Consider the following 57,671-nt stretch of genomic DNA (forward strand, 5'->3'; position numbering starts at 1 on the left):
CTGCGGATGATTGCCGGTTTCGAATTCCCCGACGCCGGCAGCCTGACCCTCAACGGTCAGGTGCTGGTCGACAGCACCCACGCCGTGCCGGCTTACCAGCGCCAGATTGGCTACGTGCCGCAGGACGGCGCGCTGTTTCCGCACATGACCGTCGCCGCCAACATCGGCTTCGGTCTGGCGCTGACAGGTGCGGCAAAAACCGAGCGTATCGCGCAGCTGATGGACAGCGTTGCGCTGGACGCCAACATGGCCCAGCGTTGGCCCCATGAATTGTCCGGCGGTCAGCAGCAACGGGTTTCGCTGGCTCGCGCACTGGCCCAGCAGCCGCGATTGATGCTGCTCGATGAACCGTTTTCCGCTCTCGACACCGGCCTGCGCAGCGCCATGCGCAAAATGGTCGCGCGCTTGCTGGAAGATGCCGGTGTCACGACGATTCTGGTCACCCACGATCAGGGCGAAGCATTGTCGTTTGCCGACCAGTTGGCGGTGATGCGCGGCGGACGGCTGGTACAGTCCGGGCACCCGATGGACCTCTATCGCTACCCGAGCGACGAGCAAACCGCGCATTTCCTCGGCGAAGCCGTGGTCATGCCGGCGCGAATCGAATCCGGTTGGGCACACTGCGACCTCGGCCCGGTGCCGGTGAACAGCAATGGTTTTATCGGCGCGGCGCAGATCATGCTGCGCCCCGAGCAACTGCAGGTGGGCGGCGCGGTCACGGGCGCGCTGGGTTGCCATGCGGTGGTCACCGAACGGGATTTTGCCGGCAACACCTGCACCCTCACCGTCGAACTGCGCTCAGAAACTCCGCAAAACCCAGGTCGCTCGCTGTTGGTGCGCAGCTCCGGCATGCACGCGCCACCTGCCGGCAGCGCGGTGCAATTATCCGTTCTCGGCGCAGCCCACGTATTCGCTGCGCTCTGATCACAGATCGAAGCGATCCACCGCCCGCCGCCGCTCGTTATCATCACGCACATCGTAGTTGGCGGTGGTCTGGATGTTGCTGTGGTGCGCCAGCTTCTGCGCGATCGACAGGTCGTGTTCTTCGATCACGCGCGTGATGAACGAACGGCGGAAATCGTGCGGCATGATCTTCACCCCGACTTGAGTGCCACGCTGACGGGCAATGTAATAGATCGCATGTTTAGTGATGCGCTCGCGGGTAATGTGGCTGCCACGGCGGATGCGGTTGAACAGAAAGGTATCGTCGCTCTCCCCCTCCTTGAGCTGCTCGCGACGAAACTCCAGCCATGCATCGAGTTTGGCAAACGCCCACGCCGGGGCGTACTTGATCAGTTGTTTGTTGCCTTTGCCGGTGACGGTCAGGCTGCGCTCACTGAAGTCGACCTGATTCAGATCCAGATCCACCGATTCCGACTTGCGCATGCCGGTGCCATACAACAGCGCGATCACCGCTGCGTCGCGCAATCCCTGAGGGCGCGGATCAGCGGCGCAGACTTCCATCAGTTCGTGAATCAAGGTGCGCTTCAAATTGCGCCCCTGAGACAACCGCGTGCCGGCAATGCCTTTGACCGAACGCATCTTCAGCAGATGGTCCTGGCTGATCAGGCTCATGCGCCAGGCTTCGTTCATCACGCCGCGCACGGCGTTCACATACAGCGATGAGGTGTTCGGCGCATAGCCGTCGGCGCGCAATGCCGCGACCAGCGCAACGACGTCTTCGGGTTGCAATCCGTGCCAGGGGATTTCCTCGATGTCGACGTCTTCGAAACCGAGGCGGTCGGCGGCGTCCTGCAAGACATAACGCATGGTCAATTGGCTGGAAGGCGCCAGACGTGCCAGATAAATCGTCAGCGGATTAGTGTTGGACGGGTTGGATTCAGTACTCGACAAGTCAATCAAACGAAACGGCCTTGAATAGGAAACAGTTCAACAAAACAAACTAAAAGTGCAAAGAAACTTATATAAGGAGCGACTCTTCTGTAGGACTTTTCTATTAAAAGCGCCGATGAACGGAAGAAGTCTGAACGGTGGCTGTATGGCTTACAGATAGACGAATTGCCAACCGTATTTTGATGTTCCTTTCACAAAAAGCGGCATAACCTTAATTACAACAGGTTGCCCCGAAAGGCCTACAACCTGCCGTCCGGGGGCTTAAAAGTCAATCAGGCATTCCCCGGCCGGTATCCCAAACCATTGAAATCCCGTGTTTTTCAGACAATTGGCTGAAGGATGGCTGTCGCCCCGAGGTTCTTATGAGTCAAGCGTTCCTGCCGTTTTCGCGTCCGAGTATCGGCGATGAGGAAATAACCGCCGTTGAACAAGTATTACGTTCTGGCTGGATTACCACTGGCCCTAAATGTCAGGCACTCGAAGAACAGTTCGCCGCTTATGTCGGTTGCAAACATGCCGTAGCACTTTCTTCGGCCACCGGCGGCATGCATATCACCTTGCTCGCCTTGGGCATTGGCCCGGGCGATGAAGTTATAACGCCTTCGCAAACCTGGGTGTCGACTGCCAACATGATTTCGTTGCTCGGCGCCAAACCGGTGTTCGTCGACGTCGACCGTGACACGCTGATGACTGACGCCGCGCGTATCGAGGCGGCGATCACCCCGCGCACTAAAGCGATCATCCCGGTGCATTACGCTGGCGCCGCCTTCGATCTCGATCCGCTTTACGCACTGGCCGACAAGCACGGCATCGCCGTCATCGAAGACGCCGCCCATGCGGCCGGCACCCGCTACAAGGGCCGTCACGTCGGCGCGCAAGGCACGGCGATCTTCTCCTTCCACGCGATCAAGAACATGACCTGTGCCGAAGGCGCGATGTTCGTCAGCGATGACGAAGCCTTGGCCAGTCGTGTGCGCATGCTCAAGTTCCACGGTCTGGGCGTTGACGCCTACGATCGCCTGACCGGTGGCCGCAAGCCGCAGGCGCAGGTGATGGAGCCGGGCTTCAAGTACAACCTCGCCGACATCAATGCCGCAATTGCCTTGGTGCAATTGCAGCGTCTGGACGCGATCAACGCGCGCCGCACCGAGCTGGCCGCCGCCTATCGGCAAAAACTCGAAGGCCTGCCGGTGCAACCACTGGCCCTGCCCGCCTACTCGCAACAACACGCTTGGCACCTGTTCATCCTGCGCATCGACAGCGAGCGCTGCGGCATCGACCGCGAAGCCTTTATGAAGGGCTTGCAGGACCAGGGCATCGGCACCGGTATCCATTTCATCGCCACCCACCTGCACACCTGGTATCGCCAGCGTGATCCCGACCTGCATCTGCCCAACACCGAATGGAACTCGGCACGACTGTGCTCGATTCCATTGTTCCCCGACATGACCGATCAGGACCTTGATCGCGTCGTCAGGGCCATCGCCACCCTCATGGATAAACGCCTGTGAAACCCTATCCGATCCGCTGTGTGTCGATCGTCATCCCGGTCTACAACGAACAGGACAGCCTGCCGGAGTTGCTGCGCCGTACCGAAGCGGCGTGCCGGATGCTGCGTTACGACTATGAAATCGTCCTGATCGACGACGGTAGCCGTGACGACTCCGCCCACATCCTTGAGGACGCCGCGACTCGCGAAGACAGTCCGTTCGTGGCGGTCATCCTCAACCGCAACTACGGCCAGCACGCGGCAATCATGGCTGGTTTCGAGCAATGCAAGGGCGACGTGGTGATCACCCTCGACGCCGACCTGCAGAACCCACCGGAAGAAATCCCGCGCCTGGTTGCCGAAGCCGAAAAGGGTTTCGACGTGGTCGGCACGGTGCGCGGCAATCGTCAGGATTCGGCGCTGCGTCGCTACCCGTCGAAGCTGATCAACCTCGCCGTGCAGCGCTCCACCGGCGTTGCCATGAGCGACTACGGCTGCATGCTCCGCGCTTACCGCCGAACGATCATCGACGCGATGCTCGCCTGCCGCGAGCGCAGCACCTTCATTCCGATTCTGGCCAACAGCTTCGCGCGCCACACCACGGAAATCGTCGTCGCCCACGCCGAGCGTGAACACGGCGATTCGAAGTACAGCCCGATGCGCCTGATCAACCTGATGTTCGACTTGATCACCTGCATGACCACCACGCCGTTGCGTTTGCTGAGCATTGTCGGTTTCGCCATGGCCGGCCTCGGCGTGTTGTTCGCCGCAGCCCTGATCGTGTTGCGCTTGGTATTCGGTGCCGGCTGGGCCGGGGACGGCATGTTCGTCCTGTTCGCGGTGCTGTTCGTGTTCACCGGCGGCCAGTTCATCGGCATGGGCCTGCTCGGCGAATACCTCGGGCGCATGTACAGCGACGTGCGCGCCCGCCCGCGTTTCTTCATTGAAAAAGTCTTGCGCAGCCACCCATCCCACCCGGCGCCTGCGATCACCGTTGACGGCCTCTCTTCTACTTCCACTACCGGTCAGGTTCTCTCATGAGTGCAAAAACTGTTGTCTTCGCTTACCACGATATTGGCTGCGCCGGCATTCAAGCCCTGCTCGACAGCGGCTACGACATCGCCGCTGTGTTCACTCACGCCGATGACCCGAAAGAAAACGCCTTCTACGCCTCGGTCGCGCAACTGTGCGCTAACAAGGGCATCCCGGTGCATGCGCCAGAAGACGTTAACCACCCGTTGTGGATCGAGCGGATTGCCAAGCTCAATCCCGATTACCTGTTCTCCTTCTACTACCGCAACCTGCTCAGCGAACAACTGCTGGCCGTGGCCAAACACGGCGCATTCAACCTGCACGGCTCGTTGCTGCCGAGCTACCGTGGCCGCGCTCCAGCGAACTGGGTGCTGGTCAACGGCGAAAACGAAACCGGTGTGACCTTGCACCGAATGGTCAAACGTGCCGATGCCGGCGCCATCGTCGCGCAACAACGCGTGGCCATCGAACGCAGCGATACCGCGTTGAGCCTGCACGGCAAACTGCGCATCGCCGCGACCGATCTGTTGCGCGATACCTTGCCGGCGATGCTGCAAGGCACAATCACTGAAACCGCGCAGGACGAAGCGAAAGCCACGGTATTCGGTCGTCGCAGCGCAGCGGACGGCAAACTGCTTTGGGCCAAACCCGCTGAGCAACTGTTCAATCTGGTGCGCGCCGTCACCCAGCCGTACCCGGGCGCGTTCTGCGCCGTCGGTGAACACAAGCTGATCGTCTGGAGCGCCGAGGTCATCAAAGGCAACGACGGCCAGGCGCCGGGCCGGGTGATAAGCGTTGATCCACTGCGCATTGCCTGCGGTGAAGATTCGCTGGTAGTCCTTTCAGGCCAACGCAACGACAACGGCCTGTTCCTCAGCGGCGCGCAACTGGCCAGTGAACTCGGTCTGGTCGACGGTTCGCTGCTGCGCGGCGCGGAATCCGGGCGCGCGCCACGTCGCACGCGCGTGCTGATCCTTGGCGTCAACGGTTTCATCGGCAATCACCTGTCCGAGCGTCTGTTGCGCGATGATCGCTACGAAGTCTATGGCCTCGATATCGGTTCCGATGCCATCGACCGTTTGCGCAGTCATCCGCACTTCCACTACGTCGAAGGCGACATCAGCATTCACTCCGAGTGGATCGAGTACCACATCAAGAAGTGCGATGTGGTCCTGCCGCTGGTGGCCATCGCCACGCCGATCGAATACACCCGCAACCCGTTGCGCGTGTTCGAACTCGATTTCGAAGAAAACCTGAAACTGGTGCGCTACTGCGTCAAGTACAACAAGCGCGTGATCTTCCCGTCGACCTCGGAAGTCTATGGCATGTGCCAGGACAAGCACTTCGACGAAGACACCTCCAATCTGGTGGTCGGCCCGATCAACAAGCAGCGCTGGATCTACTCGGTGTCCAAGCAACTGCTGGACCGAGTGATCTGGGCTTACGGCGCCAAGGGTCTGAATTTCACCCTGTTCCGTCCTTTCAACTGGATGGGCCCGCGCCTTGATCGTCTGGACTCGGCGCGCATTGGTAGCTCCCGCGCCATCACCCAATTGATCCTCAATCTGGTCGAAGGCACGCCAATCCGTCTGTTCGACGGCGGTGAGCAGAAACGCTGTTTCACTGACATCGCTGACGGCGTCGAGGCCTTGGCGCGGATCATCGATAACGACAACGACGTCTGCAACGGGCAGATCATCAACATCGGCAACCCGAACAACGAGGCCAGTATTCGTCAACTGGGCGAAGAGCTGCTGCGTCAGTTCGAAGCGCACCCGCTGCGTGACAACTTCCCGCCGTTCGCCGGTTTCCGCGACGTGGAAAGCAAGGCGTTCTACGGTGCCGGTTATCAAGACGTCGAACACCGCAAGCCAAGCATCGCCAACGCCAAGCGTCTGCTCGACTGGACGCCGACCGTGGAAATGCGCGAGACCATCGGCAATACGCTGGATTTCTTCTTGCGTGAAGCCATGCTCGAAATCGCGGACAAGCCTTGATGCAGGCCGGTCTACGCATTGACGTCGACACCTTTCGCGGCACTCGTGAAGGTGTGCCGCGCTTGCTGGAAATACTCGACGAGGCGCAGATCAAGGCAACGTTTTTCTTCAGTGTCGGCCCGGACAACATGGGCCGGCATCTGTGGCGCCTGATCCGCCCGCAGTTTCTCTGGAAGATGCTCCGCTCCAACGCTGCCGGCCTGTATGGCTGGGACATTCTGCTGGCCGGCACCGCATGGCCGGGCAAACCGATTGGTCGCGACCTCGGGCACCTGATGCGTCAGGCCCGTGATGCCGGACACGAAGTCGGCCTGCATGCCTGGGATCACCACGGCTGGCAGGCCAACGCTGGCACCTGGAGCAACAAGCAACTGATCGAGCAGATCCGTCAGGGCGTCGACACTTTGAGCGACATTCTCGGCGAGAAAATCACCTGTTCAGCCGCCGCCGGTTGGCGTGCCGATGAGCGGGTGATCGAAGCCAAGCAGGCCTTCGGCTTTCGCTACAACAGCGATTGCCGGGGCATGCGACTGTTTCGTCCGCTGCTCGCCGATGGCACGCCGGGCACGCCGCAGATACCGGTGGACCTGCCGACCTTCGACGAGGTCGTCGGCCCTATCGTTGCGGCGCGGGATTACAACGCGTTCCTGCTCGATCACTTCCGTGCGCAACAGCTCAACGTCTACACCATTCATGCCGAAGTGGAAGGGATTCTGATGGCTGAGGATTTTCGTCAACTGCTGGCCGCTGCGCGTCAGCGCCACATCGACTTCACACCGCTGGGCGATTTGTTGCCCGAATTCTTCAACACCTTGCCCGTGGGCCGCGTGCAGCGTGGCGCCCTTGATGGCCGTGAAGGCTGGCTGGGAGTGCAAGGCGCATGATTAAACGCTGGGCATTGCCGTTGCTGCTGTTGGCGATTTGTCTGCTGGCCTACCTGCTGCCGCTGGGCACCCATGGCTTGTGGATTCCCGATGAATCTCGCTACGCGCAAATCAGCCAGGACATGCTGCTGAGCGGCAACTGGGTGTTGCCGCATTTCATGAGCCTGCGCTATTTCGAGAAGCCGATTGCCGGCTACTGGATGATTGCGTTGGGGCAGGAAGTGTTCGGGCAGAACCTGTTCGGCGTGCGCTTCGCTTCGGCGCTGAGCACTGGGTTGAGTGTGTTGCTGTGTTATCTCATCGCCCGGCGTTTGTGGAACGAGCCGCGCAAAAGTTTTGTCTGCGCGCTGATCTACATGAGCTTCACCATCGTCGCCGGCCAGGCCGGTTACGCCAACCTCGATCCGCAATTCACTTTCTGGGTGAACCTGAGTCTGGTGGCGCTGTGGTTTGCCGTCGACAGTCAAACCGGCGGTAAGCGCATGGCCGCCTGGGCCGTGTTGGGGCTGGCCTGCGGCATGGGCTTTATGACCAAGGGCTTTCTCGCCTGGCTGCTGCCGGTGCTGATCGCATTGCCGTGGATGCTCTGGCAAAAGCGCTGGCGTGAACTGCTGATGTTTGGCCCGGTGGCAATTGCCGTGGCGATCATCGTCAGTCTGCCGTGGGTGCTCTCGGTGCATGCGCAGGAGCCCGACTACTGGCGGTTTTTCTTCTGGCATGAACACATCCGCCGCTTTGCCGGTGACGATGCCCAGCATGACGCGCCGTGGTGGTTCTACTTGCCGCTACTGGTGGCGTTCAGTTTGCCGTGGGCGGGATTGCTGCCGACGGCGTTCAAGCAAGCCTGGCAAACCCGCGCTCAGCCCAAAGTGATTTTCCTGCTGCTGTGGCTACTGATGCCGCTGCTGTTTTTCAGCCTGAGCAACGGCAAATTGCCCACCTACATCCTGCCGTGCCTGCTGCCACTGGCGTTGCTGCTTGGTCACGCGCTGGCCGACCGTTTGCGTCTTGAGCAAGGTCGGGCGCTGAGCATCAATGGGGTGCTCAATTTGTTGCTCGGCCTCATTACGCTGATTGCGCTGGTGTATCTGCAGCAGACCAAACCGGTCTACGACCACGAACTGCACAGCATGGTGCTGGTGTTCATTGCACTGATCGGCTGGATCATCGCCAACTTGCTGCAAGCCTTCCTGCCATTGCAATGCTGGGCGGCGCCGGCGCTGGGCAGCCTGTTGCTGATCGCCGTTTTGCCGGCAGCGATGCCCAAATCGGTGGTCGCCAACAAGATGCCTGATCAGTTCATCAAGCATCACGTCAGCGAACTGGCGCAAACCACGCACCTGCTGAGCAACGACCTTGGTGCGGCGTCAGCGCTGGCCTGGCGCCTGAAAAGCCCGCAAGTGGCGTTGTACAACACGATAGGCGAATTGAAATATGGCCTTGCCTATCCTGACGGCATTCAACAACGGGTCGATCCCGATCAAGTGCAACAGTGGATGCGTGAAGCGCGCCGCAGCGGTTCGGTCGGCGTGGTGATGCGCGTCAAGGGGCAGGACGAACTGGACGAAATCGACAAGTTGCCAAAGGACGGCGTCCGTTATGAACAGGGCAACCTGGTGATCATGATCCTGCCGAAGGTGGCGTCATGAGCCTTTTGTTGCTGTTGGCCGCGTGCCTGCTGACCTGTCTCGGGCAGATTGCGCAGAAATACGCCGTGGAGAGCTGGCGCGGGGTCGAGTCGACGTGGGCCGACAAACTGCGTTCGCCGTGGTTGTGGCTGGCCCTGCTCGCCCTCGGCTCAGGTCTCTTGGTCTGGCTGCTGGTGTTGCAGCGCCTGGAAGTCGGCATCGCCTACCCGATGCTCAGCCTGAATTTTGTGCTGATCACCCTGATCGCCCGCTTCGTCTTCCACGAACCCATCGACCGCCAACATTGGCTCGGCGTGGCGTTGGTGATCGGTGGCGTGGTTTTGCTGGGGCAACAGACATGAATCAGCGTCGCGGAATCACTTTCGCCCTCGGCAGCGTTTTGCTGGTCAGCGCCGCGCAACTGGGCATGCGCTGGAGCATGACCCGCCTGCCCACGCCAGAACATTGGCCGGCCATAGACAGCCTCGACCCGCGCGCATTGGCCGTGGTCATTGCGGCGATCTTCGCCTATGCCCTGTCGATGCTCTGCTGGCTCGCCGCCCTGCGCGATCTGCCGCTGGGTCGGGCTTATTCGCTGCTGAGCCTCAGCTATGCGCTGGTGTACCTGCTGGCGGCCAGTCTGCCGCTGTTCAACGAATCCTTCAGTTTCAGCAAATCGCTGGGCGTGGCGCTGGTCATGCTCGGGGTCATCACCATCAACACGCGTCCGGCTCGTGCGCCCGCATTCAGGAGTGCTCCATGAAAATCACAGTATTTGGCAGCGGTTACGTCGGTCTGGTGCAAGCGGCTGTGTTGGCCGAGGTAGGCCATGATGTCGTGTGCATGGACGTCGACCAGAAAAAGGTCGACCTGTTGCGCCAGGGGCACGTGAGCATTTTTGAACCAGGACTGGCCAGCCTGGTGCGCGAAGGGCTGGATTCGAAACGCCTGCTGTTCACCACCGATGAAAAACTCGCCGTGCAGCACGCTCGTGTCGCGTTCATTGCGGTGGGTACGCCGTCCCGAGAAGACGGTTCGGCGGACCTGCGCTACGTGCTGTCGGTCGGCGATGCGATTGCCCGTCATCGTGAGCAACCGCTGATCATCGTCGAGAAATCCACGGTGCCGGTGGGCACCGGCGACACCCTGCGCACGCACATCGAAAAAGCGCTGATCAAGGTCGGTCGCCTGCTGCAATTCGATATCGTCTCCAACCCGGAATTTCTCAAGGAAGGCTCGGCAGTTGCCGATTGCCGCCGTCCGGATCGCATCGTTATCGGCTGCGAAGGTGATGAGGTGCGCGACGTCATGCGTGATCTGTACTCGCCCTTCAACCGCAATCACGACCGCATCATGTTCATGGATTTGCGCAGCGCCGAACTGACCAAGTACGCCGCCAACTGCATGCTGGCGACCAAGATCAGCTTCATCAACCAGATCGCCGAACTCGCCGAACACCTGGGTGCCGACATCGAGTCGGTGCGTCAGGGCATCGGCGCCGACACGCGCATCGGTTATCACTTCATCTATCCGGGCTGCGGTTATGGCGGCTCGTGCTTCCCGAAAGACATGCGCGCCTTGATCCACAGTGCCGAAGAGGCGCATTGCTCCAGCGACTTGCTGCAAGCGGTCGAAGCGATCAACCAGCGGCAGAAACACAAGTTGTTCGAGCGCATCAACGCCTTCTACCAAGGCGAACTGCGCGGCAAGACCTTCGCTCTGTGGGGGCTGGCGTTCAAACCCAACACCGACGACATGCGCGATGCGCCAAGCCGCGTGCTGCTGGAAGAGTTGTGGGCGGCCGGCGCCAGCGTGCGCGCGTTTGACCCGGAAGCCATGCAGGAAACCCAGAACCTCTACCCGGACGAATCCAGACTGATGTTGATGGGTACGCCTGAATCAGTGTTGCCCGGTGCTGACGCATTGATCATCTGCACCGAATGGCAACAATTCAAGGCGCCGGATTTCGAGCTGATCAAACAGCGTCTCAATACCCCGGTGATCTTCGACGGGCGCAACCTCTACGACGCTGATCGTCTGGCGCGCAATGGCTTTCAGTACTTCCCGATGGGCCGTGGCGAATCGCGCAAATTGCCGATCCCGCTGCAACAGTGGCCGCATGCGTCTGACGTCGCATAAACACCTACTCCCCTGTGGGAGCGAGCTTGCTCGCGAAGGCGGAGTGTCAGATACATCAATGTTGACTGACACTCAGCTATCGCGAGCAGGCTCACTCCTACAAGGGATTTGCGGTGTGGCGGCTTGACCGGTGATGGTTGCGCAGGGAGGATGGTGCACGCCCGCCAAGCCTCTGAAATAAGGACATTGCCCCCTCCGTGGCCACCTATTCGCGCTTCATCCGCCGGTTGATGATCAGCTCGCTAACCGTCGTCATCAGCCGCGCCCTGATCAGTCCGCTGCTGACGTTGTTCCTCAGCAACAAACTCGGCCTCAACCCGCAAGACGTCGGCCTGCTGCTGGGCATTGCGGTATTCAGCGCAACATTGTTGTCGCTGTACGGCGGTTACATCATCGACCGGTTGGACAAACGCCAGTTGCTGATTCTGACCATGCTCTCCAGCGGCATCGGCATGATCCTGCTGACCTTCGCGCAGAATCTGTATCTGGTCACTTTGGTGTTGATCATCAGTGAAACCGCGTCGGCGCTGTTCCTCATCTGCTCGAAGGCCATCCTCAGTGAAAACCTGCCGGTTGGCCAACGGGTCAAGGCGTTTTCTCTCAACTACACCTTGACCAATATCGGCTACGCCGTCGGCCCGATGATCGGCGTGGTAATTGCCGGCATCCAGCCTTCGGCGCCGTTTATCGTCGCCGGCGCGATTGCCATTGGCAGCATTTTTCTGCTGATGGGCGCAGCGAAAGAGCCTAATCCGATCGCCTCGGTTGGCCCGCCGCAAAGCTTTCTGAACACCCTGATCATCCTGAAAAACGATCGGACGATGATCCTGTTCACCTTGGGTTGCCTGCTCAGCACGCTCGTACACGGGCGCTTCACCCTGTACCTGTCGCAATATCTGCTGGTCACCCACACCCAGCAACAGACGCTCGACACCATGGCCGCCCTGCTCGCCTGCAATGCGATCACGGTCATCCTTTTGCAATACCAGATCGGCCGTTTCCTCAAGCGCGAGCACTTGCGCCAGTGGATTGCCGGCGGCACTGCGCTGTTCATCCTCGGGCTGATCGGCTTCAGCATGGCTGACAGCCTCGTCGGCTGGTGCGTGGCGATGTTCATTTTCACCCTGGGCGAGATGATCATTTACCCGGCAGATTTTCTCTTCGTCGACACGCTCGCCCCCGAGGAACTGCGCGGCAGCTACTACGGCGCGCAGAATCTGGCGGCACTCGGCGGCGCTGCAAGCCCGGTGATGTGCGGGTTTCTGCTGATGCACACGCCGGCGCCGATGATGTTCTACGCCTTGAGCGCATTGGCGGCAGTCGGCGGCTATTTGTGTGTCGCCAGCGGTCGCCGCGTCGTTTCAGTGCAAAAATAATGCACTCAAACTGCATTTATATGAATTTGTCAGCATCGAGATTGAACGTCAAACTGTGTGCGTTCCTCCCCCAATGTTGGAACACTTCGAGGGCTTTCCGGATAGACCGGACGAGTCCTTTTTTTTGCCCGGATTTTGTAGAAGGATCAGTTTCACATGCTCGCTCGCTGGTTGCCCGCCGCCATAAACACCCGCCCAACCGAATGGAGCCGCGCCGCCATCGGCATGGCGCTGGGCACGTTGTTCAGCGTGTGGCTGTGCGCGCAGGTGTTCGGCCATGACGTCGCTTATCACCTGATCGGGCCGCTCGGCGCCTCGGCAGTGTTGCTGTTCGCCGTGTCCTCCGGCGCCCTCGCCCAGCCGTGGTCGATTCTGGGTGGTTATCTGTGCGCGGGTGTCGTCGCGCTGCTGGTCGCTCACGTGCTTGGCCGAACCCTTGCCAGCGCTTGTCTGGCGGCGGGCATGGCGCTGATTCTGATGTGCTGGCTGCGTTGCCTGCACCCACCGGCCGGCGCCCTGGCGCTGACGCTGGTGCTGGCCGATCCCGCGACCATCGCCATGGATTGGAAAGCCATGGAACCGGTGATGCTCGGCGCAGCGTGCATGCTGCTCAGCGCCCTCGCCTACAACAACCTGACGCGTATTCGCTATCCGAAACGCCCGGCGGAACCGGCACCCGCAGTCGCCCCGGTCGACAATCAGGCAATCACCGCCGAAGACCTGAAACTCGCCCTGGCCGACATGGAAGCCTTCATCGACATCACCCCCGAAGATCTGGAGCAACTGATCCACGCCAGTGAGCTGCATGCCAAGCGCCGCAGTATCCGCAACGTGTTCAACCACTAATCTTGCTGGAGCCCACACGGGCTGGATCTGTTGAGCTGAAACTCATGCATTGTTTGTAGCCTTGCTTCCGACAAATGGTGAATGACCTACCTTGCCAAAGTGGAAACAACAACTAGATTTCAGACCTGTACCGCACAGAGTTGTCTGCTTTCACTAAGTATTCTGGCCCGCCTTAACGCCCAGTAGCGATGACATCGGATGTCTGACTATCGAGAGTGGCAAGGCTGGCTCCGCGCTTTGACAGCACCATCCTCCCTCGTTTTTTAGCGCACGCAACCTGCCCGTTGCCGGTGTTTGGTCGTGCGCCGCAGTCTTCAGAATCCGTCTCTGGTGGTTTCGAACCCTATTCGAATCTGCGAGGGAATCACCATGACCGACTTACTGCTGCAAATGCTTGGCACCCCATTGTTCGCCCCGCGAGCGCGTCATCATCAGCCATTGCGCGACTACATGGACCTGACGATCCAACGGCTGCGTTGCGTTATCCAGTCCGGCCTGATCACTAACGACATGTGGCGAGGTCAGTCGCGTGAAGATGAGTTCAGGACTATCAATGAACGGCTGGCGGTATTGGCAGCCTTTGACTACGCGCTCTACTCCTCCGTCGTAGATCATTTGATCGCTGGCAACGCGGTTTTTACTCAGGGCGACTCGATTCAAGTCATGCGTTATCGACAGGAAATTGTCGAACTGGGTGCCGTGTATGCGTTTGGCTGTACCGAAATCGCTAGCGGAAGCGATGTGCGCAACCTGCAAACCACGGTGACATATGACCCGCTGGCGCAGCATCTGGTGCTCAATACGCCGTCGCCTTCGGCATGCAAGTTCTGGATAGGCAATGCGCTGCATGCAGCTCAGGTATTGATGGTACTGGCACGCCTGATTGTGAACGGTGAGGACGAAGGATTGCACTGGTTCCGGGTGCCCATCCGGGACTTGGAAAATGGGCCTTTGACAAGTGGCATCAATGTCATGGCTTGCGACCCGAAGGGCGGAATCCATGCCAATCAGGTTGCGGGCATCCGTTTTACCGGAGTGAACCTGCCATTGAATGCGTTGATGCAAAAGTATTCTCGATTCACGCCTGACGGGCAATTCAGCAGTGACGTAGCTCGTGACAAACGTGCCACATCGGCCATGGAAACGTTCATTCAGGAGCGTGTGTTCCTGCTGGCTGCAGCACGGGGCAGTGCTGGACTGTGCAGTTGGCTGACTCACCGCTTTGTTGCCCACAGAAAAACGGCGTCAGCCGGTCAGACGTTGCTCGATAATCCGCTGGTGCGGCAGCGTTTATACGAGGAACAACTGAAGGCGCTGGCTCTCACGCTTCTGGAGCAGGCGGTCCTGAGGCGCTTCGAGGCAATGTGGAACCAGGCGGACAAACGTAAAGAACTCCACATCCATGCGGCGGTGGCCAAAAGCGTCGGTACGTGGATGGGGCTTGACGTGATGCGCAAGTGCCGGGAATTGTGCGGTTCGCAAGGTTTCCATCATTACAATCAGATTGTCACGCAGTGCATGGACTGCGAAATCAGCATCACCTTTGCCGGTGACAACTCGGTACTGGCTTATCAGGTCGCAAGAGATGCGGTGACCCGTCCTCGCTTTGCGTCCCGTCCTGCGAACAACATCGCCCAGCGGATCGAGAAGAGTATTGTCGAGCGGTGTACCGGTCCCAGTGATATTACCCACCGTCAAGCGGTTGCCCTGGCGTACGCACGCGCATTGGACCTGGTGATTGAGGAAGCATCTCTTGATCAACAGGTCTCCTTGCAGACGCTGGAGGACCTGATTGCAGTGTTTGCCATTCCACTTCGCGAGAGTGCGCTGAGCACCGAGGGCCTGGATGTTCATCGCGCTACCGAGGCACGAATGACATTGCTGGCTGAAAGGCTCAAGCCCCCACTGGAACTTGTGACAGCACCGATCGCATTTGCCAACTACATCGAACAGTTCACAACGCCGTTGTACATGGCTGAGCAGAAGCCGCAGACACTGCTGGACTTCACTGATCCCGATACCGTGCGCGATCCCTACCCCGCTTACGCTTACCTGCGAGAACATCAACCGATTTACTGGTGCAGCCAGTTCAATGCCTGGTTCATGACCCGCTACGACGACGTGTTTGCAGCGCAGGGCGACTCAAAACGCTACTCATCAGATCGTATGCAGCAATTGGTCGATGCCCAACTGCCACCTGATAAACGCGGGAAACTGGCGCCGTTTGTCAGACTCGCTTCTGAATGGATGTATTCACAGGACGGCATAGCGCACAAGAACAGCCGCCACTTGCTGGGCAAAGCCTTTACGCCTCGCGTCATAGAGTCTTTGCGTCAGACCATTCAGGAGATCACCGACAGGGAAATTGCCGAGTTGCAACCGCAAACCGATCTGATGGCGAATCTGTTCAACCGGGTACCGGCGCTGATCCTTGCCAAGCTGTATGGCATCCCCCGTGGCGACGCGCTGAAATTGAGGAATTGGACAGACGATATTCTGATTTTTCTAGTGGGAAGTCTTGACCCGGACTACGGCCCTGAGCAAGCACTCAGAGGCGTCGAGGAAATGTATGCCTATTTCGCAGGCATCATCGCCCAGCGCCGTGCACAGCCTGAAGATGATCTCGTCAGCCGCGTTCTGGATGCCTGCGCTGACAGCAGCTCGAGTATCGATGAGGTGCTCGCGCAGATTGTTTTCATCCTTGTCGCTGGCTACACCACAAGCGCCGATCAGCTCTGCATCGGACTTCTGCATTTACTTGAACATTCCGAGCAAACCGCAGAGCTGCGGGCCAATCCTGAACTGATCAAGCCCGCCATCGAAGAAATGCTGCGGTTTGACTCTGCGGGTTCTTTCAGCCACCGCGTCGTCAAGGAGGACGTGACCATGCACGGAGTCACGATGCGCGACGGAGACCTGGTGTACCTCATGCGAGCGTCCGCCAATCGTGACCCGGGAAAATTTCCTGAGCCAGATCGCTTCGATATCCGTCGCCCGCATAACGATCATCTTGCCTTTGGACGTGGTGAGCACTTCTGCATGGGAACGGCGTTGTTCCGCCTCGAAGCCGAAATCGTGTTTTCCACCCTGTTCCAGCGTTATCCGCAATTGAGCCTGATAGCGGATCAGCCGGCAATCTGGCGCACCAACAACCTGCAATTTCGTGGACTCAAAACACTGCCCATCCACTTGGGCCAAGGAGCGGCACAATGACTATTCAACGCGTTTTTTCCGAAGCAACCTGGGAGAAGGAAGCCGGCTATTGCCGCGCGATACGCGTAGGCGAGCGAATCCTGATGGGCGGAACAGTCGCTTTCAACACGGATGGTTCACCGTATGAACCGGGAGATGCTTATAGACAGACGCTGCATTGCCTCAACATCATCGAACGGTCTATACAACAATTGGGGCGGGATCGCCGCAGCATCGTCGGCATCCGTATCTACACAACCAGCATGAAATACTGGCCGCAGATCGCCAAGGCCCACAAAGAGTTCTTCGCCGGGCATCCGCCCACACTTATGTGCATTGGCGGGGTCGAGCTCATTGCACCGGAATATGTCGTCGAACTCACCACCGAAGCGACGACGCTTGAGGTGGACCCATGACTTCTCTTTCTTTGCAGGATTATGTGACGGTCGAAAATACAAGGACTGCATTACGTCATGCCATGGTCGTGCGTGTTACAGACCTTACTATCAACAGTGGCGAACGACCGCTGCCATTGCGGCTCTACCTTCCACCCGGTCAAGGGCCTCAACCGGTATTGATGTTTTTCCATGGAGGTGGATGGGTCACCGGTGACCTCGACACCCATGACAGCTTTTGCCGACTGATGTGCGAATGGGCTGGATGCGCTGTCGTGGCAGTCGACTATGCTCGACCACCGGAACAGGTATTCCCCGCAGCTTTACAAGACTGCAGTTGTGCGACCCGTTGGGTTATTGAACATGGAGATGCCATCGGCCTGGATGCGTCGCGAATGGCCGTGGCGGGTGGCGGTTCCGGCGGCGGGCTTGCCGCCGCCATTTGCCAATGGGCTCAGGAAACGGGCGCTGCCCGAATCGCGTTTCAATTACTGCTTTATCCACTGCTGGACTGCATCACCGAAAATCCATCCCACCGGAGGTTCGCCGATGGCCATGGCCTGAGCGCACAGATGCTTGAGTGGTACATTGCGCATTACGTGCCGCCGGATGTTCCTCGCGACGATTACAGGGTTTCGCCTGTGCGCCAGAAAAACCTTCATGGTTTGCCCCCGGCGTTGATTCTCACTTCCGGCCTGGATGTCCTTCGGGACGAAGGACGCGAGTACGCCATGCGACTGAGGAAGGCTGGCGTCGAAGTTCGGCATGTGGAATACGAAAGGATGCAGCACGGTTTCATCAACTATCCGTCCCGACATGATGAAGCCAGGCAAGCGTTGCTTGAATGTGCCAGAGCGCTGCAAACGTATTTCGGAAAAGACTGACCGGTACCCGGCCCGGACCCGCCGTCCGGGCCTTTATCCACCCGGGCTGTCCCTATAGCAAAAACGCAGACAGCCCCTGCACATATCCCCGTTGTACATGGCAAATTTGCACTGTTACGATCCGGTAACGCTCGCGCGCGAGCTTCTCGAATAAAGACAATAAAAGCAGGGAGTTACTGATGACAGCTCAGGCTTCATCCCCGCGGACACAGTCCATGGATGCCACGCAAAACGAAGTGCTGGCCGAGGTTCGCAATCACATCGGTCACCTGACCCTCAACCGCCCCGCCGGCCTCAACGCCATCACCCTCGACATGGTGCGTCTGCTGCAACAGCAACTCGACGCCTGGGCCTCTGACGCCAATGTCCACGCCGTGGTGCTGCGCGGTGCCGGTGAAAAAGCCTTCTGCGCCGGCGGCGATATTCGATCCCTGTACGACAGTTTCAAAAGCGGCGACACGCTGCATGAAGATTTCTTCGTCGAGGAATACGCCCTCGACCTGACGATTCATCACTACCGCAAACCGGTGCTGGCCTTGATGGACGGTTTTGTCCTCGGCGGCGGCATGGGTTTGGTGCAAGGCGCCGATCTGCGTGTGGTTACCGAAAAGAGTCGTCTGGCCATGCCGGAAACAGCCATCGGTTATTTCCCGGATGTCGGCGGCAGTTATTTCCTGCCGCGCATCCCCGGTGAGCTGGGGATTTATCTGGGGGTCAGCGGTGTGCAGATCCGTGCCGCCGATGCGCTGTATTGCGGCCTGGCGGACTGGTATCTGGACAGCAGCAAACTGGCGCTGCTCGACGAAAAACTCGACGCGATGGAGTGGCAGGACACCCCGCTCAAGGCTCTGCAAAACCTGCTGGCCAAGCATGGCGTGCAAACCCTGCCCGATGCGCCGCTTGAGGCCTTGCGCCCGGCCATCGACCATTTCTTCGCGCTGCCCGACGTGCCGAGCATGGTCGAGCAATTGCGCGCCGTGACCGTCGCCGACAGCCATGAATGGGCGACCACCACCGCCAACCTATTGGAAACCCGTTCGCCGCTGGCCATGGCCGTCACCCTGGAAATGCTCCGGCGCGGTCGGCACCTGAGCCTGGAACATTGCTTCGCGCTGGAGCTGCACCTGGATCGCCAGTGGTTTGCCCGTGGCGACCTGATCGAAGGCGTGCGCGCTCTGCTGATCGACAAAGACAAATCACCACGCTGGAACCCGCCGACTCTCGCGACGCTGGACGCTGCGCATGTGGCGAGTTTCTTCCACGGTTTTGATGAGAGCGGGAGCTGAGCCATGCACGATCTCGAACTGACTGAAGAACAAGTGATGATCCGCGACATGGCTCGGGACTTTGCCCGCGGCGAAATCGCGCCCCATGCGCAGGCGTGGGAAAAGGCTGGCTGGATCGACGACGCGCTCGTGGCGAAGATGGGTGAGCTAGGCCTCTTGGGCATGGTGGTGCCCGAGGAATGGGGCGGCACCTACGTCGATTACGTCGCCTACGCTTTGGCCGTGGAAGAGATTTCTGCCGGTGATGGCGCGACCGGCGCATTCATGAGCATTCATAACTCGGTGGGTTGCGGGCCGGTGCTCAACTACGGCAGCGATCAACAGAAAAAAACCTGGCTGGCGGATCTGGCCAGCGGTCAAGCCATCGGCTGCTTCTGCCTGACCGAACCCCAGGCCGGCTCCGAGGCGCACAACCTGCGCACGCGCGCCGAACTGCGTGACGGCCAATGGGTGATCAACGGTTCCAAGCAATTTGTCAGCAATGGCAAACGGGCGAAACTGGCGATCGTGTTTGCCGTGACCGATCCGGAGTTGGGCAAGAAAGGTATTTCGGCGTTTCTGGTGCCGACCGATACCGCCGGTTTCATCGTTGATCGCACTGAACACAAGATGGGCATCCGTGCTTCGGATACCTGCGCGGTGACCCTGAACAACTGCATCATTCCCGAGGCCAATTTGCTCGGCGAGCGCGGCAAGGGTCTGGCGATTGCCCTGTCCAATCTTGAAGGCGGACGCATCGGCATCGCTGCGCAAGCGTTGGGCATCGCCCGTGCGGCGTTTGAAGCGGCGCTGGCGTACTCGAAGGATCGCGTGCAGTTCGACAAACCGATTATCGAACACCAGAGCATCGCCAACCTGCTGGCTGACATGCACATGCAAATCAACGCTGCGCGGTTGATGATCCTGCATGCGGCACGGCTGCGTACGGCGGGCAAACCGTGCTTATCGGAGGCTTCGCAGGCCAAGCTGTTCGCTTCGGAAATGGCCGAGAAGGTCTGTTCGTCGGCGATTCAGATTCATGGCGGCTACGGCTATCTCGAAGATTATCCGGTCGAGAAGTACTACCGCGATGCGCGGATTACCCAGATTTACGAAGGGTCGAGCGAGATTCAGCGGATGGTGATTGCCCGTGACTTGAAAAACTACCAGCTCTAAAAGCAAAAGCATCGCCAGCAGGGCTAGCTCCCACAATGATCAGTGCTGTGCATGACTTTAGTGGTCAGCACAGGAACTTGTGAGAGCTGGCTTGCCAGCGATGAGGCAAGCACAGTCAACACCTCCATTGACTGAACCACCGCCATCGCTGGCAAGCCAGCTCCCACAATGATTTGGGTTGCCCACTGAAATTTGTGACCAACACAAAACCCTGTGGGAGCCAGCCCTGCTGGCGATGGCGGACTCGCTGTACCAAAGATGCCGACTGACCTACCGCCATCGCTTGCAGGGCAAGCTCCCACAGTGATCAGTGCTGTGCATGACTTTACTGGTCAGCATATAAACTTGTGGGAGCTGGCTTGCCAGCGATGAGGCAAGCACAGTCAACACCTGCATTGACTGACCCACCGCCATCGCTGGCAAGCCAGCTCCCACAATGATTTGGCTTGCCCCCGGATTGTGTGACCAACACAAAGCCCTGTGGGAGCCCGCCCTGCTGGCGATAGCGGACTCTTTGTACCAAAGATGCTAACTGACTTACCGCCATCGCTTGCAGGGCAAGCTCCCACAGTGATCAGTGCTGTGCATGACATTACTGGTCAGCATAGAAACCTGTGGGAGCTGGCTTGCCAGCGATGAGGCAAGCACAGTCAACAGCTCCATAGACTGAACCACCGCCATCGCTGGCAAGCAAGCTCCCACAATGATTTGGGTTGCCCACTGAAATCTGTGACCAACACAAAACCCTGTGGGAGCCAGCCCTGCTGGCGATGGCGGACTCTCTGTACCAAAGATGCCAACTGACCCACCGCCATCGCTTGCAGGGCAAGCTCCCACAGTGATCAGTGCTGTGCATGACTTTACTGGTCAGCACAAAAACTTGTGGGAGCTGGCTTGCCAGCGATGAGGCAAGCACAGTCAACAGCTCCATTGACTGCCCCACCGCCATCGCTGGCAAGCCAGCTCCCACAATGATTTGGCTTGCCCCCGGATTGTGTGACCAACACAAAACCCTGTGGGAGCTAGCCCTGCTGGCGATGGCGGACTCTCTGTACCAAAGATGCTAACTGAACCACCGCCATCGCTTGCAGGGCAAGCTCCCACAGTGATTCGAGTCGCCCCCGGATTGTGTGACCAACACAAAACCCTGTGGGAGGCAGCCCTGCTGGCGATGGCGGACTCTCTGTACCAAAGATGCCAACTGACCCACCGCCATCGCTTGCAGGGCAAGTTCCCACAGTGATCAGTGCTGTGCATGACTTTACTGGTCAGCACAGAAACTTGTGGGAGCTGGCTTGCCAGCGATGAGGCAAGCACAGTCAACAGCTCCATTGACTGACCCACCGCCATCGCTGGCAAGCCAGCTCCCACAATGATTTGGCTTGCCCACTGAAATCTGTGACCGACACAAAGCACTGTGGGAGCCAGCCCTGCTAGCGATGGCGTCCTCACAAACGCCGAATTACTGACCCTTGAACTCCGGCGCACGCTTGGCCACAAACGCCGCCATACCTTCTTTCTGATCCTGCGTGGCAAACGCGGCATGGAACACTCGGCGCTCAAAACGCACGCCTTCGGTCAGGTTGACCTCAAAGGCACGATTCACGCTCTCCTTGACCATCATCGCAATCGGCAGCGATTTGCTCGCGATCACTCCAGCCACTTTCAGCGCTTCATCGAGCAGCTCATCACTCGGCACGATACGCGCGACGATGCCGCAGCGCTCGGCTTCCACTGCATCGATCAAGCGCCCGCTCAGGCACATTTCCATCGCTTTGGCCTTGCCCACCGCGCGGGTCAGGCGCTGGGTGCCGCCCATACCCGGCAGCACGCCGAGGTTGATTTCCGGCTGGCCGAATTTGGCGTTGTCGCCGGCCAGAATGAAGTCGCACATCAATGCCAGTTCACAGCCACCGCCCAAGGCAAAACCGTTGACCGCTGCGATGATCGGTTTGCGTCGGTTGGCCACGCGATCGCTGTCGCTGAACAGGTCGTCCATGTAGATCTGCGGGTAGGTCAGCTCGGCCATTTCCTTGATGTCGGCACCGGCGGCAAAGGCTTTTTTCGAGCCAGTGATGACGATGCAACCGATGGCGGCATCGGCTTCCAGTGCATCGAGCGCCTGGTTCACTTCGCTGACCAGTTGCGCGTTCAGGGCATTCAGCGCCTGTGGTCGGTTGAGGGTGATCAGGCCAACGCGGCCGTGGGTTTCCAGCAGAATCGTTTCGTAAGTCATGAAATAAAATTCCTTCTCAAAGATTGCGCGAAATGACCATGCGCTGAATATCGCTGGTGCCTTCGTAGATCTGGCAGACGCGCACGTCGCGGTAGATGCGTTCCAGCGGGAAGTCGTTGAGGTAACCGTAACCGCCGAGGGTTTGCAATGCCATCGAGCAGACCTTCTCGGCCATTTCCGAAGCGAACAGCTTGGCCATCGACGCCTCGACCAGCGCCGGTTGCCCACTGTCACGCAGGGCCGCCGCGTAATGCACCATCTGCCGGGCGACGGCGATCTGCGTGGCCATGTCAGCCAGGCGGAACGCGACGGCCTGATGCTCGATGATCGGCTTGCCGAAGGTGTCGCGCTCACGGGCGTAATCGCGCGCCGCTTCGAACGCCGCACGGGCCATGCCCACCGATTGCGAAGCGATGCCGACACGACCGCCCTCGAGGTTGGCCAAGGCAATCTTGTAGCCCTCGCCCTCTTCGCCCAAACGGTTGGCCACCGGCACTTTGACGTCTTCAAAGAGAATCTGGCAGGTGTCGGAGGCGTGCTGACCGAGTTTGTCTTCAACGCGAGCGACTTTGTAACCCGGTGAATCCGTCGGCACGATAAAGGCGCTGATGCCGCGCTTGCCGGCGCTCGGATCGGTCACCGCAAACACAATCACGATCCCGGCGTTCTGCCCGGAGGTGATGAACTGTTTGCAGCCGTTCAGCACGTAGTGATCGCCTTCCAGCCGCGCACGGGTTTTCAGGCTGCTGGCGTCGGAACCGGCCTGCGGTTCGGTCAGTGCAAATGCGCCGAGCATGGCACCGCTGGCGAGCGGTTTGAGAAAACGTTCACGCTGATCGTCGTTGCCGAACTTGAGGATCGGCACGCAGCCCACCGAGTTGTGCACGCTCATGATCGTCGAGCAGGCGCCATCGCCGGCAGCGATTTCTTCCAGGGCCATGGCGTAGGCCAGGTAACCGGTGTCGCAACCGCCCCACTGCTCCGGCACGAGCATGCCGAAGAAGCCCAGCTCAGCCATCTCGCCGATGGCTTCCTTGGGGAAACGGTGCTCGCGATCCCACTCGGCGGCGAACGGCTTGAGGCGTTCCTCGGCAAACTGCCGGGCCATGTCACGGATCTGGGTTTGGTCTTCGTTGGGAATCATGGTGAATCCTTAAAATCCGGTGACAACACAAAACTCCTTGTGGGAGCTGGCTTGCCAGCGATGGGGCCGTGTCAGTGAACATATTGGCTGTCTGACCCACCGCCATCGCGGGCAAGCCCGCTCCCACAGGGTCCAGTGTCAACGTTAGTAAACGCATTCCACGGCCATGGCCGTGGCTTCGCCGCCGCCAATGCAGATCGCTGCAATCCCGCGTTTTAGCTTTTTCTGCCGCAGTGCCGACAGCAACGTCACCAGAATCCGCGCACCCGACGCGCCAATCGGGTGACCCAGCGCACAGGCACCGCCATGCACGTTCAGCTTGTCATGCGGGATTTCCAGATGCGTCATTGCCGCCATGCCAACCACGGCAAACGCTTCATTGACCTCAAACAAATCGACGTCACCCAGCGACCAACCGGTCTTCTTGATCAACTTCTTGATCGCCCCAATCGGCGCCACCGGGAACAAGCCCGGGGTGTCGGCGAACGCAGCGTGGCCATGAATCACCGCCAGCGGTTTCAGCCCCAGTTTCTGCGCCTGCGACTGACGCATCAGCACCAGTGCCGCCGCACCGTCAGAGATCGAACTGGAGTTCGCCGCCGTCACCGTGCCGCCTTCGCGGAACGCCGGTTTCAGCGAGGCGATCTTGTCCAGTTTGGCTTTCGGTGGCTGTTCGTCGTTGCTGATCAGCACCTGTTCTTTGCCAACGGTCACGGTCAGCGGGACGATTTCATCCTTGAAGCTGCCGTCCTTGATCGCCTGCTGTGCGCGGGTGGTCGAGGCGATGGCAAATGCATCCTGCGCTTCACGGCTGAAGTGGTTGGTCTCGGCGCAATCCTCGGCGAAGGTGCCCATCAAACGACCCTTGTCGTAGGCGTCTTCGAGGCCATCGAGGAACATCGAGTCGAGCACACGACCATGGCCCATGCGGTAACCGGCGCGGGCACGATCCAGCAGATAAGGCGAGTTGGACATGCTTTCCATGCCGCCGGCAATCACCACATCGGCACTGCCCGCGACCAGCATGTCGTGGGCCAGAATGGTGGTTTCCATGCCTGAGCCGCACATCTTGTTGACGGTGGTGCAGCGGGTGGATTTGTCCAACCCGGCGCCCAGCGCAGCCTGACGTGCAGGTGCCTGACCGAGGCCGGCGGGCAACACGCAACCGAACAGCACCTCGTCGACGGAGTCACTGGCAACACCGGCGCGTTCAACCGCAGCCTTGATTGCAGCAGCGCCGAGTTGCGGCGCAGTGAGGCTTTTCAGTTCGCCCTGAAAACCGCCCATCGGTGTGCGCACGGCACTGACGATAACAATCGGGTCGTTGGAAATAGTCATGACAAATCCTCTTACTTGGCGGCCATGCGCAAGGCGCCGTCGAGACGGATCACCTCACCGTTGAGCATGCTGTTTTCGATGATATGCCGAACCAGCGCAGCGTATTCGCCAGGCTTGCCCAGGCGCGGCGGGAACGGTACGCCGGCGGCCAGCGAGTCACGCACTTCCGGGGTCATGCCGGCCATCATCGGCGTTTCGAAAATGCCTGGGGCGATGGTCATCACGCGGATGCCGAAACGCGCCAATTCGCGGGCGGCCGGCAGGGTCAGGCTGGCGATTGCGCCTTTGGAGGCCGCGTACGCCGCTTGGCCGATCTGGCCGTCGAACGCCGCCACCGACGCGGTGTTGATAATCACGCCGCGTTCACCGTCAGCGTTTGCCTCGGATTCGGCAATCGCCGCAGCGGCCAGACGCAGCATGTTGAAGCTGCCGATCAGGTTGACGTTGATCACTTGCGCGAAACTGCTCAGCGCATGCGGGCCGTTCTTGCCGAGGATCTTCTCGCCTCGGACGATGCCGGCGCAGTTGACCAGACCGTTGAGGCTGCCAAACGCGGCGACCGTCGCCTGCACCGCAGCTTCGGCGGCGGCTTCATTGCTGATGTCAGCGACCACGCTTTGCGCGCCGAGACGCTGAGCCTGGGCGGCGACAGCTTCGGCGTTCATGTCCACCAGCATCACTTTGACGCCGGCACTCACCAGCAATTCTGCGGTGGCGGCACCCAGGCCGGACGCGCCGCCGGTGACGATAAAAACCTTGTTCTCGATCTGCATGACAGTACTTCCTGATTCAAGCTGAAACGTTATGCGCCGCGGCCTCTTGAGCCTTGGCGATTTCCTGGTTGCGCAAGATAAAGCGCTGCAATTTGCCACTCGGGGTCTTGGGCAATTCGCTGACAAATTCGATTTCACGCGGGTACGAATGCGCGGCCAGACGCTTGCGCACGTGTTGGCGCAGTTCTTCGGCCAGCTCCGGCGCGGCACGGTATTGCGCACTCAGCACCACGAAGGCTTTGACCAGTTCGGTGCGCTCCGGGTCCGGTTTGCCGACGACAGCCGCCTCGACCACCGCGGGGTGTTCGATCAGCGCGCTTTCCACGTCGAACGGACCGACGCGGTAGCCGGAGGTGGTGATCACGTCATCACTGCGGCCGACGAAGCTGATGCTGCCGTCCGGATTCCATTCCACGGTGTCGCCGCTCAGGTAGTAATCGCCGACGAAAGCTTTCGTCGGCACGCCTTCGTAGCCGCCGAACCAGCACATCGGCGATTGCGGGCGGTCGATGGCGAGGATGCCCGGCTGGCCGACGCCGAGTTCGTTGTACTGCTCGTCGAGCACGACGATGCGATGGCCCGGCGAGGCGAAACCGGCGGCGCCGACGTGTACCGCGTGGTCGAGGCCGTGGTGGTTGCACAGCACCATGCCCAGTTCGGTCTGGCCGTAATGGTCGTGGATGACCACGTCGAGGTTGTCGGCGAACCAGCGGATCACTTCCGGGTTCAGCGGCTCGCCGGCGCTGCTGACGATGCGCAGCTTGCCCTTGATCGATTTGGCGAATTCATCACCACCGGCAATCAGCAAACGATAAGCCGTCGGCGATCCGGTGAGGTTGGTGATGCCGTATTTGTTGATCACCCGGCAGGTGCTTTCGAGGGTGAATGGGCCATCGTAGAAAGTGATCGGGTGGCCCATCGACAACGGGCCGGTGACGCCGAAATAGATGCCATAGGCCCAGCCCGGATCGGCGACGTTCCAGAACGAATCTTCCGCACGCAAATCCACGGCATCGCGGGTGTAGCTCTGGAACGCGACGATGGCTTTGAGCGGCACCGACAGTGCTTTCGACGGGCCGGTGGTGCCGGAAGTGAACATCAACAGGAATGGGTCTTCGCCGGTCAACAGCACCGGTTTGCAGACGTTGGAATAGTTGGCCAGTTCGGCCCAGAAACTGAAATCGCCACGGACAATGCCTTGGCCTTTCGATCCGCCGACGGTGACGAGGGTTGGGCAATCGGCGACTTCAGCGAGTTTCGGCCGGTTGACCGCATCGGTGACCACGACTTTCGCGTCGGAACAGTTCAGCCGATGTTCGAGGGCTTTGGGGCCGAACGCGGTGAAGAGTGGCTGATACACCGCGCCGATGCGCCAAGTGGCGAGCACGGTGATGAGCAATTCGATATTGCGCGGTAGCAGGCCGGCGACTTTGTCACCCTTCCGCACACCTTGGGCAAGGAGAAAATTGGCGAAACGCGCGGCTTTGTCCTGCAGATCACTGAAGGTGTATGTCGCACTGGCGCCGTCGCGGCCCTCCCAGAACAGCGCGATGCGCCCCGGCAAGGCGTGGCGGTCGCAGCATTCGACGCAGGCGTTGAGCGCCTCAAGCGAACCGCTGAGCGCGGCATCCACGGTGTGCTGATAATTGAACTGTGCGGTGGCAGACAAGTAATCGCGCATTGCCAGAATCCCTCTGTGTTTTTATTAGGCTGGGAACCGTAAACAACAGAGGGATAGTCGCGCTGTGCGGGGGTTGGGGCAATGGTCAAAGCCATCAACATGGCTGACTGGTTTGGCCATGCCCTGCCACACCGATCGTTCCCACGCTCTGCGTGGGAATGCCGCCGCGGACGCTCTGCGTCCACTTCAAAACCGGAACGCAGAGCGTCCCAAGAGGCATTCCCACGCGGAGCGTGGGAACGATCATCACGGGGTTTTCGCGTCGTGCACAAATCCCCTGTGGGAGCCAGCCCTGCTGGCGATGGCGTCGGGTCAGACAACCTCATTCAAGATCAGCGTGCGGTAATGCCCAGGATTCGACCCCGACCACTTGCGAAACGCCTTGTAAAACGAACTCGCATCAGCAAACCCCAACCGCGCCGCAATCTCGACAAAACTGATCGAAGGCTCCGCCAGCCAGATGATCGCCAACTCCTTGCGCACACTGTCCTTGAGTCCCTGATAGGTCTGCCCTTCTTCCGCCAGGCGCCGGCGCAAGGTCGAGGCCGACATGCACAATTGCTGGGCCAGCGTTTCGGTTTCCGGCCACTGTTCTGCCGGCAACTGCCGCAGATCCTGCTTGATCCGGCTCGCCAGGCTTTCCGGGTCGCGGTACTTCACCAGGATATTGGCCGGCGCATGGGCCAGAAAGCGCTTCAACTCTTCGGCTGATCGCTTGATCGGCAGATCCAGGCAATCAGCCGAGAAAATCATCCGCGTGCGTGGCCGATCGAACCGCAGGTTCTCGGAAAACATCACCCGGTAGTCATCGGTGAAGTCCGGTTCAGGGCAACGCAATTCAATCGCCAGAATCGGAATCCGCCGCCCGGCCAGCCAGCAGGCAACGCCGTGGACGATCATCCAATAGGTGAAATAGGTAAAGGCGCGGCGCGGTTCGGCGTCGTCCTCCAGCAGCACGATTTCCGCCAGACTTTGCTGGTGCACCAACTGCGCCGGCATGCGCTCAAGCATCAACGACAGAAAGCTCAGGCCAGTGTTCAAAGCCGCCGCCAGCGTCGGCTGCGCCATTGCGCTGCGGCAGAGGAATTCGAGGCTGCCGGACTTGAGTTTGCGCGGGTCCATGCCAAAGAACTCGTCATCGCCGCGCCGGGCCAGCAGGCGCCAGAGCTTGGCGTACTGCGAGGCCGGCACCCGGCCCTGCGCGGTTTGCAGCAGCGCCGGCGCAATGCCGACCTTGCTCAAGACTTCGTCCGTGGCCACGCCCGGCGCGCAACTTTGCAACAGCGCTTCACGCACCAGTTGAACGGCGATGGTGTCTTTTTCCGACATGGAGCGCGGTGAACCTTGTTGTTTTTGAGTGGCAAACATCTTACCTCAAACACCACACAGATCCCCTGTGGGAGCTAGCCCTGCTAGCGATGAGGCCGTCCCGGTCAAATATTCCTTCAATTGACACACCGCCATCGCTAGCAGGGCTAGCTCCCACGATGAATCGGTGCAACGCGCATGAGAATGGTTGTTCTTTAACTTGTTCAGCTTCTGTTCAGGTTTGTGTCAATGATTGTCATGTGAGAATGGTTGTCATTATGTTACAACTTGTAACCTCTACAAATGACTTACTGGACACCGAATGCTCGTTCCCTTTCTGATCATGCTGCGCGAAGGCATTGAAGCCGCGCTGATCGTTGGCATCATCGCCAGCTACCTGCAACAGACCGGCCGTGGCCAGTGGATGCCCGCCGTATGGATCGGCGTTTTCCTCGCCGCCGCCCTCGCCCTGCTGGTCGGTGGCGGTCTGGAACTGGTCAGCGCCGAATTCCCGCAAAAGCAGCAGGAGCTGTTTGAAGGCATCGTCGGGCTGGTCGCCGTGGGGATTCTCAGTTCGATGGTGTTCTGGATGCGCAAAGTCGCGCGCTCGATCAAACATTCGCTGCAAGCCTCACTCGATCACGCGCTGACTTCTTCCAAGCATCAGGTCATTGCGCTGATCGCCATGGTCTTCTTCGCCGTCGCTCGCGAAGGTCTGGAAACCGTGTTCTTCCTGCTCGCGGTGTTCCAGCAAAGCGAGGGCCCGGGCGCGCCGATCGGTGCTCTGCTCGGCCTGATTCTGGCGATCATTGTCGGTTTCCTGATCTACAGCGGCAGCATGCGCCTCAACCTTTCGGCGTTCTTCAAGTGGACCGGCCTGTTCATTCTGGTGGTCGCCGCCGGGATTCTCGCCAATTCGGTGCAGGCGCTGCATGAGGCCGGACTGTGGAATCACCTGCAGACCGTGCTGTTCGATTTCAGCGCGACGCTGCCGATGGACGGCCCGTTGGGCTCGGTGCTGGCCGGCATGTTCGGTTATCAGGATGCACCGACCGTCAGCACCCTCGGGGCGTATCTGATTTATCTGGTGGTAGCGCTGGTGATGTTCTTCTATCCGGCTCCCGCACCCAAGCCCTCCGCGCAATCGTCTTCCGTTTCCAGCCAATAAGGGCCTCCATGTCAAAGCCTAATACTCCTCAGGCCTCCCCTCCCCGTGCCTTACGCTGGGCGGTGGCCGGTTCGGTGGTCATCATGATCGCTGCCGGCGGCCTGTTCTGGTACGCCTCGAAAATGGCCGCGGCCAAACGTCAGCACAACCACGATGAAATGGTGGTGAACATCCATCCGGGCAGTTGCGAACCGAATGCCCTCACCGTGCCGGCGGGCCGCGCCAGTTTCCGCATCGTCAACCGCTCCGACCGAGCGGTGGAATGGGAGATTCTCGACGGCGTGCTGGTCGTCGAAGAACGCGAAAACATTGCGCCGGGCCTGAGCCAGGTAATCAACGCCAATCTGCAACCCGGCGACTATGCGATCACCTGCGGCCTGTTAAGCAACCCACGCGGCACCCTGCATGTGACGCCGACGGCTGCCTCCGATGCTGCCGCGAAAGCCAAACCGTCGATGGTCGCTTTCGTTGGCCCGCTGTCGGAATTCCGTGTGTATCTGGCCAGCCAGAGCAGCGCGCTGATCAAAGCCGTGACCGCTCTGGATCAAGCCATCGAAAGCGGCGATTTGAGTCAGGCTCAAGCGCTGTACTTGCCGGCACGCGCGGCGTATCAACGTCTGGCCCCGGCTGCGCAGCGTCTGGCGGAGCTGGACAACAGCATCAACGCCCGCGCCGATTACTTCGAGAAACGCGAGCAGGATCCGGCCTTCGTTGGGTTCCATCGCCTCGAATTCGGCCTGTTCCAGCAGCGCGAACTCGATGACCTGGCACCGGTTGCCCAGCGCCTGCTCAGCGATGTCACCGCGCTCAAACAGCAACTGCTCGCGCAGAGTCTGCCGCCTGAGCAACTGGTCAACATCGTCGTGCGCAACCTCAACACGTTGGCCGACGTGCGCGCCGCCAGCGGTGAAGAGGAACGCTACAGCCACAGCGACCTCAACGGTTTCGCCGCCAATGCGCAAACCGCGCACAAAGTCGTCGATCTGCTGCGGCCAATGCTGAGCAAATCCGCCGCCGACCTGTTGCCGAAAATCGACAAGGCCTTGGCGGACTTCGACACCGAACTCAACAGCTACAAGATCAAGGACGGCTACGCCAGCTACGACTCCGTCAGCGGCGCACAACGCAAGCAGATCGCCGACAAGGCTCAGGCTCTGGCCGACGCACTGGATGGCATCGATCCCGCCCTCGGCCTCTCTGGCCTGTAAGCAGAAGACGAATTTGCAATGAAAGAATCAGAAAACCTCAACCTGCAACGTCGCCGTGTCCTGATGGGCATGGGCGCCGCCGGTGTCGCCCTCGCCGGTAGCGCGCTGAGTTGCCCGGCCATGGCCGCCGCGCCGGCACAAGTCACCGAAGCGCCGAGCAGCGACAAGACCGAAGATCGCCACGATTTCCACGGTGTGCATCAGACCGGCATCGTTACTCCGCGCCCGGCCTCGGGCATGCTGGTGTCGTTCGACGTGTTGGCCAGTGACCGTGAAGATCTCGAGCGGCTGTTCCGCACCCTCAACGAGCGCATCGCCTTCCTGATGAAGGGCGGCCCGGTCGCCCAGATCGATCCGAAACTGCCGCCGCCGGATTCCGGCATCCTGGGCCCGAACGTGACGCCGGATAACCTGACCATTACCGTTTCCGTCGGCGAATCGCTGTTCGACGAGCGCTTCGGTCTGGCCGACGCCAAGCCCAAGCGGCTGATCCGCATGGTCGGTTTCCCCAACGATGCACTGGAAGCCGATTGCTGCCACGGCGACCTGAGTCTGCAGTTCTGCTCGAACACCACCGACACCAACATTCACGCCCTGCGCGACATCGTCAAAAACCTCCCCGACCTGCTGCTGGTGCGCTGGAAACAGGAAGGCAGCGTGCCGCCGCAAGCCCCGGCGAAACCGGGTGTGCCGGCCCAGTCGGCGCGCAATTTCCTCGGCTTCCGTGACGGTTCGGCCAACCCGAACTCCAACGACGCCAAAGCCATGGACAGCATCGTCTGGGTGCAACCGGGCAGCGACGAACCGGCCTGGGCCGCGCATGGCAGCTATCAAGCGGTGCGGATCATCCGCAACTTCGTTGAGCGCTGGGATCGCACGCCGTTGCAGGAACAGGAAAGCATCCTCGGCCGGGTGAAAACCTCCGGCGCGCCCATCGGTGGCAAACATGAAACCGAAGTGCCGGATTACCACAAGGATCCAGAAGGCAAGCTGACCAAACTCGACGCGCACATACGCTTGGCCAACCCGCGCACCGCCGCGAGCCAGGCCAACCTGATCCTGCGCCGGCCGTTCAACTACTCCAACGGCGTGAACAAGAACGGCCAGCTCGACATGGGCCTGCTGTTCATCTGTTACCAAGCCGACCTGGAAAAAGGCTTCATCACCGTGCAGACCCGCCTCAACGGCGAACCGCTTGAGGAATACCTCAAACCGGTCGGCGGCGGCTATTTCTTCACCCTGCCGGGTGTCACGAGCGACAAGGATTTCATCGGTCGCTCGCTGCTCAATGCCACACAACCGAAAACAGCTGCATAAAACAACATCCCCACACTGGAGCCGCCCCCATGAAAAAGACGCCACTCGCGTTATTGCTGACCCTTGGTTTGCTCAACACCCCGCTGTCGGCGTTTGCCGCCACGGCACCGCTGGATCTGGTCGGGCCGGTGTCGGACTACAAGATTTATGTCACCGAAAAACTCGATGAGCTGGGCAGCCACACTCAACAGTTCACCGATGCGGTGAAAAAAGGCGATCTGGCCACCGCGCAAAAGCTCTATGCGCCGACTCGCGTTTACTACGAGTCGATCGAGCCGATTGCCGAGCTGTTCAGTGACCTCGATGCGTCCATCGACTCCCGCGTGGATGATCACGAGAAAGGCGTGAAAGCGGAAGACTTCACCGGTTTCCACCGCATCGAATACACGCTGTTCTCGGAGAAAAGCACCCAGGGTTTGAACGAGCTGGCAGACAAGCTCAACAGCGACGTCAAAGACCTGCAAACTCGTGTGGCCGGCCTGACCTTCCCGCCTGAGAAAGTCGTCGGTGGTGCTGCCGCCCTGTTGGAAGAAGTCGCCGCGACCAAGATCTCCGGCGAAGAAGATCGCTACAGCCACACCGACCTGTACGACTTCCAGGGCAACATCGACGGCGCGAAGAAAATCGTTGATCTGTTCCGTCCGCAGATCGAAAAGCAGGACAAGGCGTTCATCGCGAAGGTCGACAAGAACTTTGCCACGGTCGACAAGATTCTGGCCAAGTACAAGACCAAGGATGGTGGGTTTGAGACGTATGATAAGGTGAAGGATAACGACCGTAAAGCGCTGGTTGGGCCGGTGAATACGCTGGCGGAAGACTTGTCCACGTTGCGTGGCAAGTTGGGGCTGAACTGAGTTTTTTAGCGTCTAGGCAGGCCCCATCGCTGGCAAGCCAGCTCCCACAGGTTCTTGGGTGTACACAATATTTGTGGATCACCAAGAACACTGTGGGAGCTGGCTTTGCCAGCGATGGCATTTCCAGCGGCGCTACAGAATCCGGTACAACAACCGCTCAATCCGCACCCGACTCACGCGCTTCAGAAACTTCGCCACCCCGGCCGGGTATTCCGGCAACGTCTCCAGACTCTGGAAATTCTCGATCCGCGTGGTGTTGCGGAAAATTTCTTCCAGCTCTTTCGCCCGCGGTTCCAGCCATTCGCCCTTCGGATCATCGATCAACAACGCGTTTTCCAGATCCAGGCGGAACGCCCGTGGATTGAGGTTGTTGCCGGTGAGCAGCGTATAGCGCTGATCGACCCACATGCCCTTGAGGTGATAGGTGTTATCGCCATCACGCCACAGATGCAGGTTCAACTGGCCGCTGTCGATGTTGCGCTGATGCCGCTTGGCAAAGCGTCGCAGGCTGATCTCGTACAGGTACGGCAGCGCCGCAATCACCTTGAACGGCTCGCTCGGCGGGATATAGAAGTCATTGGCAGTCTTGTCGCCGACCACGATGTCGATCTTCACGCCACGGGCCAGCGCGCGATTGATCTCACGGATCACGCCCAGCGGCAGGTTGAAGTACGGCGTGCAGATGGTCAGCTGCTTTTGCGCGCTGGCGATCAGTTCGAGAATCGCCCGGTTCAACGGGTTGTTCTTGCCGACGCCGAGCAACGGAGTCACGGACAAACCGTCTCTGGCGGTGCTGCCAGTGGCGGTGTCGTACGTCGCATATTTTAGGCGGCTGCGCAGGTCGCCGATGTCATTGCGCAGGCTGCGCGTGGTCGGCAGGTTCGGCAGATCGAGGCGATGCACGGCTTTCGACTCGATCAAGCCATGCTTGACCAGATGATGCATCGAGTCGGCCAGCTCATGGCTTTGCAGCACGTGGTAGCGGTCGAAACGGTACTTGTCGAACTTGTGCAGGTAGACGTTATTCAGGCTCGCACCGCTGTAGACCACGCAATCGTCGATCACGAAGCCCTTCAGATGCAGCACGCCGAACAGTTCGCGGGTCTGCACCGGCACGCCGTAGACCGGCACTTCGCTTTCGTGCGTGCGGGTCATTTCCTGATACCACGCCGAATTGCCCGGCTGCTTGCCGGCACCGATCAGTCCGCGTTGCGCACGCAGCCAGTCGACGACCACAGCGATTTCCAGCTCGGGGCGCTTGAGCTTGGCGGCGTGGAGGGCATCGAGGATTTCCTGACCGGCCTCGTCTTGCTGCAAGTACAGCGCAACGATGTAGATGCGTTGGGTCGCTGCGGCGATTTTCTCCAGCAGGCAACGACGAAACTCGGCGGCGCCGGACAGAATGGTCACGGCCTCGGCGGTCAGCGGAAAGCTGCGCAGTTTAGGCAGCAAGGAACGTTTGAAAAGCAACGGCATAGGGCTCGCAATGGGTCGAATCCGAAGAACCCGAGAGCTTACACCATCACATCCCTCGGGTCTTGTTAGTGCCCGTAAAGAGATCAAAAGATCGCAGCCTTCGGCAGCTCCTACACCGACCGATGTAGGAGCTACCGAAGGCTGCGATCTTTCGATCTTAAAAAAATAATTGCCAAAGGAGAACAACCATTCTACTGTTCGTGACATGAACGAAATCATTAGCACTGACACACGCGACATCATTCTGGATGTCACCGAAAAGCTGATCTACAAAAGTGGCATCGCTGCCACCAGCATGGATCTTCTGGTGAAAACCGCCGGCGTCTCCAGAAAAAGCATCTACCGTTATTTTGCGGATAAAGATGAGCTGGTCGCCGCCGCCCTGCAACGCCGCGACATCCGCTGGATGCATTGGTACAGAAACGCCGTCGATCAGGCCGAAACCCCGGCCGAACGCCTGCTCAACCTGTTTACCGTGCTCAAGGGCTGGTTTGCCTCGGAAGGTTTTCGCGGCTGCGCCTTCATCAATACCAGCGGCGAAACCGGCGACCCGCAAGACCCCGTACGGTTGGTTGCCAAAGAACACAAACAGAAGCTGCTCGACTACGTGTGCGAGCTTTGTACCGAACAGGGTGCCGAGGATCCGCAACTGCTGGCCAAACAGTTGCTGATCCTGATTGACGGTGCCATTACCGTAGCGCTTGTGATGGGTGATCACAGTGCCGCCGATAATGCGCAATGCATGGCGCGAAAGTTATTGGACCTGTAACGCCTTAATAAGGCCGGACTTGTTGTTCAATTATTGATTAGATTGGGAGACTGATATGTCGACTGCAGCCCAGCAACGCCCGCCACTGCCGCCCTTCAACCGTGAATCGGCCATCGAAAAGGTACGTCTGGCCGAGGATGGCTGGAACTCCCGCGACCCGGAACGGGTATCGCTGGCCTACACCCTCGACACCCAGTGGCGTAACCGCGCCGAGTTTGCCAACAGCCGCGAAGAAGCCAAGGCCTTCCTGACGCGTAAATGGGCGAAAGAGCTGGATTACCGCTTGATCAAGGAACTCTGGGCCTACTCCGACACGCGCATCGCCGTGCGTTATGCCTATGAATGGCACGATGATTCAGGCAACTGGTTCCGCTCCTACGGCAATGAAAACTGGGAGTTCGATGAGAACGGCCTGATGTTCCAGCGCTACGCCTGCATCAACGACATGCCGATCAAGGAAAGTGAACGCAAGTTCCACTGGCCACTGGGCCGCCGCCCGGATGATCATCCGGGCCTGTCCGACCTCGGTCTCTAAGCTCACAGCAATCCCCCTGTGGGAGCTAGCCCTGCTAGCGATAGCGGACGGTCAGTCAATGAATTGGTTGAATGTTCAATTGCCATCGCTGGCAAGCTCCCACAAGGATCAGAGTGAACAAAGGACTCTTGCACACCGTAAAACCTGTGGGAGCTGGCTTGCCAGCGATGGCGTCAGATGGGTCGCCGCAACACTTGGAAATGAGTAACATGACCGCCCTCCCCGCAGCTCACGTTCTGCGCCCTGCCGAATAAGCCGATTCCATGCCTTTCGAACTCAGCGTTGACCTCACCACCCTGGCCATTCTGGCCATCGTCGCTTTCATTGCCGGTTTCATCGACGCTATCGCCGGCGGTGGCGGTCTGCTGACCACCCCGGCGCTGCTGACCGCTGGCCTGCCGCCGCATCTGGTGCTGGGCACCAACAAACTGAGTTCGACGTTCGGCTCGGCCACGGCCAGTTTCACCTTCTATCGCCGCAAGCTGTTTCATCCACGGCAGTGGGTGCACGCGATTGTCGGCACACTGGTCGGCGCGCTGACCGGCGCCATCGTCGCCCATTACCTGCCGGCGGAATGGCTGAACAAAATGCTCCCGGTGATTGTGTTCGCCTGCGGCCTGTACCTGTTGTTCGGCGGCACACCGAAAGCGCCGCTGGACAGCGATGCGCCGATCAAAAAGAAATGGCAATCGACCCAAGGCTTCAGCCTCGGTTTCTACGATGGTGTTGCCGGCCCCGGCACGGGCGCGTTCTGGACGGTGAGCAGTCTGCTGCTTTATCCGATCGATCTGGTCAAGGCCAGCGGTGTGGCGCGCAGCATGAACTTCGTCAGCAACATTGCGGCGCTGTCGGTGTTCGTGTTTTCCGGACAAGTGGACTGGATCATCGGCCTGAGCATGGGCCTGTCGGTGATGGTCGGCGCCTTCTTTGGCGCGCGCACCGCGATCAGCGGCGGCGCCAAATTCATTCGCCCGGTGTTCATCACCGTGGTGCTGGGTTTGACTGTGCGCCTAGCCTGGCAGCACTGGTTCAGCGTGGCCTAAGCGCCGCGCCACGTAGACGTCGATCAGGTAACGGGCAATCGACTTGGACGCCGGCAATGGCGGCAGATCATGCACGTTGAACCATTGGGCGTCTTCGATCTCGTCCTCCTGACAGACAATCTCGCCACCGGCATATTCGGCATGGAAGCCGAGCATCATCGAATGCGGGAACGGCCAGCACTGGCTGCCCAGGTACTGAATGTTCTTCACCTCGATCTGCACTTCCTCACGCACTTCACGAATCAGGCACTCCTCCGCCGACTCGCCCGGCTCGGCAAAACCGGCCAGCGTGCTGTAAACCCCGGTGACGAAACGCGGTGAGCGCGCCAGCAAAATCTCGTCGCCGCGAGTAATCAGCACAATCATGCTCGGCGAAATACGTGGATAACTGCGCAGATCGCACGGCTGGCAATACATCGCCCGCTCGCGCGGCACCTGTGTCATCGCCTGGCCGCAATTGCCGCAGAAACGGTGCTCACGAGCCCAAGTGCCGATCTGCGCGGCATAACCGAGCACTTTGTAGATCGTGTGATCGCCATCGAGCATGAACGCCCGCAGGCCTTTCCAGTTGCAACCCGGCACTTCGCTGGCGCTGCGCAGTTCGAGCAGGTACACCGGCTCGCCATCGAGATGGCCAATGCCGTGCTCGGTGAGGACTGACAAGTCCTGACGCTTGAGCCATTCCCGGGGGAACAGCGCGCCGTTGTCATCGAACAAAAAACCGTCCGGGCTGCGCGCAACCGCCCAGCCGCCCGGTTGATCGGTGTCCAGTACTGCAGTGGTCCAGCGAGCTGTCATGGTTTCTCAGTCCAGGAATTCGGGTTTCTGTTTGCTCATGTGGGCGGCCATGGCCACGCGCAAGTCGGTGGATTGCAGCATGGCAGCGTTCCAGGTGGCAACGTATTCGAGACCGTCGTCGATGCGATGGTCGCGCATGTAGCTGATCATTTCCTTGGTGCCGGTGACGGCAATCGGTGATTTCGAGGCAATTTCGCGGGCGATATCAATCACGCCTTCGAGCAGCGCATCCTTATCGCTGTAGACACGATTGACCAGGCCGATGCTGCGCGCCTCCTCAGCGCCGAAAGTGCGACCGGTGTAAGCCAGTTCACGCAGCATGCCGTCACCGATGATCCGTGGCAACCGTTGCAAAGTGCCAACATCGGCGGCCATGCCGATATCGATTTCCTTGATCGAGAATTGTGCGTCTTCGGCGGCGTAGCGCATGTCGCAGGCAGCGATCAGATCAATGGCGCCGCCCAGGCAATAACCCTGAATGGCCGCGAGCACCGGTTTGCGGCAGTTGTCGACGGCGTTGAACGAGGCTTGCAGGGTGAGGATCTTGCGGCGCAACAGGCGCGCGTTGCGGCCAACGTCTTTGCCCAGCTCGTTGGCGACACCGGCGAGCATCATCAGGTCGATGCCGGAGGAAAAGTGTTTACCGTTGCCACTGAGCACCACCACGCGCACTTCGTCGGTGTCGTCGATCCACTGGAAGATCTCGACGATCTCGCTCCAGAACGCCGCGTTCATCGAGTTGATCTTTTCCGGACGGTTGATCTGCACATGGGCGATGTTGTCGGCCAGTTCGACGCTGAAGGCGGAGTATTGAGTCATGGCAGTGATCCTTAACCGGGCAGAAAATGAGGCCCGAACTATAACAAGGCATCACAGTGGCGGTTCAGCCAAATGCGGGACTGATAGGGATCGGCAGTGACTTCAATCGCCAGCAGGGCTGGCTCCCACAGGATTTTCGGTGTTCACCAAACCCCTGTGGGAACCGGCCCTGCTAGCGATTAGCCGCCCCGCCAATCTAACTGCCCTTCACCGCCACAAACGCCGCCGTCTCATACGGCACCGTCACCACCTCCCTGCCCCGCAACTCAGGCTCGGCCGCGATCAACGCACCAATCAGCTCATCGACTTTCGCCCGCTGCGCATCCGGCAACGCGGCAATGAAACTGGTCGATCTCACCCGATTGAAAATCACGTCTTCCGGCGATCCGGTGTGACCATTGTGAAAGCGCTGCAGCTGCAACGGCCCGAACGCCGGATGCGGAAACGCCTTGCGCCATTCACCGGTGTAGTAACGCGGCGTGTCGCCCTCCAGCGAATTGACGATGGCATCGAGCTTCGGCACCCAGCTCACGGTTGTGTCGCGCAGGTTCCAGATCAGACCGAGCTTGCCGCCAGGCTTGAGCACTCGGGCGATTTCGGTCAGCGCGTCTGCACTGGCGAACCAATGAAACGCCTGCGCGCAGACCACCACATCCACCGACGCGTCCGGCAATGGCAAATCCGTCGCGGTGCCGTGTACGGCCAGCACCTGCGGCCACGCGTCAGATAACTTCTCGAGCATCTGTGCCACCGGCTCAACCGCGATCACTTGCGCGCCCGTCGCCACCAGTCGGCCGGTGAACTTGCCGGTGCCGGCGCCCAGATCAATCACGGTGTTGTGATGATCGAGACCCAACGTCGCGCTCAGCCACTCACTGACCTGCGGCGGATAATCCGGTCGCCCTTTGACGTAAGTGTCAGCGGCGGTTTTGTAGCCGCCAGTGGCATGGTGGAGATGATCGTTCATGGCAGTTTCCCCTTCATATACAGCCTTCGGATCAACGGCAGACGCTGACGAGCATAGCGCCGGAATTTGTGCCTGACTTGAACAGTCACTGACAAATGCAATGAATAAAATTTCACCCTGTGGTGTTCAAAGTGAAACATAACCCCCTGTGGAGCCTTGCCCATGACTATCCGTTCCGTTATGTTCGCCGCCCCGTTGCTACTGGCCGCTGCAATGTCGAGTCATCTGGCCTTCGCCAACGGTGATGAAGACGATCCGGTGCAGAAGCCCGAATGCCCGAAAGGCCAGGTCTGGGACAGCAAAACGCAGAAATGCGTGCTGCAAACCAGCAGCCTGTTGCCGGACGCGGACCGCACCGATTACGCGTATCGTCTGGCCAAGGCCGGTCGCTACGATGAGGCGCTGGCATTGCTCGACACCCTCAAGCAACCGAACACCGCCAAGGCCCTCAACTATCGCGGTTATGCCACGCGCAAACTGGGGCGCACCGACGAAGGCATCACCTATTACCTGCAATCGGTGAAACTCGATCCGCAGTATGCGCAGGTGCGCGAATACCTCGGCGAGGCCTATGTGATCAAAGGACGCGTCGACCTGGCACAAGAACAGTTGCAGCAGATCCAGTCGATTTGCGGCACGTCCTGCGAGGAATACCTGGATCTGGCTGAAGCCATCAACGGTTCAACGAAAACCTGACCTTTATAAGTGGAGACGATCATCGTCAGCGATCAGGCCTTTAGAGCCGAACTCGGACAGCATCTGGCGCGTTTGTGGCGTTACGGTTTGCTGCTGTCGCGCAATCGGCACGTCGCCGAGGACTTGGTCCAGGCCACCTGCGTGCGGGCGCTGGAGCGCTGCCGCCAGTACGTGGCCGGCACGCGCATGGATCGCTGGTTGCTGAGCATTCTGCATTCGATCTGGCTTAACGAAGTGCGCTCGCGCCGCGTGCGCCATGGCTCGGGGCAAGTCGACGCCGACACGCAACTGACGTTCGACGGTGAATACGCCGCGCAAACTCATGTGATGGCCACCCAAGTGATCCGCCGCGTCGATGCACTGCCGGAAACCCAGCGTGAAACGGTGTACCTGGCGTATGTCGAGGGCTTGTCCTACCGCGAAGTCGCCGAAATTCTCCAAGTCCCGATCGGCACGGTGATGAGCCGACTGGCCACGGCGCGCCTGAAACTCGCCGAATACCCGCCCTTGCAAGCGGTGCCGAAAACCACCGAAGGAGACCGGTCATGAACACGCCTTCGGACGAACAACTGGTCGCCTATCTGGATGACGAACTGGACCCGGGATATCGCCGCCAATTGGGCACGGCCATCGCCGACGACCCGCTGCTCAGCCTGCGCGTGCAATGGCTGGCGCGCAGCAATCTGCCGTTCAAAAACGCCTATGACGAACTGACGCAACAGGCGCCGCTGGATCGTTTGCAGGCGCGGCTGGATGCTATTCCTGCCCCGCAAAATCCGGGGTTGAGTCGGCGCTGGTTTATCGGCGGCGCGGCGGCCGCTCTGGTGGCCGGTGGCGTATTGGCCGACCGCTTGGTCCTCGGCTGGCAGGCGCAGCAAACGCATAACTGGCGTCGAATGGTCGGCGACTACATGGCGCTCTATGTGCCGCAAACCCTCGATTACTTGCCTAGCGACGAAGCCACGCAACGGGCGCAACTGCGCAGCGTCGATGCACGTCTGGGCCTGAATCTGTCACCGGCAGCATTGAAACTGCCCGGCGCCGAGTTCAAACGTGCACAGTTGCTTGAGTACGACGGCGTGCCGATTGCGCAGATCGTTTATCTGGATCAACGGCACGGGCCGTTGGCCTTGTGCATCACCCGCTCGAACAGCGGCAGCCAGCCATTGGCCAACGAGCGCCGACACGAGATGAACGTCGCGTATTGGACCGAACGCGAACATGCGTGGATGCTGATCGGCCACGTGCCAACAGCAGATCTGCAGGCACGGGCGCAGTTGTTGAGAAGTCGTTTAACCGCCTAGCCAGCGTTGTCACTATTCTGGGCAAGTGATTTGTCCAAGGAGGATTGCACCTATGCCGATTTCGTCTCGCACTGCATTACTGGTTATCGATGTTCAGAACGATTTCATCCCCGGCGGCAGCCTGCCGGTGCCTGAAGGTGAGCGGATCGTGCCGCTGATCAACCAGCTCGCGCGTCAGTTCCAGCAAGTCGTCATCGCCCAGGACTGGCACCCGCGCGGTCACGCCTCATTCGCCTCCAGCCATCCCGGTCGCCAGCCTTACGACGTCATTCAATTGCCTTACGGTGAACAGACGCTGTGGCCCGATCATTGTGTGCAGGCCAGCGCCGGCGCCGAGTTTCACCCGCAACTGGACCTGCCCCACGCGCAACTGGTGATCCGCAAAGGCTGCAATCCGGACATCGACAGTTACTCGGCGTTTCTCGAAGCCGACCGCCGCACCACCACCGGATTGGCCGGTTACTTGTCAGAGCGCGGCATCGACACCGTTTACATGGTCGGCCTCGCGCTGGATTTCTGCGTGATGTACTCGGCGCTGGATGCGCGGGCGGCGGGATTCAATGCGGTTGTGGTGCTCGATGCGTGTCGGGCGATTGATCTGGATGGATCACTGGCAGCGGCGATTGAACGGATGCAAGAGGCTGGGATTGAGTTGATCCAGTCCACCGATCTGATCTGATCAATACACATACCCCTGTAGGAGCTGCCGCAGGCTGCGATCTTTTGATTTGGTTTTTTAAGATCAAGATCAAAAGATCGCTGCCTGCGGCAGCTCCTACAGGTATTTGTCTGCTTAATCAGTAGTCGGCAACCACAACCGGAACCGCGCGCCACCCAGCGGTGAACTCTCCACCGTCAGCGTGCCGCCCTGCGCCTCCAGTGCCCGGCGGCTGATGGCCAGACCCAGGCCAAAGCCACCGGTGGCCCGATCGCGGCTGCGATCCAGTCGATAAAACGGCTCGAAGATCCGCTCGCGTTCGTCATCGGGAATGCCGATGCCGTCATCATCCACCCAGATCTCGCAACCATCAGCGTTGACCTGCACGCCGATCTGAATGCGTTTTTCGCAGTAACGCATGGCGTTGCGCAGCAGGTTCTGTATGGCCCGTGCGGTGAGGCGCGGATCCAGTGCAAAGCGTTCAAGCTGACCGTGCAACAGGACGTCGATGACGATTTCAGGCGACTCCAGCTCTTCATCGACGCTGCCAAGAATGCTGTCGATAAACTCGTCCAGCGAGACGTCGATTTGCTCAGGCAGTTGTGCCGGATTCTGCAAACGGCTGTAGGACAGCAATTCGAGCACCAATTCATCGAGTTCACGAATATGCGCGACCAGTCCTAGCAAGCGCTCGCGGCTCGCCGCCGGCAAATCGTCGGACAGCGCCAGCGCCAGGCCGAAATCCAGACGCGTCAACGGTGTGCGCAGCTCGTGGGAGACCGCATTGAGCAGGTCGCGTTGCTGGTTGAGCAGGTTTTCGATGTCACCGGCCATGGTGTCGAAGACGTTGGCCAGACTGCCGATGTTCGAGCTCGGCGTGATCTTGGTGCGTTCGCTGAGATGGCCTTTGCCGAAGCGTTCGGCGGTGCCTTTGAGGCGTTCCAGATCGCGCCAGTGCGGGCGCAGCCACAGCAGCAGGCAGCCCAACAGGCTCGCGCCGATCAGCACATTGATGCTCCAGTACAACAGATTGACGTCCAGCGGATCCGGCGGTACGACCATTTGCACGGCAGTGTCGTTATCCAGCGGCGTGACTGCCAGCGTGCGCCAGCCCCAATCGCCGATACGCACGACGTTTTCGCCACGGCGCAAGCGTTCCTGTTCGATCGCGGTGAAATCGGCACTGTCAATGCGCGCGAGCACGATGTGCAGCGGTTGAAAATCCTTGTCCATCGACGCGGCAAGCGCCGGCCATTGCGCATGCGGCGTGGCATGGAACTGTTTGGTGATCAGCGATTGCAGGCCGCGCGAATAGTCGAGGTTATAGGTGACGAATCGCTCGCGGAATGCCATGACCACCAGATCCGGCACCAGATAAATCGCCGCGCTGTAGGAAACGATCGTCACCAGATACAGGCGAAAAAGGATGCGGAACATCAGTTCAGCATTCCCACTCGGACCGGCTGAACAAATAGCCCTTGCCCCACACGGTCTTGATCTTGCGCGCCTCACCGGCGTGGTCGTCGAACTTGCGCCGCAGCTTGGAAATCGCCACGTCCACCGAGCGGTCGGTGCCGTTGAATTCGATACCGCGCAGACGTTGCAGAATCTGGTCGCGGCTGAGCACTTCGCCGGCGTGGCGGGCCAGCACCACCAACAGGTTGTATTCACCGCTGGACAGTTCGACCGGCTGATCGCGCCAGGTCACGGTGCGCTCCGACAGGTCGATGCACAGGTTGCCCATAAGGATGCGATCGTTGGCCGTCATCGGCTCGCCGAGACTGCTGCGGCGCAGTAACGTGCGCACGCGGGCCAGCAGCACGCGCGGTTCGCAAGGTTTGGTGACGTAATCGTCAGCGCCCATTTCCAGGCCCAGCACTTGATCGTGGCTGTCGTCGCGGGCGGTCAGCATCAGAATCGGCAGCGTCGCCGAATCGGCCCTGAGCAAGCGACAGACTTGCAGGCCATCGAGCCCCGGCAGCATCAGGTCGAGAATCACCAGATCCGGCGGATTGAGCCGGGCCCGCTCACGCACGTGGTCACCGCGGCCGATGACGCTGACGGAATAACCGTTGCGTTCGAGGTAGCTGGAAATCAGTTCGGCGAGGGCGGTGTCGTCTTCGACCAGGAGGATGTTGGGCATGGAGGTGTTCCAGAAAGTGCTGTAGCGATCTTGAGGGCCTCATCGCGGGCAAGCCCGCTCCCACAGTGTTCCAGGGTGATCACAAAATGTGTGTTCACCACCGATCTTTGTGGGAGCGGGCTTGCCCGCAATGGCGATCCGACTGTTGCAATAAATTTCAAGGGCTAAAGGATATACGCCCTCACCCGTTCCTGAGCAAAACCCTTACACAATTTCACACAGCGCCTACAAAGCTTCACCGCTAATCTGCGCGTCTGGCCGTAGGATGCGGCCATCAATATTGGGGGTTGTACATGTCGAACAAACTGCTGGCCGGGCTCGGCCTGATCGCAATGGCGCTGACGCTGAGCGCCTGTGACTCATCCTCGAACGCCGAAGAGCAGGCGCCGCCAGCCACGGTGCGCATCGAAACCATCCAGACCCATCCTCTGTCGATCAGCAGCGAACTCAGCGGCCGCATTGTTGCGCCGCGCATCGCCGAAGTGCGCGCACGGGTGGCCGGCGTGGTGTTGCAGCGCACCTTCCGTGAAGGCAGCGACGTGAAAAAGGGTGATGTGCTGTTCCGTATCGATCCAGCCCCTTTCAAGGCTGACCTCGACAGCGCCGAAGCCGCGCTGCGCAAAGCCGAAGCCAATGCGTTCCAGGCAAAACTGCAGGAACAGCGCTACGCGCAATTGATCGACGACAAGGCCATCAGCGGTCAGGACTACGACAACGCCCGCGCCAGTGCCCGGCAAACCGCCGCCGATGTTGCCGCCAATAAGGCAGCGGTCGAGCGCGCGAAGCTGAACCTTGGTTACGCCACCGTCACCGCGCCGATTTCCGGGCGCGTAGGTCGTGCACTGGTGACTGAAGGCGCACTGGTCGGGCAGAACGAAACCACGCCGCTGGCGCTGATTCAGCAATTGAACCCGATTCACGCCGATCTCACCCAGTCCACTCGTGAACTCAACGAGCTGCGCCGGGCGTTCCGTTCCGGGCAATTGCAGGAAGTTGGTCAGGATCAGGTCAAGGCGACGTTAATTCAGGACGACGGCAGCCTGTATCCGTTACCGGGCAAACTGCTGTTCAGCGACATCACCGTCGACCCGGGCACCGGCCAGATCATTCTGCGCAGCGAATTCCCCAATCCGGATCTGGATTTGCTTCCGGGCAGTTTCATCCGCGTGCGTCTGGAACAAGCGATGATCCAGAACGGCATCACCGTGCCGCAACGCGCCGTGCAGCGTGACAGCGCCGGGGTTGCTCAGGTGCTGACCGTCGACGAACAAATGCGTGTAGCGCAGCAGCCGGTGCAGCTCGGCGCAGTGCAGAACAATCGCTGGATCGTCACCGGCGGCCTCAAGCCCGGTGATCGTATCGTCATCGAAGGCCTGCAACACGCCCGCCCCGGCGAAAAAGTGCAGATCGACGACACCCCTCTTCCACTTGCCCAGACCTCTGGTCAGTAAGCAGGACGCTTTTATATGCCGCAGTTTTTTATCGACCGTCCGGTGTTTGCCTGGGTTGTCGCCCTGTTCATCCTGTTGGCCGGTGCGCTGGCCATCCCGCAGTTACCGGTGGCGCAGTACCCCGACGTCGCGCCGCCGCAGATCGAAATCTATGCCGTGTACCCCGGCGCCTCGGCGCAGACCGTTGATGAAAGCGTGGTCAGCCTGATCGAAGAAGAACTCAACGGTGCCGATCACCTGCTCTATTTCGAATCGCAGAGCAGCCTCGGCAGCGCGACGATCAAAGCCACGTTCCAGCCGGGCACCAATCCGGAGCTGGCGCAGGTTGACGTGCAGAACCGCTTGAAAGTGGTCGAGTCGCGCCTTCCGCAAGCGGTGAACCAGCAAGGCCTGCAGGTCGAGAAGGTGTCTTCCGGTTTCCTGCTGCTGATCACCCTGACCTCCAGCGACGGCAAACTCGATGACGTGGCGCTCAGTGACTATCTGGCGCGCAACGTGATGAACGAGATCAAGCGTCTGGACGGTGTCGGCAAAGCCCAGCTGTACGGTGCCGAGCGTGCCATGCGCATCTGGATCGACCCGCAGAAATTGATCGCTTTCAACCTGACCCCGGCTGACGTCAACGAAGCTATCGTCGCGCAGAACGCCCAGGTCTCGGCGGGCAGCATCGGTGATCTGCCGTCGCCGTCGACCCAGGAAATCACCGCGACGATTCTGGTCAAGGGCCAGTTGTCGACGCCACAAGAGTTCGCCGACATCGTGCTCAAGGCTAACCGCGACGGCTCGACCGTGCGCATCGGCGATGTCGCGCGGGTGGAAATCGGCAGTCAGGAATATCAATTCGGCACGCGCCTCAACGGCAAGCCGTCCACCGCCGTTGGCGTGCAGCTGTCACCGGGCGCCAATGCGCTGAACACGGCGACGCTGGTGCGGGCGAAGATGGATGAGCTGTCGCGCTACTTCCCGGCCGGTGTGGAATACAAGATCCCGTACGACACCTCGCCGTTCGTCAAAGTCTCGATCACCAAAGTGGTTTACACCCTTGGTGAAGCGATGCTGCTGGTGTTTGCGGTGATGTTCCTGTTCCTGCAAAACGTGCGCTACACGCTGATCCCGACACTGGTAGTGCCGGTGGCATTGATGGGCACCTTCGCCACCATGCTCGCGCTGGGTTTTTCGATCAACGTGCTGACCATGTTCGGCATGGTGCTGGCCATCGGCATCCTGGTGGATGACGCGATTGTCGTCGTCGAGAACGTCGAGCGGATCATGGCCACCGAAGGTTTGTCGCCCAAGGAGGCCACGCGCAAGGCCATGAACCAGATCACCGGGGCGATCATCGGCATCACACTGGTGCTGGTCGCGGTATTTATTCCGATGGCCTTCATGCAAGGCTCGGTCGGGGTGATCTACCAACAGTTCTCGCTGTCGATGGCCACCTCGATTCTGTTCTCGGCGTTCCTCGCCCTGACCCTGACCCCGGCGTTGTGCGCGACCTTGCTCAAGCCAATCGGCAAAGGCGAGCATCACGAAAAAAGCGGCTTCTTCGGCTGGTTCAACCGCCGCTTCGAAAACCTGACGGACCGTTACGAGGGCTGGGTCGGCTATGCGCTAAAACGTACCGGACGTTATCTGCTGATTTACGTGGTACTGCTGGTCGGACTGGGCCTGTGCTTTATGCGCCTGCCCTCTTCTTTCCTGCCGGTGGAAGATCAGGGTTACACCATCACCGACATCCAGTTGCCACCCGGCGCGACCAAGAACCGCACCGTGGCCGTAGCGGAACAGCTCGAAGCGCATAATGCCGGCGAGCCGGGCATCAGCGACAGTGTGGTGATTCTCGGTTTCAGCTTCTCCGGCAGCGGGCAGAACGCCGCGCTGGCGTTCTCGACGCTGAAGGATTGGTCGCAACGCGGCAGCGATGATTCGGCCAGCTCGATTGCCGACCGTGCCAACGCGGCGCTGAGTGAAATAAAGGACGCCATGGCGTTCTCGGTGTTGCCGCCGCCCATTGATGGCCTCGGTACGTCGAGCGGTTTCGAGTTCCGCTTGCAGGATCGCGGCGGCCTCGGCCACGCGACATTGATGCAGGCGCGTAGCGAATTGCTCGCCGCCGCCGAAAAAAGTCCGGTATTGATGAACGTCCGTGAAAGTGCCTTGGCCGAAGCGCCGCAGGTGCAATTGATCGTGGATCGCAAACAGGCCAATGCCTTGGGTGTGTCGTTTGCCGACATTGGTAATGCGCTGTCCACCGCCGTCGGTTCGAGCTACATCAACGACTTCCCCAACCAGGGGCGCATGCAGCGTGTGGTGGTGCAGGCTGAAGGCGATCAACGCAGCCAGGTCGCCGATCTGCTGAAAATGCATGTGCGCAACAACGCCGGGCACATGGTGCCGTTGTCGGCATTCGTGCAAGCCAACTGGATTCAGGGGCCGGCGCAGTTGACCCGGTACAACGGTTATCCGGCAATTGCGATTTCCGGCGAACCGAAACCCGGACACAGCACCGGCGAAGCCATGGCGGAAATCGAGCGACTGGTTGCGCAAGGGCCGAAAGGTTTGGGCCAGGAATGGACGGGTCTGTCGTTGCAGGAACGCTTGTCCGGCAATCAGGCGCCGATCCTGCTCGGGTTGTCGCTGCTGGTGGTGTTCCTGTGTCTGGCGGCGCTGTACGAGAGCTGGTCGATTCCGACCTCGGTATTGCTGGTGGTGCCGCTGGGAGTACTCGGTGCGGTGCTGGCGGTGACGATGCGCGGGATGCCTAACGACGTGTTCTTCAAAGTGGGCCTGATCACCATCATTGGTCTGTCGGCGAAGAACGCGATCCTGATCATCGAGTTTGCCAAAAGCCTGTATGACGAAGGTCACGACCTGATCGACGCGACGTTGCAGGCAGCGCGCCTGCGTCTTCGGCCGATCGTGATGACGTCGCTGGCGTTCATTCTCGGCGTGGTGCCGCTCGCGATTGCCACGGGTGCCAGCTCGGCGAGTCAGCAAGCGATCGGCACCGGGGTGATCGGCGGAATGATCACTGCCACGCTGGCAGTCATCTTCGTCCCCGTGTTCTTCGTCGTCGTCATGAAGCTCGTACAACGTTTCACCAAGCCCCACTGATCCAAATGTAGGAGCTGCCGCAGGCTGCGATCTTTTGACTTTGCTCTTATAAGATCAAAAGATCGCAGCCTGCGGCAGCTCCTACTAAAGCCCGATGGCGTGCGCTATGGTGCAATGACAGTTCGCCAACGTGAGTCCCCATGCGCTTCCTCGCCCGCACCCACCCTCGCCTGTCCGCCGCCGCCCTGTTCGGCCTCGCCACCGGTCTCCTGGCTCCCGCCGATTCCATCGTCAGCAAAATCCTCATCGGCTGGAACGCCGGTGTCTGGACGTACCTGATCCTGATGTTCTGGCTGACCGTCCGCGCCAAGGCTCCAGACGTCAAACGCATCGCCGAAGTCGAGGACGAAAACGCCGGGCTGGTGCTGTTTGTGGTGTGCATCGCCGCCCTCGCCAGTCTCGCCACCATCACCTTCGAACTGGCCGGCAGCAAGGATCTGGAAACCACTCGCAAGTTGATGCACTACGGCTTCACCGCGCTGACGGTGATTGGTTCATGGCTGCTGATCGGGGTGATTTTCTGTGTGCATTACGCGCGGTTGTATTACACCTGGGATGGCAAGGAACCGGCGTTGCGTTTTGCCGAGGGGCTGACAACGCCTAACTATTGGGACTTCCTCTACTTCTCGTTCACCATCGGCGTGGCGGTGCAAACAGCGGATGTGGGCGTTGCGACGCGGGATATCCGCAAGATTGTGCTCGCGCAATCGCTGATCGGGTTTGTGTTCAATACAGCGATATTAGGGTTTTCAATCAATATAGCGGCGGGGTTGTTTGGGTAAGCCGTCACAGCTTTTGGAAACGCTCCAGAAGGGCGTATTTGCCACTAAAGCAATCACATGAAATCTGCTTTGTAAACTGTCAGGTATTACAGGTTACAAACTTGTTGACTTGGCATTAGATAAGCTGATCTCGCCAGTCTTCTCGTGAAGGCGAGATATCTCTTTTCTGACAGCGGAGTCTGAATAATGAACGCACTTGCAAAGGTCGCATCGCAATCTACGTTTCAGGGAAAATGCCAAGGTTTTGTGAACGGAACAGAAGCATTTGACGCCGGCCTGGTGGAATTGCTGGACGCCATCTATCCGCCGCCGCACGGCGAAGCGCACGTCATGCTCGCCACGCAAAGAGCACCTGCGCCTGATTACACGACCAAAGAGCTCAAAATTTCGTTTAGCAAAGACAAACCTGATGGCACTTATGGTCTCTTCGCGGAAGCTTATACAGTGCGGGTACTCTATGTCGACAATAGCTTACCGACGAAACCTGTCGTGTATACGCAGTATCAAGGTCAGGCCCGCGTAGCGTATGACACCCAAAGCCATATTTTTTCCGGGGAAATCAGCGTTACGCTTGAGAACCGGGATGAAGACACACGCAAAACTGTCGATGTGAAAGTAAAGTTTGAAGCTTATCGACACGTTACTGTTAGAAGGATTCCACGCCGGCCTACAGCGAAAGCTGCTCGCTGCTAATTTTGCCGCCAGCAGTGAATGAAAAAAAGGAAGCCGCAGCTTCCTTTTTTATTGATTGGCAAACGCTTAGAACGAGTAGCGTAGCCCGAGCGTCAGTCCGCCTGGTTGACGAAAATTTTCTCCATCACTGTATTCATAATCCGCATGCATTTGCAGCTTATCAGTCATTGAGACGGCAAGCCCCGCCCCGAGCAAGGAGCGCGCACCGGAAAGATCATTTTTGAACACATTGTTGTTGACCTGCACTTCATTGTTCTCCGCAAACTCGTACGCCCCCCCTATACGAACGTAAGGTTGCAGCTCAACGTTATTCCTCAGTGCGTAATTACGACCTGCGGTAATTCCGGCCTCCCCTAACAAGGAGCGGGCACGATCGCCTTCAGCTTGCAAATCGTTGTCGAGGGAAAAGTCCTTGCCCTGGATAACCACGGCAGACCATTTGGTGAATGGTTCAATGAAATAACCATCATGGAGTTTGATATGTCGGCCAAACTCGATCGAGCCACCTGCCCCTGTATTGTCGTAGTCACCCTTCGCTCGACCGCCGTCACTCAAACCAACTTTGGCATCATTGCGAAAGCGGTTCACTTTGACGACACCATCAAGGTAGTAACCACTCACCGCGTCTATCCAGGTGAGATAGGTACCAAGGTAATAGCTTTGGACGGTGCCTGATGTACCAGCGTCGAGATTAAGATCGGATTGACTGTGCCCACCCATGATACCGAACAGCCATTGACCATCACCGATCGGTAATTGCGTGTCTGCCCCAAGCGTGAACCCGTATTGAGTCTGCTCATAACCCACGCCGGATCCGTCGGAAATTTGAAATTTGTTGCCATAAGTACGGCCCCAGGCTCCCGCCTTCCCACCGTTGTATCGCAACTCACCCATTCGGGTACGCAGCGAGGTTAATTCTCCATACCACGCCGGTAACGGAGTATTGAACAAGGCGAGTACCGAACGAGCGCCCGGGCTGACGACCCGAGTCTCCGGATCTAGTATCCAGTCATTGCCGTTCTTGGTCAGGCCGTAAGAATAAGCCCCCTGATCCACATTGCGCGGAAGACTAAATACTGCATCGCCCCCGACAGTTTTCACCACCGTAACAGGAAGGCCCGAAGGCAGCTCGGTACCACTGCTTTCGATCAGCAGTTGATGGGAACCACTCGCCGTACCGGTGACATTCAGCAAGTCTGTACGCCCCGTCGCCAAGTCGGTGGCCATGATGAACTGGCCACTCCCCGACAGATTGGTCACATTCAGTTGATAAAACGCATTGCTGTCGCCGAACTTGACCGAGCCACCATTGAGCACCAGCTTTTCAACCTGACTGTTGTCAACCAGCACCCATTGCGAGGTGTCACTGATGGTTGCACTGGCAACATTTTCCAATCGTCCAGTCAGAGAAGAGTTGTTCTGCAAGGTCAACTCGGAATGGCTCGAGCTATCGGCAATAATATTGCCATTCAATGTGCTTGAGTTGACTGTCATCAACGCCGTCGCCCCGCCTTTTACTTCTAGCAACGTGTCGTTGCCAGAGAGCAATTGGGAGTTGTTCAACGTCAGAGTCGCGGTCTCGGCGGCCACATTATCAAAGTCGACGACGATCGCAGACCCGGTTCTGCCTTGCACCGTTGTGTTGTCCAGATTCAGCATGGCGGGCGCAATACCGGTGACATCCAGTTCGATAAAGACACCGGTCTGATTACCGATAATAGTGCTGTTCCTGGCAATCGCTTCAGCACTTTGCAACCAAAGTCCGTAGCTGGTTGCACTGCTGCCGATGAGAGACGAGTCCTCAACAGTGATCCGACTGTGTGAGGTCGCAAATGCCCCTGCGTCAACACCGATGATGTTGCTATTACCGGTAACGTTCAGCACCGAGCCGGACTGTGTAGTGGAAAAACGCACCGCGGAGGCACCGTATTGTTCACCGTTAACATTGCTGTTGTTGACAGTGGCTTGGCTTGAAATCAGTAGAAGCCCAGATTGACCGTTGGTCCCGGTGACAGTTGCACCGTCGATACTGATTGCGGAGTTGTCACTGACGCTGATTTCCTGAGTGATGCTGCCCGCATTGATATTGACTCTAGAGCTATCGGCAGTAATGCCCAACGTCTCTGCGTTGTTGATGGTCAACGTTGCGTTTTGCGTCAGGAACCAGTTTTCGATGGTGTCGCCATTGTTGACTGTGGCAGTTCCGCCGACGAGGGAGCCTGCCGTGACTAGCGTGGAAGACATCAAAAGCGGCAAAAAAAGTGCGATTCTCTTGAAGGGGGGTGTAGTCCGTTGCTGGAAGGGTATCTGCATATTGAAGACCTGCCTCAAAAAAGGATCGACTGCCATGGCGGGTTTATGATGCTGACCGCGCCTATCTGAAAGGTCCGCTAGGCTAACGAGTAATCACGTATTCTTATGTAGGACTTGTCCTATAAACAGGGTGGATTTTTCTTCGGAAATGCTTTCATTCTGATGGTGGACAAAGGGATACGGCGGACACAAAAAACTGTGTCCGCTGTATCATTTTCGTCAAGGAATCGGGTTCGCTACCTCACAGTAATCCCCGTCGTTATCCAGCAGGAACACATAATGAGTAGCCGGATCGGATTCCGGCACAACACTGGAAATGGTGTAGGTTAATTTGCCGTACCCATCGGATACAGGTTTGAAATGTGTCATGTAAGCGCCAATGTCAGTCTCAATGCCCTCAGGGGGGACTGTGCCGACAATAGGTATGTCCTTCGTTACCGATGTGCCGGAAATAGGCAGTGTTGCGCCTTCATCTTCATAGCCTTCCCACTTCAGCGTCACAGTTCGACCGTCGAGCAGAGAAGAACTGAAAGGAATGATTACTTTTAGATTTCGGCGATTGGTGCCGTCTCCCGGATAACTTGGGTCATCCGCTGGCAAAAAATTCAATGTCGGGCAAGAAATCTCATCAAAAATCAATCCTTGCACCTGAACTTTCGGCAGATCGACTTTTGTAATATCAACAACTACCGTTTCCTCTCTTGAGAATACGGGATTGGCACCTCCGACAGCCGTAAGTTGCCATTTAATCTTCACATCGGCGTTCTGTTTTTTCTCGATTATCGACCAAGGTACAATAATCGGTCCGATCTCAGTGCCTTGTTCACCTGGTCGCAGCAAGTAGGGTGGAGACAATGCCTGATCATCGTAAAAGGCGGTAATGCTTTGTGCAGCTTCAGTAGGAGGCGCTGCGTACAATTGGATGAATATCTCGGCATCTTTACCGTGGTCATTATCGTCAAGTTTATTATCTACACCTTGTGAAGACACGAGCCGAGGCAATTCAAGATTAGGGTTTATGTCACTGGGCTCATCCGGATTGACTGGGCCGGGATAGGAAATATCCACCTCGATCGCTACCTGTTGAGTGGCAATTGGAGTTCCTGAACCGCGAAACATTTGATAACGGATTGTCGTTGGCACAGGCCCATCGGTTGCACCGTAGGCGGCCTTGATTACATTGAGGTAGTCCACGTTAAAAACCAGTGTGGTATCAGTGCCTACCCGTTGTTCTGGTAGATCAATCCCCTGCCAAGTCGCGCTGATGGTGTCGGCAGGCGTACTCGGTTGGGGTACCGTTACCTCAATAGTGACCCCCAATTTGCAGTCGGCCAAATCAATCAACGTGTCGCCATCAGTGCCATCCGCCAACGGTACGACAGGTGGTAACGGTACCGGCGGTGCCAGACGCCTGATATTGCGTTGATCAGGTCTGGATCGGCGACTGATGTTGCCTGCAAGATCCTTGACGATGAACGTCAATGTATTAAAACCTTCCGTTGAGTTCTGAAAGATGGTGGTGGGCATTAAAATTTTGCCGTCTGCCGGAAGCGTAATGTCAGCCATGACGGGAGTTGCGTATGCCGGATCCGAGGGTATTCCCCAATACACATCGCAAACATCTGTCGGATCGGCGTTGCCTGCCAGCGTCACGGTAATCTCGATACCGGTAGGGTTCGCGCCCAGATAAGCATCATCAATGTCTTTGGTCGGAGGTAGATCGACTGGAAATGCTGCGGCCGGAGGTGAAAAATCCGATGCAGGCGTTTTGGTTTGATAAGGTTTGGTTTTGTCGATTTTATACTCAGTCGTAACCGCGGGAGTCGGGTTATTACCGTTGGCAAATAATTGATAAATCAATTCGTATTCGGTAGGTGTTTCCGGCGTTGCCAACTCCCTCAATTCCGCAAGAGGGATTGTCAACGGTAGTGGCCATACCCGGCCGGCGACGGGGCCCAAACTAAGTCCGGGAACGAGAGGAATCAAGGTAGCTGTGCCCTTTACGCGCAAATTGACCGTCAATCGATCACGCTCATATTGATCGGGAGGTCGAGGAATATGGTAGTCGAGCGGGGCGTTCAGCTTATCAATCGGGATCCGCAAATCCCCCCCTGGCAGCGTTTGCGCAGGAATGGTCGCGGGATCGACCAAAACTGAACCGCCGCCTTGCAATGATACTTGCTTGGCAAGCTTTTCATTTTCTACTTTAGCATTCATGTAATTGCTCCTTTTAAATACACGATTGCACCTCCGCCGAAACTCCAGCGTACTGCGGCGCACACTTTACCGCGTGTTATGCATCACTTACTTTACGGACCACAAGGCAGATCCTCTCCTGAAACTGTTCGGTCGATTTTCACTAAGCCATCCTTTGATTTACCTATCAACTTGGTGCCGCGATAGATGGAGTAAGTTGCAATCGCAGACGCTTTGTTAATCATCGGCTGAACATGGGGAACAAACGGTGCCACCATTTCGGAATAGCCATTGCTGATGTCGGTGTTGGTGAGCGGCTTTTTAGTAATTTCCTTATAAGTACTCTGTATCGGACTACCACTTCCATTTAAGGAAAGATATCCGACCCATTCCACCGTGCAGGTATCGCCGCTCCGAACAAACGTTGGAAGAGGCGGCACCTTCAGTTCTATACCTGTCCAGATTGGCGGCTGTGTCGCGCAGTTCAAATATCCCCAGATTGACGCTGCCGGAAACTTTATTTCTGGCAAATCGCGCACCACTGGCATGTGGTCAATCGTTAATTTACGTGGAATCGAATTTGCCGGGTTGGAGAGGTAATTTCGAGTTTGATAACCCAACTCGATAACACCATCAACCGCTAAATATTCCGGACCAATCCGAACGATGAATTCCAAATCAGAGATTGGCGTGGGATAGACTTGGCTCCAATTGAACTCAACAGCTATGCCCCGTCTCGTTTGCACGATAAGCGTGTCTTCTCTTCCGGGTGGCGATTGCAAAGGCCAGATTGGAATAACCACATCTATTCCTGTGAGCAATAACGACGGAGGTATAACGCCATCGGGATCATCATCCGCAACCCCTATTACTTTGGGTGGATCGTATGTCATTACTTCGCTGGGTGGCATGGCCATCTCCACTGGAAAATTCGACTCTCTCTGCAACAAATTAGGCGCCTGTTTTGCGTTTTGGACTACTGTCAGATCTGACAGGTCAAACAGCCGCTCGTCGGATTTTTCCTACACTAGGCGATCTGTCCTACTTGACGGTTCGGTGCGAATGCTGTTCCCTGAAACCGGTTTCATGAGTGCCGCTAAGGGACTGGTTTATAAATTCAATAACAAGGTCCACCCATGAACGACTTCTCCACCGCCCAGCGCAGCCGCGTGACCATGCTCGACGTCGCCGAACGCGCCGGCGTATCCAAGGCTAGCGTTTCGCGCTTCATCGGTGATGACCGCGCCCTTCTATCCGATGCCATTGCCTTACGCATCGAGCAGGCGATTGATGACCTCGGCTACCGCCCTAACCAAATGGCTCGTGGCCTGAAACGCGGTCGCACGCGCCTGATCGGCATGCTCGTCGCCGATATCCGTAACCCTTATTCAATTGCCGTGATGCATGGGGTGGAAACCGCCTGCCGTGCGCACGGTTACAGTCTGGTGGTGTGCAACACCGACCGCGATGACGAGCAGGAACGCCAGCATCTGGCGCTGTTGCGCTCCTACAACATCGAAGGGCTGATCGTGAACACACTTGGCCATCACCGTGACGAGCTGCATGAACTTCATCGCGAGATGCCGTTGGTGCTGGTGGACCGCAAGGTTGATGGACTCGATAGCGACATGGTTGGCCTGAACAACCCGCAAGCCGTGGAGATGGCGCTGGCGCATCTTGAGCAGCGTGGCTATCGCGATGTGCTGCTGGTGACTGAGCCGTATGACGGGACCAGTTCGCGGATCGAGCGGGTCAGCAGTTTCCAGGCGCAGCTAGCGCAGCGTTCAGAGTTGGCCGGTGCTGTCGTCGAAACAGGCGTGGAACTGGCTACCCATCTTCAAACCTTTCTAAACAACTCTACGAATGGCCCGAAAGCCCTGTTTTGCGCCAACGGTGTGGCGGCGTTGGCCGCGACCACTGCGCTGCGCGAGATCGGCTGGCAATTGTTTGAGGGGCTGGGTTTTATCGCTCTGGATGATCTGGATTGGTACCCGTTGGTGGGCAGCGGGATTACCGCGCTGGCGCAACCGACGCAGGAGATTGGCGCTCGGGCGTTTGAGTGTTTGCTCAAGCGTTTGCGTGGGGATGATGACGCGGCGCGCAGGATTGATTTTGCGCCGGTGTTGGTTGAGCGGGGGTCGACCCATGGGATTCGTGGTGTTTGAGCTGACGCTATCGCTGGCAAGCCAGCTCCCACAGGATCCGGGGTCGTATACAAGATTGTTGTATACCCCCAATGACTGTGGGAACTGGTTTGCCAGCGATGAGGCCCGATAGAACAGCAGAACCCCGAATATTTTTTTGAACAAAAATGAAACCGGTTTCAGAGGTCAATAACAATGAATAAACCCGACGTTTCCATCAGCCTGTCCAGCTATGGCGCCGAGCTTGTCCGCCAACGCGGCCAAGGATCGTTCATCGAGGTGCTGGCAACCGCTGGCGCCAACCGCATCGAATGGCGCGAAGAGCTGCTGACTCGCGAAGACCCGACACAACTGGCGCAAGCCACCCAGGCCCAGGGCCTGCAGAGCATCTATTCCTCACCGACAGAACTGTGGCTCGCCGGTCAGGCGCAACCCAATCCAGAATTGATCACCGCCCTGCAACAGGCCGAAGCCTTCGGTTCGAAATGGCTGAAAGTCTCCCTCGGCTACTTCACCGACACCAACGATCTGCAAGCTCTGGCCGAACGCTTGAAACACAGCCCGGTGCAGTTGCTGGTGGAAAACG

General features: G+C 58.8%; 49 protein-coding genes (2 of these 49 cut by a window edge). 33 read left to right on the forward strand and 16 right to left on the reverse strand.

The genetic code is table 11. The features are described from left to right. Nucleotides 1-924: the 3' portion of an ABC transporter ATP-binding protein gene (locus AC3Y64_RS14725; RefSeq protein WP_489984228.1), read on the forward strand. 135 nt of this gene lie to the left of the window's left edge; the window shows 924 of its 1,059 coding nt (coding positions 136-1,059); its start codon lies off the left edge, out of view; it ends in the stop codon at nt 922-924. Here the strand turns inward: AC3Y64_RS14725 and AC3Y64_RS14730 are convergent, their stop codons facing one another. Then, a complete protein-coding gene (locus AC3Y64_RS14730) occupies nt 925-1,770 on the reverse strand; it encodes a site-specific integrase (RefSeq protein ID WP_489987970.1) in 846 nt (281 codons plus the stop codon). 446 nt (nt 1,771-2,216) lie between these two features. On the opposite strand from AC3Y64_RS14730, the gene arnB reads away from it, so the two are divergent. From arnB to AC3Y64_RS14805, 15 genes are all read left to right on the forward strand, one after another. Next, nucleotides 2,217-3,365 carry a UDP-4-amino-4-deoxy-L-arabinose aminotransferase gene (arnB, locus tag AC3Y64_RS14735; RefSeq protein ID WP_489984229.1) on the forward strand — a complete coding sequence of 383 codons (1,149 nt, stop codon included), beginning with the start codon at nt 2,217-2,219 and terminating at the stop codon, nt 3,363-3,365. Beyond that, nucleotides 3,362-4,384, forward strand: a complete 1,023-nt coding sequence (gene arnC, locus AC3Y64_RS14740) for an undecaprenyl-phosphate 4-deoxy-4-formamido-L-arabinose transferase (protein WP_489984230.1) — start codon at nt 3,362-3,364, stop codon at nt 4,382-4,384. The genes arnB and arnC overlap by 4 nt, the downstream gene beginning before the upstream one ends. Beyond that, nucleotides 4,381-6,372, forward strand: coding sequence for a bifunctional UDP-4-amino-4-deoxy-L-arabinose formyltransferase/UDP-glucuronic acid oxidase ArnA (arnA, locus tag AC3Y64_RS14745; RefSeq protein WP_489984231.1), 1,992 nt, complete (start codon nt 4,381-4,383; stop codon nt 6,370-6,372). Before arnC ends, arnA begins: the two co-directional genes overlap by 4 nt. Continuing rightward, entirely contained in the window at nt 6,372-7,256 is an 885-nt protein-coding gene (gene arnD / locus AC3Y64_RS14750; protein ID WP_489984232.1) for a 4-deoxy-4-formamido-L-arabinose-phosphoundecaprenol deformylase, read from the forward strand. The genes arnA and arnD overlap by 1 nt, the downstream gene beginning before the upstream one ends. Continuing rightward, entirely contained in the window at nt 7,253-8,905 is a 1,653-nt protein-coding gene (arnT, locus tag AC3Y64_RS14755; RefSeq protein ID WP_489984233.1) for a lipid IV(A) 4-amino-4-deoxy-L-arabinosyltransferase, read from the forward strand. The genes arnD and arnT overlap by 4 nt, the downstream gene beginning before the upstream one ends. Beyond that, nucleotides 8,902-9,246 carry a 4-amino-4-deoxy-L-arabinose-phosphoundecaprenol flippase subunit ArnE gene (gene arnE, locus AC3Y64_RS14760; RefSeq protein ID WP_489984234.1) on the forward strand — a complete coding sequence of 115 codons (345 nt, stop codon included), beginning with the start codon at nt 8,902-8,904 and terminating at the stop codon, nt 9,244-9,246. Before arnT ends, arnE begins: the two co-directional genes overlap by 4 nt. Beyond that, nucleotides 9,243-9,647: a 4-amino-4-deoxy-L-arabinose-phosphoundecaprenol flippase subunit ArnF gene (gene arnF / locus AC3Y64_RS14765; protein WP_489984235.1), complete on the forward strand. Its 405-nt coding sequence runs from the start codon at nt 9,243-9,245 to the stop codon at nt 9,645-9,647. The genes arnE and arnF overlap by 4 nt, the downstream gene beginning before the upstream one ends. Further along, complete coding sequence (locus AC3Y64_RS14770; RefSeq protein WP_489984236.1) at nt 9,644-11,023, forward strand: UDP-glucose dehydrogenase family protein; 1,380 nt, start codon at nt 9,644-9,646, stop codon at nt 11,021-11,023. The genes arnF and AC3Y64_RS14770 overlap by 4 nt, the downstream gene beginning before the upstream one ends. A gap of 197 nt (nt 11,024-11,220) precedes the next feature. Further along, nucleotides 11,221-12,399 carry an MFS transporter gene (locus tag AC3Y64_RS14775; RefSeq protein WP_489984237.1) on the forward strand — a complete coding sequence of 393 codons (1,179 nt, stop codon included), beginning with the start codon at nt 11,221-11,223 and terminating at the stop codon, nt 12,397-12,399. Nucleotides 12,400-12,555: 156 nt separating this feature from the next. Continuing rightward, entirely contained in the window at nt 12,556-13,245 is a 690-nt protein-coding gene (locus AC3Y64_RS14780; RefSeq protein WP_489984238.1) for an HPP family protein, read from the forward strand. A gap of 369 nt (nt 13,246-13,614) precedes the next feature. Next, nucleotides 13,615-16,458, forward strand: a complete 2,844-nt coding sequence (locus AC3Y64_RS14785) for a cytochrome P450 (protein ID WP_489984239.1) — start codon at nt 13,615-13,617, stop codon at nt 16,456-16,458. After that, nucleotides 16,455-16,853: a Rid family hydrolase gene (locus tag AC3Y64_RS14790; protein ID WP_489984240.1), complete on the forward strand. Its 399-nt coding sequence runs from the start codon at nt 16,455-16,457 to the stop codon at nt 16,851-16,853. The genes AC3Y64_RS14785 and AC3Y64_RS14790 overlap by 4 nt, the downstream gene beginning before the upstream one ends. Then, nucleotides 16,850-17,716, forward strand: a complete 867-nt coding sequence (locus tag AC3Y64_RS14795; RefSeq protein ID WP_489984241.1) for an alpha/beta hydrolase — start codon at nt 16,850-16,852, stop codon at nt 17,714-17,716. The genes AC3Y64_RS14790 and AC3Y64_RS14795 overlap by 4 nt, the downstream gene beginning before the upstream one ends. A gap of 179 nt (nt 17,717-17,895) precedes the next feature. Further along, nucleotides 17,896-19,002 (forward strand): enoyl-CoA hydratase/isomerase family protein, encoded by a 1,107-nt coding sequence (locus tag AC3Y64_RS14800; RefSeq protein ID WP_489984242.1) that lies wholly within the window; start codon nt 17,896-17,898, stop codon nt 19,000-19,002. A 3-nt stretch (nt 19,003-19,005) separates the two neighbouring features. Next, a complete protein-coding gene (locus AC3Y64_RS14805; protein ID WP_489984243.1) occupies nt 19,006-20,157 on the forward strand; it encodes an acyl-CoA dehydrogenase family protein in 1,152 nt (383 codons plus the stop codon). A 1,462-nt stretch (nt 20,158-21,619) separates the two neighbouring features. Here the strand turns inward: AC3Y64_RS14805 and AC3Y64_RS14810 are convergent. The 6 genes from AC3Y64_RS14810 to AC3Y64_RS14835 form a co-directional block, all read right to left on the reverse strand. Further along, complete coding sequence (locus tag AC3Y64_RS14810; RefSeq protein ID WP_489984244.1) at nt 21,620-22,393, reverse strand: enoyl-CoA hydratase; 774 nt, start codon at nt 22,391-22,393, stop codon at nt 21,620-21,622. Between the two features lie 16 nt (nt 22,394-22,409). Next, complete coding sequence (locus AC3Y64_RS14815) at nt 22,410-23,537, reverse strand: acyl-CoA dehydrogenase (RefSeq protein ID WP_025109815.1); 1,128 nt, start codon at nt 23,535-23,537, stop codon at nt 22,410-22,412. A 144-nt stretch (nt 23,538-23,681) separates the two neighbouring features. Beyond that, the gene (locus AC3Y64_RS14820) at nt 23,682-24,875 is read right to left on the reverse strand and encodes an acetyl-CoA C-acyltransferase (RefSeq protein ID WP_489984245.1); all 1,194 of its coding nucleotides are present in this window, start codon (nt 24,873-24,875) and stop codon (nt 23,682-23,684) included. Nucleotides 24,876-24,886: 11 nt separating this feature from the next. After that, complete coding sequence (locus AC3Y64_RS14825) at nt 24,887-25,648, reverse strand: SDR family NAD(P)-dependent oxidoreductase (protein WP_489984246.1); 762 nt, start codon at nt 25,646-25,648, stop codon at nt 24,887-24,889. 16 nt (nt 25,649-25,664) lie between these two features. Next, nucleotides 25,665-27,329, reverse strand: a complete 1,665-nt coding sequence (locus tag AC3Y64_RS14830; protein WP_489984247.1) for an AMP-binding protein — start codon at nt 27,327-27,329, stop codon at nt 25,665-25,667. A 312-nt stretch (nt 27,330-27,641) separates the two neighbouring features. Then, a complete protein-coding gene (locus tag AC3Y64_RS14835; protein WP_489984248.1) occupies nt 27,642-28,658 on the reverse strand; it encodes an AraC family transcriptional regulator in 1,017 nt (338 codons plus the stop codon). A 301-nt stretch (nt 28,659-28,959) separates the two neighbouring features. On the opposite strand from AC3Y64_RS14835, the gene efeU reads away from it, so the two are divergent. From efeU to efeO (AC3Y64_RS14855), 4 genes are read left to right on the forward strand one after another with little or no spacing between them, the layout of a single operon-like run. Next, the gene (efeU, locus tag AC3Y64_RS14840) at nt 28,960-29,805 is read left to right on the forward strand and encodes an iron uptake transporter permease EfeU (RefSeq protein WP_105706568.1); all 846 of its coding nucleotides are present in this window, start codon (nt 28,960-28,962) and stop codon (nt 29,803-29,805) included. Between the two features lie 8 nt (nt 29,806-29,813). After that, nucleotides 29,814-31,013: an iron uptake system protein EfeO gene (gene efeO, locus AC3Y64_RS14845; RefSeq protein ID WP_489984249.1), complete on the forward strand. Its 1,200-nt coding sequence runs from the start codon at nt 29,814-29,816 to the stop codon at nt 31,011-31,013. An 18-nt stretch (nt 31,014-31,031) separates the two neighbouring features. After that, nucleotides 31,032-32,330, forward strand: a complete 1,299-nt coding sequence (gene efeB, locus AC3Y64_RS14850) for an iron uptake transporter deferrochelatase/peroxidase subunit (RefSeq protein WP_489984250.1) — start codon at nt 31,032-31,034, stop codon at nt 32,328-32,330. Nucleotides 32,331-32,359: 29 nt separating this feature from the next. Further along, nucleotides 32,360-33,184 (forward strand): iron uptake system protein EfeO, encoded by an 825-nt coding sequence (gene efeO, locus AC3Y64_RS14855; RefSeq protein WP_122591035.1) that lies wholly within the window; start codon nt 32,360-32,362, stop codon nt 33,182-33,184. A gap of 132 nt (nt 33,185-33,316) precedes the next feature. Here efeO (AC3Y64_RS14855) and pssA read toward each other — a convergent pair whose 3' ends face one another. Then, complete coding sequence (gene pssA, locus AC3Y64_RS14860) at nt 33,317-34,660, reverse strand: CDP-diacylglycerol--serine O-phosphatidyltransferase (RefSeq protein ID WP_489984251.1); 1,344 nt, start codon at nt 34,658-34,660, stop codon at nt 33,317-33,319. Nucleotides 34,661-34,865: 205 nt separating this feature from the next. Between pssA and AC3Y64_RS14865 the strand changes: the two genes are divergently transcribed. The 3 genes from AC3Y64_RS14865 (at nt 34,866) to AC3Y64_RS14875 (ending at nt 37,007) form a co-directional block, all read left to right on the forward strand. After that, on the forward strand, nt 34,866-35,429 hold the full coding sequence (locus AC3Y64_RS14865; protein WP_489984252.1) for a TetR/AcrR family transcriptional regulator: 564 nt from the start codon (nt 34,866-34,868) through the stop codon (nt 35,427-35,429). 55 nt (nt 35,430-35,484) lie between these two features. Next, nucleotides 35,485-35,964 carry a nuclear transport factor 2 family protein gene (locus AC3Y64_RS14870; protein WP_489984253.1) on the forward strand — a complete coding sequence of 160 codons (480 nt, stop codon included), beginning with the start codon at nt 35,485-35,487 and terminating at the stop codon, nt 35,962-35,964. Between the two features lie 263 nt (nt 35,965-36,227). Then, complete coding sequence (locus AC3Y64_RS14875; RefSeq protein WP_064390185.1) at nt 36,228-37,007, forward strand: TSUP family transporter; 780 nt, start codon at nt 36,228-36,230, stop codon at nt 37,005-37,007. Here AC3Y64_RS14875 and nudC read toward each other — a convergent pair. The 3 genes from nudC to AC3Y64_RS14890 form a co-directional block, all read right to left on the reverse strand. Then, the gene (gene nudC / locus AC3Y64_RS14880) at nt 36,975-37,805 is read right to left on the reverse strand and encodes an NAD(+) diphosphatase (protein ID WP_489984254.1); all 831 of its coding nucleotides are present in this window, start codon (nt 37,803-37,805) and stop codon (nt 36,975-36,977) included. The two genes, AC3Y64_RS14875 and nudC, sit on opposite strands and share 33 nt — an antisense overlap. 6 nt (nt 37,806-37,811) lie before the next feature. Further along, the gene (locus tag AC3Y64_RS14885; protein ID WP_489984255.1) at nt 37,812-38,624 is read right to left on the reverse strand and encodes a crotonase/enoyl-CoA hydratase family protein; all 813 of its coding nucleotides are present in this window, start codon (nt 38,622-38,624) and stop codon (nt 37,812-37,814) included. A gap of 196 nt (nt 38,625-38,820) precedes the next feature. Next, the gene (locus AC3Y64_RS14890) at nt 38,821-39,591 is read right to left on the reverse strand and encodes a class I SAM-dependent methyltransferase (RefSeq protein ID WP_489984256.1); all 771 of its coding nucleotides are present in this window, start codon (nt 39,589-39,591) and stop codon (nt 38,821-38,823) included. 162 nt (nt 39,592-39,753) lie between these two features. Here AC3Y64_RS14890 and AC3Y64_RS14895 point away from each other — a divergent pair, with 162 nt between their 5' ends. From AC3Y64_RS14895 to pncA, 4 genes are all read left to right on the forward strand, one after another. Then, complete coding sequence (locus AC3Y64_RS14895) at nt 39,754-40,287, forward strand: tetratricopeptide repeat protein (RefSeq protein ID WP_489984257.1); 534 nt, start codon at nt 39,754-39,756, stop codon at nt 40,285-40,287. 63 nt (nt 40,288-40,350) lie between these two features. Further along, entirely contained in the window at nt 40,351-40,836 is a 486-nt protein-coding gene (locus AC3Y64_RS14900; RefSeq protein ID WP_489987971.1) for an RNA polymerase sigma factor, read from the forward strand. Next, the gene (locus AC3Y64_RS14905; RefSeq protein ID WP_489984258.1) at nt 40,833-41,591 is read left to right on the forward strand and encodes an anti-sigma factor; all 759 of its coding nucleotides are present in this window, start codon (nt 40,833-40,835) and stop codon (nt 41,589-41,591) included. The genes AC3Y64_RS14900 and AC3Y64_RS14905 overlap by 4 nt, the downstream gene beginning before the upstream one ends. Nucleotides 41,592-41,643: 52 nt before the next feature. Further along, nucleotides 41,644-42,270, forward strand: coding sequence for a bifunctional nicotinamidase/pyrazinamidase (gene pncA, locus AC3Y64_RS14910; RefSeq protein ID WP_489984259.1), 627 nt, complete (start codon nt 41,644-41,646; stop codon nt 42,268-42,270). A gap of 114 nt (nt 42,271-42,384) precedes the next feature. Here the strand turns inward: pncA and AC3Y64_RS14915 are convergent, their stop codons facing one another. Both AC3Y64_RS14915 and AC3Y64_RS14920 read right to left on the reverse strand, forming a co-directional pair. Continuing rightward, complete coding sequence (locus AC3Y64_RS14915) at nt 42,385-43,686, reverse strand: ATP-binding protein (RefSeq protein ID WP_489984260.1); 1,302 nt, start codon at nt 43,684-43,686, stop codon at nt 42,385-42,387. Between the two features lie 4 nt (nt 43,687-43,690). Beyond that, nucleotides 43,691-44,392: a response regulator gene (locus tag AC3Y64_RS14920; RefSeq protein ID WP_065261627.1), complete on the reverse strand. Its 702-nt coding sequence runs from the start codon at nt 44,390-44,392 to the stop codon at nt 43,691-43,693. A 293-nt stretch (nt 44,393-44,685) separates the two neighbouring features. Here AC3Y64_RS14920 and AC3Y64_RS14925 point away from each other — a divergent pair, with 293 nt between their 5' ends. The 4 genes from AC3Y64_RS14925 (at nt 44,686) to AC3Y64_RS14940 (ending at nt 50,432) form a co-directional block, all read left to right on the forward strand. Further along, nucleotides 44,686-45,843 carry an efflux RND transporter periplasmic adaptor subunit gene (locus tag AC3Y64_RS14925; RefSeq protein ID WP_489984261.1) on the forward strand — a complete coding sequence of 386 codons (1,158 nt, stop codon included), beginning with the start codon at nt 44,686-44,688 and terminating at the stop codon, nt 45,841-45,843. A gap of 15 nt (nt 45,844-45,858) precedes the next feature. Then, nucleotides 45,859-48,957, forward strand: a complete 3,099-nt coding sequence (locus AC3Y64_RS14930; RefSeq protein ID WP_489984262.1) for a multidrug efflux RND transporter permease subunit — start codon at nt 45,859-45,861, stop codon at nt 48,955-48,957. Nucleotides 48,958-49,097: 140 nt separating this feature from the next. Beyond that, nucleotides 49,098-49,739, forward strand: coding sequence for a DUF1345 domain-containing protein (locus AC3Y64_RS14935; RefSeq protein ID WP_016984456.1), 642 nt, complete (start codon nt 49,098-49,100; stop codon nt 49,737-49,739). A 186-nt stretch (nt 49,740-49,925) separates the two neighbouring features. After that, the gene (locus AC3Y64_RS14940) at nt 49,926-50,432 is read left to right on the forward strand and encodes a hypothetical protein (protein WP_489984263.1); all 507 of its coding nucleotides are present in this window, start codon (nt 49,926-49,928) and stop codon (nt 50,430-50,432) included. 66 nt (nt 50,433-50,498) lie between these two features. Here AC3Y64_RS14940 and AC3Y64_RS14945 read toward each other — a convergent pair whose 3' ends face one another. The 3 genes from AC3Y64_RS14945 to AC3Y64_RS14955 form a co-directional block, all read right to left on the reverse strand. Then, on the reverse strand, nt 50,499-52,781 hold the full coding sequence (locus AC3Y64_RS14945) for an autotransporter outer membrane beta-barrel domain-containing protein (protein WP_489984264.1): 2,283 nt from the start codon (nt 52,779-52,781) through the stop codon (nt 50,499-50,501). Between the two features lie 183 nt (nt 52,782-52,964). Further along, complete coding sequence (locus tag AC3Y64_RS14950; RefSeq protein ID WP_489984265.1) at nt 52,965-54,962, reverse strand: hypothetical protein; 1,998 nt, start codon at nt 54,960-54,962, stop codon at nt 52,965-52,967. Between the two features lie 92 nt (nt 54,963-55,054). Then, nucleotides 55,055-55,852 (reverse strand): hypothetical protein, encoded by a 798-nt coding sequence (locus tag AC3Y64_RS14955; protein WP_489984266.1) that lies wholly within the window; start codon nt 55,850-55,852, stop codon nt 55,055-55,057. A gap of 225 nt (nt 55,853-56,077) precedes the next feature. Between AC3Y64_RS14955 and AC3Y64_RS14960 the strand changes: the two genes are divergently transcribed. Together AC3Y64_RS14960 and AC3Y64_RS14965 are read left to right on the forward strand one after the other, a co-directional pair. After that, nucleotides 56,078-57,106, forward strand: a complete 1,029-nt coding sequence (locus tag AC3Y64_RS14960; RefSeq protein WP_489984267.1) for a LacI family DNA-binding transcriptional regulator — start codon at nt 56,078-56,080, stop codon at nt 57,104-57,106. Between the two features lie 174 nt (nt 57,107-57,280). After that, nucleotides 57,281-57,671, forward strand: the 5' portion of a protein-coding gene (locus AC3Y64_RS14965) for a sugar phosphate isomerase/epimerase family protein (RefSeq protein ID WP_158955032.1). 392 nt of this gene lie beyond the right edge of the window; only the first 391 of its 783 coding nucleotides appear in the window; the start codon lies at nt 57,281-57,283; the stop codon falls past the right edge of the window.

The sequence above is a fragment of the Pseudomonas sp. 4CAES_32.4 genome, from assembly GCF_058136335.1.

Bases quoted from the DNA above. Each gene is read 5' to 3' on its own strand.
- AC3Y64_RS14730 (WP_489987970.1), bottom strand. From the start codon at position 1,770: ATGCGTTATGTCTTGCAGGACGCCGCCGACCGCCTCGGTTTCGAAGAC.
- arnB (WP_489984229.1), top strand. From the start codon at position 2,217: ATGAGTCAAGCGTTCCTGCCGTTTTCGCGTCCGAGTATCGGCGATGAG.
- arnA (WP_489984231.1), top strand. From the start codon at position 4,381: ATGAGTGCAAAAACTGTTGTCTTCGCTTACCACGATATTGGCTGCGCC.
- arnD (WP_489984232.1), top strand. From the start codon at position 6,372: ATGCAGGCCGGTCTACGCATTGACGTCGACACCTTTCGCGGCACTCGT.
- arnT (WP_489984233.1), top strand. From the start codon at position 7,253: ATGATTAAACGCTGGGCATTGCCGTTGCTGCTGTTGGCGATTTGTCTG.
- arnE (WP_489984234.1), top strand. From the start codon at position 8,902: ATGAGCCTTTTGTTGCTGTTGGCCGCGTGCCTGCTGACCTGTCTCGGG.
- arnF (WP_489984235.1), top strand. From the start codon at position 9,243: ATGAATCAGCGTCGCGGAATCACTTTCGCCCTCGGCAGCGTTTTGCTG.
- AC3Y64_RS14770 (WP_489984236.1), top strand. From the start codon at position 9,644: ATGAAAATCACAGTATTTGGCAGCGGTTACGTCGGTCTGGTGCAAGCG.
- AC3Y64_RS14780 (WP_489984238.1), top strand. From the start codon at position 12,556: ATGCTCGCTCGCTGGTTGCCCGCCGCCATAAACACCCGCCCAACCGAA.
- AC3Y64_RS14785 (WP_489984239.1), top strand. From the start codon at position 13,615: ATGACCGACTTACTGCTGCAAATGCTTGGCACCCCATTGTTCGCCCCG.
- AC3Y64_RS14790 (WP_489984240.1), top strand. From the start codon at position 16,455: ATGACTATTCAACGCGTTTTTTCCGAAGCAACCTGGGAGAAGGAAGCC.
- AC3Y64_RS14795 (WP_489984241.1), top strand. From the start codon at position 16,850: ATGACTTCTCTTTCTTTGCAGGATTATGTGACGGTCGAAAATACAAGG.
- AC3Y64_RS14800 (WP_489984242.1), top strand. From the start codon at position 17,896: ATGACAGCTCAGGCTTCATCCCCGCGGACACAGTCCATGGATGCCACG.
- AC3Y64_RS14805 (WP_489984243.1), top strand. From the start codon at position 19,006: ATGCACGATCTCGAACTGACTGAAGAACAAGTGATGATCCGCGACATG.
- AC3Y64_RS14810 (WP_489984244.1), bottom strand. From the start codon at position 22,393: ATGACTTACGAAACGATTCTGCTGGAAACCCACGGCCGCGTTGGCCTG.
- AC3Y64_RS14815 (WP_025109815.1), bottom strand. From the start codon at position 23,537: ATGATTCCCAACGAAGACCAAACCCAGATCCGTGACATGGCCCGGCAG.
- AC3Y64_RS14820 (WP_489984245.1), bottom strand. From the start codon at position 24,875: ATGACTATTTCCAACGACCCGATTGTTATCGTCAGTGCCGTGCGCACA.
- AC3Y64_RS14825 (WP_489984246.1), bottom strand. From the start codon at position 25,648: ATGCAGATCGAGAACAAGGTTTTTATCGTCACCGGCGGCGCGTCCGGC.
- AC3Y64_RS14830 (WP_489984247.1), bottom strand. From the start codon at position 27,329: ATGCGCGATTACTTGTCTGCCACCGCACAGTTCAATTATCAGCACACC.
- AC3Y64_RS14835 (WP_489984248.1), bottom strand. From the start codon at position 28,658: ATGTCGGAAAAAGACACCATCGCCGTTCAACTGGTGCGTGAAGCGCTG.
- efeU (WP_105706568.1), top strand. From the start codon at position 28,960: ATGCTCGTTCCCTTTCTGATCATGCTGCGCGAAGGCATTGAAGCCGCG.
- efeO (WP_489984249.1), top strand. From the start codon at position 29,814: ATGTCAAAGCCTAATACTCCTCAGGCCTCCCCTCCCCGTGCCTTACGC.
- efeB (WP_489984250.1), top strand. From the start codon at position 31,032: ATGAAAGAATCAGAAAACCTCAACCTGCAACGTCGCCGTGTCCTGATG.
- efeO (WP_122591035.1), top strand. From the start codon at position 32,360: ATGAAAAAGACGCCACTCGCGTTATTGCTGACCCTTGGTTTGCTCAAC.
- pssA (WP_489984251.1), bottom strand. From the start codon at position 34,660: ATGCCGTTGCTTTTCAAACGTTCCTTGCTGCCTAAACTGCGCAGCTTT.
- AC3Y64_RS14865 (WP_489984252.1), top strand. From the start codon at position 34,866: ATGAACGAAATCATTAGCACTGACACACGCGACATCATTCTGGATGTC.
- AC3Y64_RS14870 (WP_489984253.1), top strand. From the start codon at position 35,485: ATGTCGACTGCAGCCCAGCAACGCCCGCCACTGCCGCCCTTCAACCGT.
- AC3Y64_RS14875 (WP_064390185.1), top strand. From the start codon at position 36,228: ATGCCTTTCGAACTCAGCGTTGACCTCACCACCCTGGCCATTCTGGCC.
- nudC (WP_489984254.1), bottom strand. From the start codon at position 37,805: ATGACAGCTCGCTGGACCACTGCAGTACTGGACACCGATCAACCGGGC.
- AC3Y64_RS14885 (WP_489984255.1), bottom strand. From the start codon at position 38,624: ATGACTCAATACTCCGCCTTCAGCGTCGAACTGGCCGACAACATCGCC.
- AC3Y64_RS14890 (WP_489984256.1), bottom strand. From the start codon at position 39,591: ATGAACGATCATCTCCACCATGCCACTGGCGGCTACAAAACCGCCGCT.
- AC3Y64_RS14895 (WP_489984257.1), top strand. From the start codon at position 39,754: ATGACTATCCGTTCCGTTATGTTCGCCGCCCCGTTGCTACTGGCCGCT.
- AC3Y64_RS14905 (WP_489984258.1), top strand. From the start codon at position 40,833: ATGAACACGCCTTCGGACGAACAACTGGTCGCCTATCTGGATGACGAA.
- pncA (WP_489984259.1), top strand. From the start codon at position 41,644: ATGCCGATTTCGTCTCGCACTGCATTACTGGTTATCGATGTTCAGAAC.
- AC3Y64_RS14915 (WP_489984260.1), bottom strand. From the start codon at position 43,686: ATGTTCCGCATCCTTTTTCGCCTGTATCTGGTGACGATCGTTTCCTAC.
- AC3Y64_RS14920 (WP_065261627.1), bottom strand. From the start codon at position 44,392: ATGCCCAACATCCTCCTGGTCGAAGACGACACCGCCCTCGCCGAACTG.
- AC3Y64_RS14925 (WP_489984261.1), top strand. From the start codon at position 44,686: ATGTCGAACAAACTGCTGGCCGGGCTCGGCCTGATCGCAATGGCGCTG.
- AC3Y64_RS14930 (WP_489984262.1), top strand. From the start codon at position 45,859: ATGCCGCAGTTTTTTATCGACCGTCCGGTGTTTGCCTGGGTTGTCGCC.
- AC3Y64_RS14935 (WP_016984456.1), top strand. From the start codon at position 49,098: ATGCGCTTCCTCGCCCGCACCCACCCTCGCCTGTCCGCCGCCGCCCTG.
- AC3Y64_RS14940 (WP_489984263.1), top strand. From the start codon at position 49,926: ATGAACGCACTTGCAAAGGTCGCATCGCAATCTACGTTTCAGGGAAAA.
- AC3Y64_RS14945 (WP_489984264.1), bottom strand. From the start codon at position 52,781: ATGGCAGTCGATCCTTTTTTGAGGCAGGTCTTCAATATGCAGATACCC.
- AC3Y64_RS14950 (WP_489984265.1), bottom strand. From the start codon at position 54,962: ATGAATGCTAAAGTAGAAAATGAAAAGCTTGCCAAGCAAGTATCATTG.
- AC3Y64_RS14955 (WP_489984266.1), bottom strand. From the start codon at position 55,852: ATGCCACCCAGCGAAGTAATGACATACGATCCACCCAAAGTAATAGGG.
- AC3Y64_RS14960 (WP_489984267.1), top strand. From the start codon at position 56,078: ATGAACGACTTCTCCACCGCCCAGCGCAGCCGCGTGACCATGCTCGAC.